The sequence below is a fragment of the uncultured Maribacter sp. genome (genome assembly GCF_947500405.1).
Lineage (GTDB): Bacteria > Bacteroidota > Bacteroidia > Flavobacteriales > Flavobacteriaceae > Maribacter_B.
The window spans coordinates 115,344-173,014 of record NZ_CANMRY010000008.1 but is presented as its reverse complement, the minus strand read 5'-3'; the positions used below and the strand labels follow the sequence as shown (position 1 = coordinate 173,014).

General features: G+C 31.7%; 53 protein-coding genes, 2 tRNA genes, 1 other RNA gene and 1 pseudogene (2 of these 57 cut by a window edge). 36 read left to right on the top strand and 21 right to left on the bottom strand.

All coding sequences use genetic code 11. The features are described 5' to 3' along the window. Both lon and cmk read left to right on the top strand, forming a co-directional pair. A protein-coding gene (gene lon / locus Q0945_RS12405) for an endopeptidase La (protein WP_299434990.1) crosses the window boundary here: on the top strand, positions 1-642 show its end. The gene continues 1,809 nt to the left of window position 1, outside the view; the window shows 642 of its 2,451 coding nt (coding positions 1,810-2,451); the start codon falls outside the window, past its left edge; the stop codon is at positions 640-642. 16 nt (positions 643-658) lie between these two features. Then, positions 659-1,363, top strand: a complete 705-nt coding sequence (cmk, locus tag Q0945_RS12400; RefSeq protein ID WP_299434988.1) for a (d)CMP kinase — start codon at positions 659-661, stop codon at positions 1,361-1,363. A 35-nt stretch (positions 1,364-1,398) separates the two neighbouring features. On the opposite strand, the gene Q0945_RS12395 is transcribed toward cmk, so the two are convergent. Then, positions 1,399-1,779: a LysM peptidoglycan-binding domain-containing protein gene (locus Q0945_RS12395; protein WP_299434986.1), complete on the bottom strand. Its 381-nt coding sequence runs from the start codon at positions 1,777-1,779 to the stop codon at positions 1,399-1,401. Positions 1,780-2,039: 260 nt separating this feature from the next. Here Q0945_RS12395 and rpsA point away from each other — a divergent pair, with 260 nt between their 5' ends. From rpsA to Q0945_RS12325, 14 genes are all read left to right on the top strand, one after another. Continuing rightward, entirely contained in the window at positions 2,040-3,866 is a 1,827-nt protein-coding gene (rpsA, locus tag Q0945_RS12390; protein ID WP_298487123.1) for a 30S ribosomal protein S1, read from the top strand. 231 nt (positions 3,867-4,097) lie between these two features. Beyond that, positions 4,098-4,496, top strand: a complete 399-nt coding sequence (gene tssD, locus Q0945_RS12385) for a type VI secretion system tube protein TssD (RefSeq protein WP_299434984.1) — start codon at positions 4,098-4,100, stop codon at positions 4,494-4,496. A 12-nt stretch (positions 4,497-4,508) separates the two neighbouring features. Beyond that, a complete protein-coding gene (locus Q0945_RS12380) occupies positions 4,509-4,691 on the top strand; it encodes a hypothetical protein (RefSeq protein WP_299434982.1) in 183 nt (60 codons plus the stop codon). Positions 4,692-4,715: 24 nt separating this feature from the next. After that, the gene (locus Q0945_RS12375) at positions 4,716-5,477 is read left to right on the top strand and encodes a hypothetical protein (RefSeq protein ID WP_299434980.1); all 762 of its coding nucleotides are present in this window, start codon (positions 4,716-4,718) and stop codon (positions 5,475-5,477) included. 171 nt (positions 5,478-5,648) lie between these two features. Continuing rightward, positions 5,649-6,296 carry a hypothetical protein gene (locus tag Q0945_RS12370; protein WP_299434979.1) on the top strand — a complete coding sequence of 216 codons (648 nt, stop codon included), beginning with the start codon at positions 5,649-5,651 and terminating at the stop codon, positions 6,294-6,296. Positions 6,297-6,683: 387 nt separating this feature from the next. Continuing rightward, complete coding sequence (locus Q0945_RS12365; protein WP_299434977.1) at positions 6,684-7,070, top strand: hypothetical protein; 387 nt, start codon at positions 6,684-6,686, stop codon at positions 7,068-7,070. A 234-nt stretch (positions 7,071-7,304) separates the two neighbouring features. Beyond that, positions 7,305-7,844 carry a bifunctional pyr operon transcriptional regulator/uracil phosphoribosyltransferase PyrR gene (pyrR, locus tag Q0945_RS12360; protein WP_299434975.1) on the top strand — a complete coding sequence of 180 codons (540 nt, stop codon included), beginning with the start codon at positions 7,305-7,307 and terminating at the stop codon, positions 7,842-7,844. Positions 7,845-7,847: 3 nt separating this feature from the next. Further along, positions 7,848-8,774: an aspartate carbamoyltransferase catalytic subunit gene (locus tag Q0945_RS12355; RefSeq protein ID WP_299434973.1), complete on the top strand. Its 927-nt coding sequence runs from the start codon at positions 7,848-7,850 to the stop codon at positions 8,772-8,774. A gap of 2 nt (positions 8,775-8,776) precedes the next feature. Continuing rightward, the gene (locus tag Q0945_RS12350; RefSeq protein ID WP_299434971.1) at positions 8,777-9,109 is read left to right on the top strand and encodes a ribonuclease Z; all 333 of its coding nucleotides are present in this window, start codon (positions 8,777-8,779) and stop codon (positions 9,107-9,109) included. Positions 9,110-9,115: 6 nt separating this feature from the next. After that, positions 9,116-10,021: a ribonuclease Z gene (locus tag Q0945_RS12345; protein ID WP_299435007.1), complete on the top strand. Its 906-nt coding sequence runs from the start codon at positions 9,116-9,118 to the stop codon at positions 10,019-10,021. Positions 10,022-10,096: 75 nt separating this feature from the next. Beyond that, the gene (gene pdxH, locus Q0945_RS12340; RefSeq protein ID WP_299434969.1) at positions 10,097-10,744 is read left to right on the top strand and encodes a pyridoxamine 5'-phosphate oxidase; all 648 of its coding nucleotides are present in this window, start codon (positions 10,097-10,099) and stop codon (positions 10,742-10,744) included. Positions 10,745-10,751: 7 nt separating this feature from the next. Beyond that, a complete protein-coding gene (locus tag Q0945_RS12335) occupies positions 10,752-11,240 on the top strand; it encodes a histidine phosphatase family protein (protein WP_299434967.1) in 489 nt (162 codons plus the stop codon). Continuing rightward, positions 11,237-13,306: a polyphosphate kinase 1 gene (gene ppk1 / locus Q0945_RS12330; protein ID WP_299434965.1), complete on the top strand. Its 2,070-nt coding sequence runs from the start codon at positions 11,237-11,239 to the stop codon at positions 13,304-13,306. The genes Q0945_RS12335 and ppk1 overlap by 4 nt, the downstream gene beginning before the upstream one ends. 12 nt (positions 13,307-13,318) lie before the next feature. After that, positions 13,319-14,212: a rod shape-determining protein gene (locus Q0945_RS12325; RefSeq protein ID WP_299434963.1), complete on the top strand. Its 894-nt coding sequence runs from the start codon at positions 13,319-13,321 to the stop codon at positions 14,210-14,212. A gap of 2 nt (positions 14,213-14,214) precedes the next feature. Here Q0945_RS12325 and Q0945_RS12320 read toward each other — a convergent pair whose 3' ends face one another. Beyond that, the gene (locus tag Q0945_RS12320; protein ID WP_299434961.1) at positions 14,215-14,796 is read right to left on the bottom strand and encodes a tRNA-(ms[2]io[6]A)-hydroxylase; all 582 of its coding nucleotides are present in this window, start codon (positions 14,794-14,796) and stop codon (positions 14,215-14,217) included. A gap of 221 nt (positions 14,797-15,017) precedes the next feature. Then, positions 15,018-16,808 (bottom strand): DNA polymerase III subunit gamma/tau, encoded by a 1,791-nt coding sequence (locus Q0945_RS12315; protein ID WP_299434959.1) that lies wholly within the window; start codon positions 16,806-16,808, stop codon positions 15,018-15,020. A 135-nt stretch (positions 16,809-16,943) separates the two neighbouring features. Here Q0945_RS12315 and rnpB point away from each other — a divergent pair. Continuing rightward, positions 16,944-17,254: RNase P RNA component class A (gene rnpB / locus Q0945_RS12310), an RNA gene on the top strand. Between the two features lie 485 nt (positions 17,255-17,739). On the opposite strand, the gene Q0945_RS12305 is transcribed toward rnpB, so the two are convergent. Genes Q0945_RS12305 through Q0945_RS12295 form a run of 3 tightly spaced genes read right to left on the bottom strand, consistent with a single transcriptional unit; the run spans position 17,740 to position 19,743 of the window. Next, a complete protein-coding gene (locus tag Q0945_RS12305) occupies positions 17,740-18,285 on the bottom strand; it encodes an RsmD family RNA methyltransferase (protein WP_299434957.1) in 546 nt (181 codons plus the stop codon). Then, the gene (locus tag Q0945_RS12300; protein WP_299434955.1) at positions 18,285-19,115 is read right to left on the bottom strand and encodes a DUF3822 family protein; all 831 of its coding nucleotides are present in this window, start codon (positions 19,113-19,115) and stop codon (positions 18,285-18,287) included. Before Q0945_RS12300 ends, Q0945_RS12305 begins: the two co-directional genes overlap by 1 nt. Beyond that, positions 19,096-19,743: a hypothetical protein gene (locus tag Q0945_RS12295; protein WP_299434953.1), complete on the bottom strand. Its 648-nt coding sequence runs from the start codon at positions 19,741-19,743 to the stop codon at positions 19,096-19,098. Before Q0945_RS12295 ends, Q0945_RS12300 begins: the two co-directional genes overlap by 20 nt. Before the next feature lie 101 nt (positions 19,744-19,844). Between Q0945_RS12295 and Q0945_RS12290 the strand changes: the two genes are divergently transcribed. From Q0945_RS12290 to Q0945_RS12260, 7 genes are read left to right on the top strand one after another with little or no spacing between them, the layout of a single operon-like run. Next, positions 19,845-21,278: an AAA family ATPase gene (locus tag Q0945_RS12290; RefSeq protein ID WP_299434951.1), complete on the top strand. Its 1,434-nt coding sequence runs from the start codon at positions 19,845-19,847 to the stop codon at positions 21,276-21,278. A gap of 11 nt (positions 21,279-21,289) precedes the next feature. Beyond that, entirely contained in the window at positions 21,290-21,856 is a 567-nt protein-coding gene (locus Q0945_RS12285) for a DUF4126 domain-containing protein (RefSeq protein ID WP_299434949.1), read from the top strand. A 31-nt stretch (positions 21,857-21,887) separates the two neighbouring features. After that, the gene (kdsB, locus tag Q0945_RS12280; RefSeq protein WP_299435005.1) at positions 21,888-22,601 is read left to right on the top strand and encodes a 3-deoxy-manno-octulosonate cytidylyltransferase; all 714 of its coding nucleotides are present in this window, start codon (positions 21,888-21,890) and stop codon (positions 22,599-22,601) included. Further along, the gene (locus Q0945_RS12275) at positions 22,592-23,290 is read left to right on the top strand and encodes an HAD family hydrolase (RefSeq protein ID WP_299434947.1); all 699 of its coding nucleotides are present in this window, start codon (positions 22,592-22,594) and stop codon (positions 23,288-23,290) included. The genes kdsB and Q0945_RS12275 overlap by 10 nt, the downstream gene beginning before the upstream one ends. Then, a complete protein-coding gene (locus tag Q0945_RS12270; RefSeq protein ID WP_299434945.1) occupies positions 23,290-23,913 on the top strand; it encodes a CatA-like O-acetyltransferase in 624 nt (207 codons plus the stop codon). The genes Q0945_RS12275 and Q0945_RS12270 overlap by 1 nt, the downstream gene beginning before the upstream one ends. A 6-nt stretch (positions 23,914-23,919) precedes the next feature. Continuing rightward, entirely contained in the window at positions 23,920-24,996 is a 1,077-nt protein-coding gene (locus Q0945_RS12265; protein ID WP_299434943.1) for an iron-containing alcohol dehydrogenase family protein, read from the top strand. A gap of 44 nt (positions 24,997-25,040) precedes the next feature. Further along, entirely contained in the window at positions 25,041-25,580 is a 540-nt protein-coding gene (locus Q0945_RS12260) for a 1-acyl-sn-glycerol-3-phosphate acyltransferase (RefSeq protein WP_299434941.1), read from the top strand. On the opposite strand, the gene Q0945_RS12255 is transcribed toward Q0945_RS12260, so the two are convergent. The 8 genes from Q0945_RS12255 to thrA form a co-directional block, all read right to left on the bottom strand. Then, positions 25,577-26,080 (bottom strand): hypothetical protein, encoded by a 504-nt coding sequence (locus Q0945_RS12255; protein WP_299434939.1) that lies wholly within the window; start codon positions 26,078-26,080, stop codon positions 25,577-25,579. The two genes, Q0945_RS12260 and Q0945_RS12255, sit on opposite strands and share 4 nt — an antisense overlap. 105 nt (positions 26,081-26,185) lie before the next feature. Then, positions 26,186-26,896, bottom strand: a complete 711-nt coding sequence (locus Q0945_RS12250) for a YebC/PmpR family DNA-binding transcriptional regulator (protein ID WP_298477157.1) — start codon at positions 26,894-26,896, stop codon at positions 26,186-26,188. Positions 26,897-26,971: 75 nt separating this feature from the next. Next, the gene (locus tag Q0945_RS12245) at positions 26,972-27,259 is read right to left on the bottom strand and encodes a 4a-hydroxytetrahydrobiopterin dehydratase (RefSeq protein WP_299434937.1); all 288 of its coding nucleotides are present in this window, start codon (positions 27,257-27,259) and stop codon (positions 26,972-26,974) included. A 19-nt stretch (positions 27,260-27,278) separates the two neighbouring features. Next, entirely contained in the window at positions 27,279-28,100 is an 822-nt protein-coding gene (locus Q0945_RS12240) for a sugar nucleotide-binding protein (RefSeq protein WP_299434935.1), read from the bottom strand. 4 nt (positions 28,101-28,104) lie between these two features. Next, positions 28,105-29,190, bottom strand: a complete 1,086-nt coding sequence (gene gcvT / locus Q0945_RS12235) for a glycine cleavage system aminomethyltransferase GcvT (RefSeq protein WP_299434933.1) — start codon at positions 29,188-29,190, stop codon at positions 28,105-28,107. A gap of 93 nt (positions 29,191-29,283) precedes the next feature. Next, positions 29,284-30,576: a threonine synthase gene (gene thrC / locus Q0945_RS12230; protein WP_299434931.1), complete on the bottom strand. Its 1,293-nt coding sequence runs from the start codon at positions 30,574-30,576 to the stop codon at positions 29,284-29,286. Positions 30,577-30,579: 3 nt separating this feature from the next. Next, positions 30,580-31,503 carry a homoserine kinase gene (locus Q0945_RS12225; RefSeq protein WP_299434929.1) on the bottom strand — a complete coding sequence of 308 codons (924 nt, stop codon included), beginning with the start codon at positions 31,501-31,503 and terminating at the stop codon, positions 30,580-30,582. A gap of 2 nt (positions 31,504-31,505) precedes the next feature. After that, positions 31,506-33,956 (bottom strand): bifunctional aspartate kinase/homoserine dehydrogenase I, encoded by a 2,451-nt coding sequence (gene thrA, locus Q0945_RS12220; RefSeq protein WP_299434927.1) that lies wholly within the window; start codon positions 33,954-33,956, stop codon positions 31,506-31,508. A 261-nt stretch (positions 33,957-34,217) separates the two neighbouring features. Between thrA and Q0945_RS12215 the strand changes: the two genes are divergently transcribed. Beyond that, a complete protein-coding gene (locus Q0945_RS12215; protein ID WP_299434925.1) occupies positions 34,218-35,759 on the top strand; it encodes an NAD(P)H-hydrate dehydratase in 1,542 nt (513 codons plus the stop codon). Between the two features lie 17 nt (positions 35,760-35,776). Here Q0945_RS12215 and tssD (Q0945_RS12210) read toward each other — a convergent pair whose 3' ends face one another. Next, positions 35,777-36,175, bottom strand: coding sequence for a type VI secretion system tube protein TssD (tssD, locus tag Q0945_RS12210; protein ID WP_299434923.1), 399 nt, complete (start codon positions 36,173-36,175; stop codon positions 35,777-35,779). A gap of 291 nt (positions 36,176-36,466) precedes the next feature. Between tssD (Q0945_RS12210) and Q0945_RS12205 the strand changes: the two genes are divergently transcribed. Genes Q0945_RS12205 through Q0945_RS12195 form a run of 3 tightly spaced genes read left to right on the top strand, consistent with a single transcriptional unit; the run spans position 36,467 to position 38,148 of the window. Continuing rightward, the gene (locus tag Q0945_RS12205) at positions 36,467-37,516 is read left to right on the top strand and encodes a hypothetical protein (RefSeq protein WP_299434921.1); all 1,050 of its coding nucleotides are present in this window, start codon (positions 36,467-36,469) and stop codon (positions 37,514-37,516) included. Beyond that, entirely contained in the window at positions 37,497-37,919 is a 423-nt protein-coding gene (locus tag Q0945_RS12200) for a hypothetical protein (protein ID WP_299434919.1), read from the top strand. The genes Q0945_RS12205 and Q0945_RS12200 overlap by 20 nt, the downstream gene beginning before the upstream one ends. Before the next feature lie 52 nt (positions 37,920-37,971). Continuing rightward, a complete protein-coding gene (locus tag Q0945_RS12195; protein ID WP_299434917.1) occupies positions 37,972-38,148 on the top strand; it encodes a hypothetical protein in 177 nt (58 codons plus the stop codon). A gap of 1 nt (position 38,149) precedes the next feature. Here the strand turns inward: Q0945_RS12195 and Q0945_RS12190 are convergent, their stop codons facing one another. Both Q0945_RS12190 and Q0945_RS12185 read right to left on the bottom strand, forming a co-directional pair. After that, positions 38,150-38,545, bottom strand: coding sequence for an STAS/SEC14 domain-containing protein (locus Q0945_RS12190; protein WP_299435003.1), 396 nt, complete (start codon positions 38,543-38,545; stop codon positions 38,150-38,152). 192 nt (positions 38,546-38,737) lie between these two features. Then, positions 38,738-41,290, bottom strand: a complete 2,553-nt coding sequence (locus Q0945_RS12185) for an ATP-dependent Clp protease ATP-binding subunit (protein ID WP_299434915.1) — start codon at positions 41,288-41,290, stop codon at positions 38,738-38,740. Positions 41,291-41,553: 263 nt separating this feature from the next. On the opposite strand from Q0945_RS12185, the gene gyrA reads away from it, so the two are divergent. Together gyrA and Q0945_RS12175 are read left to right on the top strand one after the other, a co-directional pair. After that, positions 41,554-44,112, top strand: coding sequence for a DNA gyrase subunit A (gyrA, locus tag Q0945_RS12180; protein WP_299434913.1), 2,559 nt, complete (start codon positions 41,554-41,556; stop codon positions 44,110-44,112). 33 nt (positions 44,113-44,145) lie between these two features. Beyond that, entirely contained in the window at positions 44,146-45,408 is a 1,263-nt protein-coding gene (locus Q0945_RS12175; protein ID WP_299434911.1) for a tetratricopeptide repeat protein, read from the top strand. A gap of 73 nt (positions 45,409-45,481) precedes the next feature. Here the strand turns inward: Q0945_RS12175 and Q0945_RS12170 are convergent, their stop codons facing one another. Next, a complete protein-coding gene (locus tag Q0945_RS12170; RefSeq protein ID WP_299434909.1) occupies positions 45,482-46,657 on the bottom strand; it encodes an acetyl-CoA C-acyltransferase in 1,176 nt (391 codons plus the stop codon). Positions 46,658-46,781: 124 nt separating this feature from the next. On the opposite strand from Q0945_RS12170, the gene Q0945_RS12165 reads away from it, so the two are divergent. The 3 genes from Q0945_RS12165 (at position 46,782) to Q0945_RS12155 (ending at position 49,203) form a co-directional block, all read left to right on the top strand. Beyond that, on the top strand, positions 46,782-48,833 hold the full coding sequence (locus tag Q0945_RS12165) for an HDIG domain-containing metalloprotein (RefSeq protein ID WP_299434907.1): 2,052 nt from the start codon (positions 46,782-46,784) through the stop codon (positions 48,831-48,833). A gap of 110 nt (positions 48,834-48,943) precedes the next feature. Then, positions 48,944-49,032, top strand: a tRNA-Ser gene (locus Q0945_RS12160). A gap of 96 nt (positions 49,033-49,128) precedes the next feature. Next, positions 49,129-49,203 (top strand) — tRNA-Pro (locus tag Q0945_RS12155). Between the two features lie 219 nt (positions 49,204-49,422). Here Q0945_RS12155 and Q0945_RS12150 read toward each other — a convergent pair. Together Q0945_RS12150 and Q0945_RS12145 are read right to left on the bottom strand one after the other, a co-directional pair. Next, a pseudogene (locus tag Q0945_RS12150) lies at positions 49,423-49,600 on the bottom strand (transposase); the annotation flags it as partial. 13 nt (positions 49,601-49,613) lie between these two features. After that, complete coding sequence (locus Q0945_RS12145; RefSeq protein ID WP_299434905.1) at positions 49,614-50,501, bottom strand: AraC family transcriptional regulator; 888 nt, start codon at positions 50,499-50,501, stop codon at positions 49,614-49,616. A gap of 417 nt (positions 50,502-50,918) precedes the next feature. On the opposite strand from Q0945_RS12145, the gene Q0945_RS12140 reads away from it, so the two are divergent. The 3 genes from Q0945_RS12140 (at position 50,919) to Q0945_RS12130 (ending at position 56,463) form a co-directional block, all read left to right on the top strand. Continuing rightward, on the top strand, positions 50,919-52,319 hold the full coding sequence (locus Q0945_RS12140) for a sugar porter family MFS transporter (RefSeq protein WP_299434904.1): 1,401 nt from the start codon (positions 50,919-50,921) through the stop codon (positions 52,317-52,319). A 12-nt stretch (positions 52,320-52,331) separates the two neighbouring features. Beyond that, on the top strand, positions 52,332-53,075 hold the full coding sequence (locus Q0945_RS12135; protein WP_299434902.1) for an SGNH/GDSL hydrolase family protein: 744 nt from the start codon (positions 52,332-52,334) through the stop codon (positions 53,073-53,075). Positions 53,076-53,166: 91 nt separating this feature from the next. Further along, positions 53,167-56,463 carry a DUF5107 domain-containing protein gene (locus Q0945_RS12130; RefSeq protein WP_299434900.1) on the top strand — a complete coding sequence of 1,099 codons (3,297 nt, stop codon included), beginning with the start codon at positions 53,167-53,169 and terminating at the stop codon, positions 56,461-56,463. Between the two features lie 931 nt (positions 56,464-57,394). Here the strand turns inward: Q0945_RS12130 and Q0945_RS12125 are convergent. Continuing rightward, positions 57,395-57,671, bottom strand: the final stretch of a protein-coding gene (locus tag Q0945_RS12125) for an acetate kinase (protein WP_299434898.1). 920 nt of this gene lie beyond the right edge of the window; the window shows 277 of its 1,197 coding nt (coding positions 921-1,197); the start codon falls outside the window, past its right edge; its stop codon occupies positions 57,395-57,397.

The window sequence follows — 57,671 nt, the reverse complement described above, 5'->3', positions numbered from 1 at the left end:
ATTAGTAATGATGATGTAGAGGAGGTATTGGGTGTACCAAGGCTAGAAAGAGATAAGTATGAGAATAATGATGTTGCAGGTGTAGTTACAGGTTTAGCATGGACTAGTGTTGGCGGTGATATTTTGTTTATAGAATCTATCCTCTCTAAAGGAAAAGGGGTATTAAATATTACTGGTAACCTTGGTAAGGTTATGAAAGAGTCTGCCACAATTGCTATGGAATATATTAAATCTAATGCAGATGTCTTTGGAATAGAGACTGATGTATTTGATAAGTATAATGTACATATTCATGTGCCAGAAGGAGCTACACCAAAAGATGGTCCAAGTGCAGGGATTACTATGCTAACGTCATTAGTTTCTTTATTTACCCAACGTAAGGTTAAAAAGAGCCTTGCAATGACAGGTGAAATAACCTTAAGAGGTAAAGTTTTACCAGTTGGAGGTATTAAAGAGAAAATCCTAGCAGCTAAAAGAGCGCGTATTAAAGAGATTATACTTTGTGAATCGAACAAAAAAGATATCTTAGAGATTAAAGAAAGCTATTTAAAAGGATTAACTTTCCATTATGTGACTGACATGCATGAGGTTATAGATATAGCATTAACTAAAACGAAAGTTAAAAACGCTAAGAAATTATAAGGTTTAATTTAGAGTAATGACAAAAATTACCATAGCAATAGATGGGTATTCATCTACCGGGAAGAGCACTATAGCAAAGCAATTAGCTAAAGCTTTGGAGTATGTGTATGTAGATACAGGTGCTATGTATAGAGCGGTTACTTTGTATGCTATGCGGAACGGTTTTGTTGGTGGTTCTAAAGATTCTATTTCTCTACTTTGTAATAGTTTGTCTGAGGTTAAATTACATTTTGAGTATAATGAAGCTTTGGGTTATTCTGAAATGTATTTAAATGATGAAAACGTAGAAAAGGACATCCGAACTCTTGAGGTGTCTAAAAATGTAAGTAGAGTTGCGGAAGTGCAAGAAGTAAGAGAAAAACTTGTTCATATGCAACAAGAAATGGGGAAAAGCAAAGGAATTGTTATGGATGGTAGAGATATTGGTACTGTAGTTTTTCCGGATGCAGAGCTAAAGGTTTTTATGACAGCTTCTGCAGATAAAAGAGCTTATAGACGTTATAAAGAATTGTTAGATAAAGGAGAGAAGGTTACTTATGAAGATGTTTTAAAAAATGTAGAAAGTAGAGATTATATAGATTCTCATAGAGAACATTCTCCGTTACGGAAAGCAGAAGAAGCTATAGAGTTTGATAATAGCGATATGGGGTTAGAAGAGCAATTTGAAAGGATGTATAATTTTGCATTACGTATAATAGAGAAAAATAAAATGGACGCTTAGTAGCGTCCATTTTTTATAAAAGTAAATTTACTTTTTTATAAATTAGGAATAACTAATTCCTGATCTGGATGAATAACATCTGGATTTTTTAAAATACCAGTATTAGCAGCAAATATTTCTTTGTATTTCATTGCATCGCCATAATAATGTTTTGCAATTTTACTTAAAGATTCTCCACCTTTAACAGTATGTCTATGGTATACAGAATTATCAGTAACAGATATGTTTGCTTTAATATCAGCAGCATTTTCACCTCCTAATTCTTTAATTTTATCCCATAATAAATTTTTTTCGTAAGGAGTATTGGCTTCACCTTTTATTTTTAAGATGCCACCTTCTTCAGATACATCTCCATTTTTTATTCCTAATTGCTCACCTAGATTTAAAACTCCTTGGTATTTTGCTTTAACGCTCATAATAATTTTTTAAAACGGTTAATATTTATAGCTCAATATACTAATAAAAAGAGCAAATAATCCTAAAAAAAAGCTTAATTCTATATTAATTATTTCGATGGAAGTAAAAAGGTTGGTAAAATGATAAATAAAGACTATTTTTGCACACCTTTTTTACGAAGAATCAAGAGGAAAAGGTATTAAATAAAAATAAACATAACAACTTCTGTGATAATTGTTTAACTCTTGTAAAATTACAGAATACAAATTTAAATCTTCAAATGGCTGAAGAAAAAGCAAACGTTGCTGCAGAAGAAACTGTAGAAACACAAGAAACAAAGGTGGTAGCACCTGTACAAGATCCTGCAGAATTTTTAGAAAATTTTAATTGGGAAAAGTACGAACAAGGAATAGAAAAAGTAGAAGACTCTAAATTAGAAGAGTTTGAAAAACTTGTTTCTGAAAATTTCGTTGATACCGCAGATGAAGAAGTTGTAGAAGGAACAGTAGTTTACCTTACGGATCGTGAAGCTATTATTGATATTAACGCTAAATCAGAAGGTGTTATCTCTTTAAACGAGTTTAGATACAATCCAGATTTAAAAGTAGGTGACAAGGTAGAGGTATTAATAGATATCCGTGAAGATAAAAGTGGTCAGTTAGTTCTTTCTCATAGAAAGGCAAGAACAATCATGGCTTGGGATAGAGTTAATGCTGCACATGATAAAGAAGAAATCGTTAGTGGTTTTGTTAAGTGTAGAACTAAAGGTGGTATGATTGTAGATGTTTTCGGAATTGAAGCATTCTTACCAGGTTCTCAAATTGACGTTAAGCCAATTCGTGATTACGATCAGTATGTAAATAAAACAATGGAATTCAAGGTTGTAAAAATAAACCATGAATTTAAAAACGTTGTTGTTTCTCATAAAGCTCTTATTGAGGCTGATATTGAAGAACAGAAAAAAGAAATCATTGGTCAATTAGAAAAAGGACAAGTATTAGAAGGTGTTGTTAAAAACATTACTTCTTACGGTGTGTTTATTGATCTTGGTGGTGTAGATGGTTTAGTACACATTACAGATCTTTCTTGGAGTAGAATTAATCATCCAAATGAGGTTGTTGAGTTAGATCAGAAATTAAACGTTGTAATTTTAGACTTTGATGAAAACAAATCTAGAATACAATTAGGTCTTAAGCAATTAGAGAAGCATCCTTGGGAAGCTTTATCTGATGAAATTAAGATTGGAGATAAAGTAAAAGGTAAGGTAGTTGTAATTGCAGATTACGGTGCATTTATCGAGGTTGTAGAAGGTGTTGAAGGATTAATCCACGTTTCTGAAATGTCATGGTCTACGCACTTACGTTCTGCACAAGATTTTGTAAAAGTAGGAGATGAGGTAGAAGCAGTTGTTTTAACTCTAGATAGAGATGATCGTAAGATGTCTCTTGGTATTAAGCAATTAACGCCAGACCCTTGGACAGATATTACTTCTAAATACCCAGTTGGTTCTAAACACAATGGTATTGTAAGAAACTTTACAAACTTTGGTGTTTTTGTTGAGCTAGAAGAAGGTATTGATGGTCTTATTTATATCTCTGATTTATCTTGGACTAAGAAAATTAAGCACCCATCAGAATTTGTATCTGTAGGGGATAAATTAGAAGTTGAAGTATTAGAATTAGATGTTGAAGGTCGTAAATTAAGTTTAGGACACAAACAAACTACTGCTAATCCTTGGGATAAATATGAAGCTGAGTTTGCATTAGATACTGTACATACAGCAACTATTGCAGATGTAGTAGATAAAGGAGCTACAATAGAATTTAACGAAGATATTGTTGCTTTTGTACCACAACGTCATTTAGAAAAAGAAGATGGTAAAAAATTAGGCAAAGGAGACGAAGCAGAATTTAAAATCATTGAATTTAATAAAGACTTTAAGCGTGTGGTAGCAAGTCATACTGCAATCTTTAGAGAAGAAGAAAAACGTAATGTAAAAGCTGCTGTTAAGAGACAAGCTGCTGCTGCAGATGAAGCTAAGCCTACTTTAGGAGATGCTAATGAAGCATTACAAGCGTTAAAAGATAAAATGGAAGGTAAAGCGTAATAAACCCTTATTTTTATTTTAGAATACTAAAACCCAAGCAATTTGCTTGGGTTTTTTTTTGTTTAAATTATAGAAACTTACCTATAGTGTAAAAACCTTCTTTTCGATAAAATGCACTTATTTTCTTAAATATACTTCATTTTTCCTACAATAAATATCCTATATTGCATATATAAAATAAGCAATCTTCCCTCATTATAATATACAAACAACCTTTAGCAAAAATTAAATATGTCTTTTAAAGCCAAGCTAGAACTAGATGGTAAAGTTATTACAGTCTTAAATTATATGATAGATGTGGACCAACAAGCAGATATTACTGGTAGACCAACAGCATCTGTTGTTGCAGGAGAAATAAGCCTTAGTTTAGAGATGAGTGAGTATACCAAAGAACTTTCTAGATGGGCTTTAGGTGATACAGGTACTAAAGAAGGAAAAATTATTTTTTACCATAATAGCCTCAGTGGTATTCTTAGAACCATAACATTCTCTAAAGCGTTTTGTGCTTTTTATAAAGAAAGTTACGATCATGATGATACCCAACCATATGTTTTAGATGTAGTAATAAATGCAAAAGAAATTAAGATAGGAGATGATGAGCATATAAACAACTGGTCAATGGCTCAATAAATAATAGATAGTATGAGGAGTGATGTAAAAATAAGAGAGCTAAACCGTTTGTTAAAAAGAAGATTAAACTCCGCTATAAAACGTACTGTAGATCATAGTGTTATAAATGACCAAAAAAGTATTTCTTCAAGAGTTTTAAAGGCTTGCTTAAAAAAAGCAAAAAACAATGCTATGTTCCATTCTAAAAACATATAAAAAGAGCTAAGGTGGTCTACTCCAATGTTAGAGCATTATATTAGTTGTTATTTTAATAAGAATTTGAAAAGTGCTACTGTTAATTTCCTTAATTCTTCTACAGAAAATGTTTATGAGCCTTTTAAACCTTACGATTGGGTTTTAGGAAAAGATGGTAAATATGTTTGGGATGAAGAAGTTACCTCTAAATATGATACGGATTTAAATGGAAGGGAATACATAGGAAAAACCTTAAAAAAAGTAGAAAATCATTTTATTAAAAATAATAGTTGGTTTAGTAGATATACAGGAAGTAAAAAAGGAGGATTTTTATCTTATACAGATTTAAATAGTTATTATACTCCACGAGTAAATATGGTAGTTCAAGATGTGTTTAATAGGCATAAATGGAAGCACAACCTTGTTAAGAATAAAAGTAACAGATTAAATAATGGAAGATTTGATAAAACTAATGTTAATAATGATTTTAATATTTTAGTTAAAGGTAGTAATCAATCTATAGAAGGGGCGGTTTGCTTAGATGGGCATGAATACTCCTATAATGCGGTTATTAATACAAGTGCTATTAGTTCAAAACAACTTTATATTACAGATTATTTTTATACCCATAATCGCAAAGGGAGTATGCTTGCTATTGGAAATACAGGTAATGATTTATTAGGGAATTATTTTTCTGTTTCTAATAAATTTGTTCATTCAGATATACCTGTAATATCGGTTCATTTTGATAATATAGATGAAATGAAAAAAGTAGAATCATGGTATCTGAAGTACCTTGGTGAATAAAAATAAGGCTATGTATAATAATTTAAATATTATTAATAGATGAATATAAAGCAAGTAATTTATATTATAATAACTATTGTTTTCCTATTTTTTGGCATAAATATTTATAATAAATATACCAATTATCTAAAGTTTTGTGAATACAGTTATCTTGAGAATAGCTCTAAAAAAATGTCTAATTTTTCGATGTCTTATATTAATATATTTGGAGAAGAAGATTTAACAAACTCGAATTCTCTTGCAGGTATGGAAAAATGGATTAAAAAAACATTTCACCTTAGCAATGAAACAAAAAATCTCCTTAAGAATGGGTACGAAGTTAAATATAATAAAAAACTAAATTTATATACGTTTTGCTTATACGGAGAAGATAAGACTAGAAGTAATAAGAACATTAATTTTATTCCTAGTATAGAAAATAATGGCATTGAAATAGTAAAAAAACCTTCTTTTTTAGAGTACTATTTAAATTTTTCTGATTACGATATAATATTATTTGGGTACTTTAAGCAGGGAAATTGTTTTCAAAGAAAACCCAAGTACAATTTTTTTAAAAATTTTAACCCAATTGAAAATGCTGAACATACCAGAATAGTATATTCTTTAAAAGATTTTGAAAAAAATAATAATCTTGAAAAAAAAGATGTATTTGAACAAATAGTCTATTTTAAATTAAAGAATGGAAGAGTAAAATTACTTTGCGAAAAGGATTTTAATGAAGAGAAATTAATTTTTTTAACTAAAAAACTTCAAAACCATATTGATAAAATGAATTTTATTGAAGCAGATTCAGGTGTTTTTCCAATTCATCTATATTAATAAATTTAACTAGTAAAGAGTTACTATTTTTATATTGTTAAATATGAAAACCTCTTCAAATATATCAAGCAAACAAAAACACTAGGCGCTATTGATAATATAATAGTTGCAAATATTTTAGGTTTTTAAAATATGGAGTATATAAAAATGACTAGGAGAAATTTACCATTATTATAAGAGAAAAGGAAAAAAAATACTACTTCAAGAAAAAAAATATTCTATTAGGAGACATGGTCTTTGGGTTGATGTTTATTCACTACTTTCTATTTTCTTAGCAGGTTACACCTTTTATATTTATAGAGAATATTTTTGGAAGCCTTTTTTAGATTAATTGGTTATTAATGATTTTATGGTCATGTAGGGTCATAAGATTCAAAATTCAATTACATGTATTTTTTTAACTCTATATATTACTACCTATACAATAAAAGTAAAAGAGGTAATGCTGTGCCAGAAATTCCTGTATTAGGTTTTATATCTTTTTGCCAAACTAATAACATAATTCTAATTATTAATCTTTTCTTAATTATTGGAAATTTTGATATCGTATTTGAAGTACATTATGCATATTTAATATTTAACATATTACTCTATATACTAAATTATTATTATTACCAAACTAAAAAAAAAGGAAAAAAAATTCTACAGCAAAAAAAACATATTTTAAAAAAACATGGTTTTTGGGTGGATGTATATTTAATCCTTTCTATTTTCTTAGCAGGTTACACCTTCTATATATATAGAGAATATTTTTGGAAACCTTTTTTAGATTAATTGGTTATATTATGTCCTCTTGCAGATGCCATAGGTTAGGAATGGATAGTTATAAAGAGTTATATGTTAGATAAAAATATCATTTATACCATCAAGAAAATAATGTCTAAGAAGAAGAAAGATCAAATTATTTTTTTAAAGTTTTAAAAGCCTATACGGTAACATAACAAAATTCTCTTTCTTTAACGATAATTCCCTATTTTTGTATTTTAAAAAGTGTATAGAACCTAATGCATGAGTAAAAAAGTTCTACTTTCCTCAAAAGAAATAAATATAATTCTTCATCGATTAGCATGCCAGCTTCTCGAAAGTCATTTAGATTTTAAAAATACTGTTCTAATAGGAATTCAGCCTAGAGGGAAATTCTTGGCAGATAGATTAACTAAAATACTTAGGGAAGAGTATGGGGTTAAGGAGATAGAGTTAGGTTATCTAGATATTACTTTTTATAGAGATGATTTTAGAAGAGGGGATAAAACATTAGAAGCTACAAAAACCAAAATAGACTTTTTAGTAGAAGATAAGAAAGTAGTTTTAATAGATGATGTTTTGTATACCGGAAGAAGTATAAGAGCAGCATTAACCGCTATTCAGAGTTTTGGTAGACCTTCAGAAATAGAATTACTAACCTTGATAGACCGTAGATTTAGTAGACATTTACCAATACAACCTAATTATAGGGGAAGGCAGGTAGATGCTATTAATGATGAAAAGGTACAGGTAATGTGGGAAGAGAATGACGGTAAAGATGTTATATATTTAATAAATAAATAAGAAATGAGCGAATTAAGTGTAAACCACTTACTGGGAATAAAATATCTAAAAGAACAAGATATACAACTCATTTTTGAAACCGCGGATCATTTTAAAGAAGTAATTAATAGGTCTATTAAAAAAGTTCCTTCTTTAAGAGATATAAATATTGCGAATATCTTTTTTGAGAACAGTACAAGGACAAAACTTTCTTTTGAGTTGGCAGAGAAAAGACTCTCTGCAGATGTTATCAATTTTTCTGCAGGACAATCTTCCGTTAAAAAAGGGGAAACTTTAATAGATACGGTGAATAATATTTTATCTATGAAAGTAGATATGGTTGTTATGCGTCATCCTAATCCTGGAGCAGGAATATTCTTATCAAGACATGTAAATGCTGCAATAATTAACGCAGGCGATGGAGCACACGAGCACCCAACACAAGCCTTATTAGATAGCTTTTCTATTCGAGAAAAATTTGGAGATATTGCTGGGAAAAATGTAGTTATTGTTGGCGATATTTTACACTCAAGAGTTGCATTGTCTAATATTTTTGCACTGAAATTACTTGGAGCTAATGTTAAAGTTTGTGGTCCTAAAACATTAATACCAAAACATATAGAGTCTTTAGGTGTAGAGGTTGAGACTAATTTAAGAAAAGCTTTAAATTGGTGTGATGTAGCAAATATGCTACGCATACAAAATGAGAGACTAGATATTAGTTACTTTCCTACAACAAGAGAGTATACCCAACAATTTGGAGTGAATAAAGCACTTTTAAATAGCTTAGATAAGGAGATTGTAATTATGCATCCAGGACCAATAAACCGTGGTGTGGAAATTACAAGTGATGTTGCAGACTCTAAACAATCTATTATTCTTAATCAGGTAGAAAATGGAGTGGCAATACGTATGGCAGTAATTTATTTATTGGCAGCAAAAATTAAATAACCATGATTTTTACTAAAGAAGAAAATACTACTATAGTTTTTCAAGAAAATATAGAACTTAAAGTTTTTTTGGAAAATCTTACTAAAGAATATTCTAAAATTAATAAAGATAATATTATAGTAAATCTTTTTTCGTTCGATGCAATTACGGCAAATGATGTATTAGAGTTTTTACAATTATCTAATAATCATAGAGCTTCCAAAAAATCGTTTGTATTAGTTACTAATAAAGTCTCTTATGACGACGTTCCAGAAGAGCTTTGCGTAGTTCCTACTATTCAGGAAGCAAAAGATATTATAGAAATGGAAGAGATAGAAAGAGACCTTGATTTTTAATTAATGATAAAACTAACCATACTAGGTTGTTATGCAGCTACACCAAGAACACTAACAAACCCTACAGCGCAATTATTAGAGATTAAAAACCATATGTTTTTAATAGATTGTGGTGAGGGAACACAAGTACAGTTGCGTAAGCATAAGATTAAATTTTCTAGAATAAATCATATTTTTATATCGCATTTACACGGAGATCATTTTTTTGGATTGCCAGGTTTGGTTTCTACATTTAGATTATTAGGTCGCGATAAAGAATTACATATTCATGGCCCTAAGGGAATAAAAGAAGCAATTACTTTGCTTCTTAAACTAGGAGATTCTTGGACTAATTATAACTTGTATTTTCATGAGATTACTGCGAAAGAATCTGTTTTGGTGTATGAGGATGATAAAGTTACAGTAGAAACAATCCCTTTAAGCCATAGAGTGTATACCAATGGTTTTTTGTTTAAGGAAAAAGAAGGGCAAAGAAAGCTAAATATAGAAGCCGCAGAAAAGTATAAGATTGATAAAGTTTATTATCAAAAAATAAAAAATGGTAAGGATATTACTTTAGATACAGGAGAGACTATTTCAAATTCAGAGCTAACATTAGATCCAGATGCTCCTAAAAGTTATGCCTTTTGTAGTGATACGGCCTATAAGCCAGATATAGTTCCTGTTATTAAAAATACTACAGCTCTTTACCATGAGTCTACCTTTTTACATACGCAAGAAGATTTAGCGGTTAAAACAAAGCATTCTACAGCAAAAGAAGCGGCTATTATTGCAAAAGATGCAGAAGTTGGTACTCTGGTTTTAGGACATTATTCTACCAGATATAAATCAATAGAGTTATTTAAAACAGAGGCGCAAGAAGTTTTTGCTAATGTGCAGTTAGCGGAAGACGGAAAAGTCTTTGAATTTTAATAAATATCCTTTCAATTTTTTCTTTGTCCCATCTTTTGCAGATCTTTGTGTATCTTGTAAATAGACTAGAAAATAATGCAAAAAGACTTAAGTAATTATAGAAAATCCTACGAGAAAAGTGAGCTTGTAGAGAAAGCTATTTCAGATAACCCAATGGAGGTTTTTCAGAAGTGGTTTTATGAAGTAGAGGCATCTAAAGGAGTAGATGAGGCTAATGCAATGACTATATCTACAATAGGTTTAGATGGTTATCCAAAAAACCGAGTGGTGCTTTTAAAAAAATATACTTTCGAAGGTTTTATATTTTACACTAATTACACTAGTGAAAAGGGCAAAGCAATTAGTGCTAATCCTAATGTGTGTTTATCTTTCTTTTGGCCAAACCTAGAGCGTCAAGTAATTGTAAAAGGAAGAGCAGAAAAAATTGCAGAAAACCTATCTGATGGGTATTTTGAATCTAGGCCAGATAGTAGTAAACTAGGAGCAATAGTGTCTAACCAAAGTAGTGTTATTTCTTCTAGAGAAGTTATAGAAAATAAATTAAAAGAATTAGAGAAAGAATATCAAAATAAAGATATAAAGCGCCCAGAGTATTGGGGAGGTTATATTGTAAAGCCAGTATCTATAGAGTTTTGGCAAGGAAGACCTAATAGACTGCATGATAGGATACGTTTTGAAATGCAAGAAGATTTTAATTGGAAAGTGGAACGTTTAGCACCTTAAGTCGTGTATGAAAAATTTAATTTTAGTTCGGCATGGTAAATCTTCCTGGGAGTATAATGTAAAGGATAAGGATCGGCCGCTTAAAGAAAGAGGAATTAACGATGCTTTTTTGGTAGCGGAGGTGTTAAGAAAACAACAAATTAATATTGACTATATGTTTTCTAGTCCCGCCAACAGAGCACTGCATACCAGTATTATTTTTTGTAGAGAACTAGACTTTAACTTTTCTAGTTTTCAGATATCCAATGAGTTGTATGATTTTTCTGGAGAAAGTGTACTTTCTTTTGTAAAAACGGTAGATAATAGTTTAAATACAATAGTAATATTTGGACATAATTATGCGTTTACACATATTGCTAATTCTTTAGGAAATAACTATATTGAAAACGTTCCGACCAGTGGTTTGGTGCAATTACAATTTAATGAAGACAAGTGGTCTTCTATTACTAAAGGAATAACAAAACAAGTAATTTTTCCAAAACAATTAAGAGTATGATAAAAAATAAGAATCAATATATAAATAGAGAAATAAGTTGGTTGTTATTTAATGAAAGGGTACTACAAGAAAGTGCAGATACTAATGTCCCTTTAATAGAGCGTATGCGTTTTTTAGGAATTTTTTCTAACAACTTAGATGAATTTTTTAAAGTTAGGTATGCTACCGTAAAGCGCATTGTAGAGGCTGGTAAAAACGGGAAAAGTGTTTTAGGAGGGGAGAAAGCTAAAGACCTTTTAGAAGAGATTACTAAAATTGTAATTTATCAGCAAACAAAAAGTTTAGGAATTTTAAAAAAGGTAGAAGAAGAACTAGAGGTACAAAACATTTTTATAATAAAAGAAACGGAACTTAACGACAGTCAAAAAGAGTTTGCTAAAAAATATTTTTCGCAAAAGGTAGGTCCGCAACTTATGACTATTATTTTAAGTGATGTAAACAAGTTTCCTACCCTAAAAGATACAGCAGCATATTTGGCTGTAAGAATACTTTTAAAAGAAGAAAAAGGGAAAAAACTTAAAAGATTTGCGCTAATAGAAATACCTAAAGGAATAGATCGTTTTGTAGTATTACCTAAAGAAGGAGATAAAGACTATATTATAATTCTAGATGATTTAATAAGATACTGTTTAGGTAGTATATTTACTATGTTCGATTATGATTCTATTTCTGCACATATGATTAAAATTACCAGAGATGCAGAATTGGATATTGATAACGATTTAAGTAAAAGTTTTATAGAAAAAATATCCTCTAGTGTAGAGCATAGAAAAGTTAGTGATCCAGTACGTTTTGTGTATGATAAAAGTATAAGAGCAGATACCTTATCCTATTTAAAAGAAAAAATGGAAGTGGAAGATACCGATAGTGTTATTCCAGGAGGCCGTTACCATAACCGTAGAGATTATATGGGTTTTCCAAGTTTAGGAAGACAAGATTTATTATATGATAAAATAAAACCTTTGCCAGTTAAAGGGTTAAATACAGAAGGTAGTATTATAGAGTCTATTGCAAAAAAAGATTATTTGTTATACACACCATACCATACCTTTTCTTATGTAATTAAGTTTTTGAGAGAAGCAGCTTTAGATCCAAGCGTAAAGTCTATAAAAATTACAGTTTATAGACTCGCGAACGATTCTCAAGTAGCAGCTTGCCTTGTAAATGCAGTAAAAAATGGTAAGCAAGTTACTGTACAAATAGAACTACAAGCGCGTTTTGATGAGCAAGCAAATATTGAATATGCAGAGCAACTACAGGCGGAAGGTGTTAAGTTAATTTTTGGAGTTCCAGGATTAAAAGTACATAGTAAAATATGTTTAGTAGAGCGCGAGGAAGAAAATGGGTTAAAAAGATATGGCTTTGTTAGTACTGGTAATTTTAACGAGTCTACCGCTAAAATTTATACAGATTTTACGTTGTTTACTGCACATGATGCAATTTTGAAGGAGTTAAATAAAGTTTTTGACTTTTTTGAGACTACCTATAAAATTAATAAATACAAACATTTAATTGTTTCTCCACATTATACAAAAAGTACATTTATTAAATTCATTGAAAAAGAAATTCAAAATGCTAACGAAGGTAAAGAGGCTTTTATTAAAATTAAGATGAATAGCTTTACATCGTATAAGATGATTGATAAGTTATACGAAGCTAGTAATGCAGGAGTAAAAGTACAGTTAATCATTAGAGGAATATGTTGTTTAATTCCTGGGGTAAAAGGAATGAGTGAAAATATAGAGGCAATTAGTGTAGTAGATAAATTCTTAGAACATTCTAGAGTTTTTATTTTTGGTAATGATGGAGATTCTAAAGTGTATATATCTTCTGCAGATTGGATGACAAGAAACTTAGATAATAGAGTAGAAGTAGGTTGCCCAATTTATGATGAGGATATTAAACAGGAAATTTTAGATACGTTTGATATTTGTTGGAATGATAATGTTAAAGCTCGTATTTTTTCAGACAAACAAGATAATGCATATAGAAAAGAAGAGGAAGAGGCAAGTAGGTCTCAGTTTCTAAGCTATGACTATTATTTAAATAAATTAAATTTGCAATAAAAAAACAGGAATTTGAAAGTAAGAAAATTTGCAGCAATAGATATTGGTTCTAATGCAATACGTTTGTTAACACATAACGTAATAGAACAGGAAGGAAAAAAAACACAGTTTAGAAAAAGTGCTTTAGTGCGTGTGCCTGTGCGTTTGGGAGAAGATTCTTTTACAAAAGGGAAAATATCTGAAAAGAATAAAACTAGAATGCTAAAATCTATGAAAGCTTTTAAGCTTTTAATGGAGGTTGCAGGAGTAGAAGATTATAGGGCTTGTGCTACATCTGCAATGAGAGAGGCAAGTAATGGTGCAGAGATTATTGAAAAAATAGCAAATGAAGCTGGTGTTACTATAGATTTAATTAACGGAAAACAAGAAGCCGCTATTATTGCCTCTACAGATTTAAAAAACTTAATTAAGGAGGATCAGTCTTATCTATATATAGATGTTGGTGGTGGTAGTACAGAATTTACCATATTTACTAATGGTAAAATAAAAATATCTAAATCATTTAAATTGGGTACTGTACGTTTGTTAAAAGATATAGTAAAGCAAGAAGTTTGGGATAATCTTAAAAAATGGATAGAAACTAATACAAATGGCTTAGAAAAACTTTCTATTATTGGGTCAGGAGGAAATATTAATAAGTTGCATAAAATGTCTGGTAGAAAAGAAGGTCAAGCACTTTCTTATATATGGCTTAATGCGCAATATAAGTTTTTAGATAGTTTAAGTTATGATGATCGTGTTTCCGAGCTTGGTTTAAATCCAGACCGTGCAGATGTTATTATACCAGCAACACGTATTTTTCTTTCCGCTGCAAAATGGAGTGCTTCTAAAAAAATATATGTTCCTAAAATTGGACTTTCAGACGGAATAATAAAAACACTTTATTATTCTAAAAATAAAGATTAAACCTAACCGTGAATCGTTTCTTTTTTACTTAGATTTTTCATGATTTGTGCCTCATAAGTTAATAAATCTTGCCATTTTTTATTAACTTCTTCGGTGTCTCCATATTGCCTTGCAAATTGTAAGAACATAGTATAGTGACTAGCTTCGCTTACCATTAGTTTACGGTAAAATTCAGCAAGGTCTTTATCCTCTAATTGTTCTGATAATAGTCTAAAACGTTCACAGCTACGCGCTTCAATAAGGGCGGCATATAATAACCTGTGTATTAATTGTGTAGTTCTACTTCCTCCTTTTGGAAAAAACTTAAGTAACGCAATAACATAATAATCTTTACGATCTCTGCCCAATGTTTTTCCACGAGCAATTATGCGGTCATGAACCATTTTAAAATGTCCCATTTCTTCTCTAGAAAGGGCAATCATTTCTTGAGTAAGTTCCGTAAATTCAGGAAAAGAAACTATCAAGGAAATGGCTGTACTTGCCGCTTTTTGCTCACAATAAGCATGATCAGTAAGTATTTCGTCAATATTTTTTTCTACAATATTTACCCATCTTGGGTCTGTTGGTAGTTTAAGTCCTAGCATAATATAAAATCAAATCAAATCAAATGTACAAGGAAACATAATCACATCAAAATAGTATCTATGAAAGGTATAGTACATTTTACTTTTTTATTAGTATCCAGAGAAATTTGAAGGTTTTAAATGCTGGAGATATTAAAATTGTTGAAAAGGCTAAAGAAACTTTTGCATTGTTTTTTATGGGTATAATGTTTGCTATATTTACTGTTAGAGCTAAGAAGAAATTAGGTTAAATCCATGTCAAACTCTTTTCTAAGTAAATCTATCACAGGGTTTTTTTGTCTTAGTTTCTCGTATTTTTCTTCTGGTGTAAATGCAAACTTAGTTTCTGTAGTTTCATTTACTTTAATTTTTAACTCTAAAAAGTAATTATTTAGTTGCTTTTTTAGAAATTCCATAAGTTCATATTGTTCCCGCTCTACTTCTTTTCTCATAGTATCATTAGGGAGTTCTATATGTATGGTGGTCTCATTTTTAAGTTTTGGAATATCTGCATTAAGGTTAGATGCTAGTATTTTTTGCCCTTTAGCATCAATCACATTAACAAATTCTACCCATAGTTTCTGTAATTTTTCTTCGGATACAATATCTTTAGGAAGTTTAGATTCATCAACTACGAGTTCTTTTTTATTTAACTCATGTTCTTTTTTGGCTTTAAGGCTAGATATAGATAAGCCAGAAACTCTTTTTATAGGATTTTTTAAATCTATTTTTTTTGGAGCAGGAGCTTCTTTAGTAATTGTGTTGGTTATAGGTGCTTTGGTTTCAGGAATAGAAACTGTATTTTGGGGCGTGGCAGCTGCTTTTGGTTCTTCTGCAATTGGAATTGGTTTGCTGTTTTCTGTTTTTATAGTATTGGTAGAAGTCTTCTCTTTTTTAGAATGATAAAAAGAAGCAGGGGCAATAAACGCAATAGTTTTATTTTGTAATGCTACGGATTCAGGATTTTTTTTTTCTCCATCAAAATTGATAGAGGATAACTTCATTAAAGTAAGTTCTACAAGTAATCGCTGGTTTTTACTAGTTTTATACTTTAAATCACAATCATTAGCAATGTCTAATGCTTGAAGTAAAAAAGAATCCGATGTTTTTTTCGCTTGTTCTTGGTATTTCTTTTTTGTAACCTCTCCAACTTCTAATAAAGATATAGTCTCTTGGTGTTGGCATACCATTAAATCTCTAAAATGCGAAGCTAAACCACTTATAAAATGGTGCCCATCAAAACCTAAAGAAAGTGTTTTATTAAATAGAATTAAGGCTTGTGGGATATTATGGTCTAATATATAATCTGTAGCAGAAAAATACGTGTCATAATCTAATACATTTAAATTTTCTGTAACGGCTTTTCTTGTAAGGGTTTTTCCAGAAAAACTTACTACACGGTCAAAAATAGAAAGTGCATCTCGCATGGCGCCGTCTGCTTTTTGCGCAATAATATGTAATGCTTCTTCTTCTGCTTCAATACCCTGATTTTCCGCTATGTATTTTAAATATTCCGTTGCATCTTTTACCGTTATACGTTTAAAATCAAATATTTGGCAACGAGATAAAATAGTTGGTATTATTTTATGTTTCTCTGTAGTTGCTAAAATAAAGATAGCATGTTTAGGAGGCTCTTCTAAAGTTTTAAGAAAAGCATTAAAGGCAGATTGCGTTAGCATGTGTACCTCATCAATAATATATACTTTATACTTTCCAACTTGTGGCGGTATACGCACTTGGTCTATAAGACTACGAATATCATCTACAGAGTTGTTAGATGCAGCATCTAACTCAAAAATATTAAAAGCAAAATCTTCATCAGAATTTTGAGAATCATCTTGGTTTATTTGCTTTGCTAATATTCTGGCGCAAGTTGTTTTACCAACACCACGGGGCCCACAAAAAAGTAACGCTTGTGCTAAATGATTACTCTTAATAGCATTTAGCAAAGTATTGGTTATAGCTTGTTGGCCAACAACATCTTTAAATGTTTTGGGTCTATACTTACGTGCCGATACTATAAATGGTTCCAAATACGATTACTTTTTAATATAAATCACTACTCTAAAAATGAAGTGATATACAAATATAAAAATAGCTAAAGATTTTGCACTTTATTTAAGTAATAATAGCTACATATTTATCAACAATTAAGTTACATTTGTGCCCGAGCAGGTCTCCTTATCGCTGTTCGCTATAAGCGAAGAGAGGAAAGTCCGGACACCATAGTGCAGTATAGCGGGTAACACCCGTCTCCCTTTTTGGGACGGACAAGTGCAACAGAAAGTATGTACAGGTAATGCTGTAGTGAAACCAGGTAAACTCTATACGGTGAAACGTCACGTAAATCAGTGCTTGAGGGTAGCACGTCCAAGCTGAAGGGTAGGCGGTTAGAGCTATTGGGTAACTAATAGTCTAGATAAATGATAAGGATTTGTTTTTAACAAAGACAGAATCCGGCTTATGACCTGCTTTTTTTATTCTGTTAGTATTGTAGTTTTATGCTTTATTTTAAAATTACAAGAATTAGTTAACGCATTTCATTAGCTTTTTCATGTAAATTAATAGCTTTGTCTTTGTCAGAGCTATTTGTTATGGTAATTACAGGGTTTAATGTTGCTCTAGTGAATTTTCTTTACGCCGCCATTGGGGCTTTCTTCCATGTAACCAGTTACATTATCTTTATAAGAGATTATAATAATGTTATTGGTAGCGCATAAGTGTAAATGCCAAAGGGTATGACAAGATGAAATTGAAGATAACAAAAAGTATTCAGGGTTGAGTTTTGTTTTATCTCCTAAAAAAGAAGGGTCAGAAGAGCCAATTATTTCTGTGTATTTTCCTTCCCAGCTTATAGAATGATTCCTGTTGTGCGTCTTGTAGTTTTTTGTTCCTGTGCCTTCATTTCCAGTCCAAACAGTTTTTATTTTATAATGATGTTTTTCATAGCAAAGGGTGTATTATTTAATCCGGATTTTGTTCAAAAAAACTAAATACGCTTCCCCCGTATTTTCTTTGGTTTGTAAAATGCTCTAAATTAGATAAATCAGTATGTTTAGAATGTTCTACAATTAATACTCCATTATCTAATAATAAATTGTTTTTAAAAACCAATTCTGGAATTTTAGAAAAATCTTCAATAGATAAATCATAGGGAGGATCTGCAAAAATAACAGTGCTTTTTTTGGCAGCTTTTTCTAAATATTGAAAAACATCAGTCTTTATTGTATCTATAGTAAACTCTAATTCTTTTGAAATTTTATCAATGTATTGTACACAACTGTAATTAGTATCTACTGCTGTTAATTGTGTGGTTCCTCTAGATGCAAATTCAAAACTAATGTTGCCAGTTCCAGAAAATAAATCTAATACCACTAAGTCTTCTAAATAATATAAGTTATTTAGTATATTAAATAGTGCTTCTTTAGCCATGTCTGTAGTTGGCCTTACGGGTAATTTTTTAGGAGCTTGTAAATATCTTCCTTTGTGTTTTCCAGAAATTATTCGCATTATAAAGCATTTAAAACTGTAAAATCGATAGTATCAGAATTAGATTCAGCTATTGGATGATACGTATTTTTTGGGATAAAAATGGTTATATTCTTTATGTATTTATAGCTTATATCATATAAATTATCCCCTTCTTCTATAGCGCCAAAAAGTTTTAATGGTATTGTTTCAGGGGCTAAATTTAATTGTTCTAAAGTAAAAAGAATATAGTATATAAAATCTTCTTTAGAGTTAAAGTTAAAAGAGTTATGTAGTATTATTTTTTTGTTTTTAAGGATAGTTATATCCATATGTTTTTCAGAAACATGAATATAGCAAATAGTTCCTTTAGAGATGTTAGAGAGTCCTAAAAGCGTTTGTATCATTACAGAACTATTATGCTTATAAGTAAATTCTCCAAAAAGGTCATATATGTAATTGTTAATGTTAACAAAAGGAACATAAACAGTTATCATATCATGATTTTCTATTTCATCATAAGCTAAAAGATCTGTGGCAAGAATTTTAGAATTAAAGTTTATGTAGCTTTCTAGTTCGTTAGGATTAAATAATGCCTTAGGAACCAAACTATATAATAGGTTTTTATGTATAACTATAACCTCAGAAAATTTTTGGATGGTTATGTTATTTTCTTCTAAAACAGGTTTTAGTTCTTTTACTAAATCGTAAGGGTTTACTTCTTCTTTAAAAAATAAACTTTTAGAGGCAATGATTTTATTGCTAATTGTATCTACAATACAAAAAGAAAGTCCATTCAAACTAATTTGAATGGACAATTTTTTATAATCGTTATCTACGATGTTAGTAATATTATTCGTTCTTTTTGTCATAAATAGGAGGCCAGTTACCACTTGTGCTAACTTCGTCTAGAGAACCAACTTTAATTGTACTACCATTAACTTCTTCAACACTTGCGTGAGCATTTTCACGTTCTAAAAGCGTTTTAGGTTGGTCATATAATACGACGCTTTTTTCAACTTTTGCTTCAAAAACAGGAGCTTTGTAGCCACTCTTTTCTATAACAGAAGATTTCATAGTAAATTTTTCACCATTTGGAGCACCAGGAACATTCATCATAGTTTTGTAACGGTCATCCTTCTTGAATAAAGAATCTTTTACAGATACAAATCCTAGAGTATCAATAATTTTCACTTCTTTTAGTACATCAATTTGATAAGTTTCATCAAACTGCATGAAAGAAGAATCTCTTTGTTGTGTTATTGTATATTTTCCTCTTTCTACAAAATCAATAAGACCTTTAAAGTCATTTGCGTACTTTCCAGTTACAGTTTTATAGGCTTCTTGTGAATTTTTAATGTCTTTTAATTTAGCAACAACTTTTGCAAAACGTTCTTGTTTTACTTTTTTAAATTCGATTGGTCCGTTAACTGATTGGTAAATAGCATATCCTAAACCGATGCACGCAATCCAAAGTACAATTTGTATTATGGTCTTCATTTTATATGTGTTAATTATATTTAGTGGTTCTCACAAATCTACAATTTTTTTTTAATCGTAAAAGGTTTTCTAGAAAAAATCCTGATTATATTTGATGTTATATGAAATCTATTACTGATGCATCCTTTTTTAACTTACTAAAATCTAAGTTTCCACATGAACCTACATTAAAACAAATTGTAGCTCTACAAAAACTAGCTACTTATATATTATCTAAGGAAAAAGAACAAGTCTTTTTGTTAAAAGGTTTTGCAGGAACTGGTAAAACAACTTTAATAGGAACTATGGTAAGTTGTTTGTGGCAAGTAGGTAGTAAAGCTGTTCTGATGGCTCCTACTGGTAGAGCTGCTAAGGTCATGTCTAACTATTCTAATACAAAAGCTTTTACCATACACAGGAAAATCTATTTTCCTAAAAAGCAAAGTGGAGGAGGCGTGCAGTTTGTTATGGCACCTAATAAACATAGGAATACAATATTTATTGTAGATGAAGCCTCTATGATACCAGATAGGCCAGCAGATTCTAAATTATTTGAAAACGGTTCTTTGTTAGATGATTTAATACAATTTGTGTATTCTGGTAATAATTGTAAACTTATATTAATAGGAGACACAGCGCAGTTACCACCAGTACATTTAAGTTTAAGTCCTGCTTTAGATGAAGATAAACTTGCTTTAAACTATAATAAAGATGTTGTTAAGTTAGAGCTAGATGAGGTAGTAAGGCAGGCAGAAGATTCCGGTATATTAGTTAATGCTACATTACTTAGGGAAGAGTTGCAAGGTTCTTTTTACGATACATTTAAATTTAATGTTGAGCCATTTAAAGATATAGTAAGGTTACAAGATGGTTATGAAATTCAGGAAGCTATAGATACCTCTTACTCTGAAAATGGAAAAGAAGAAACTGCATTTATAGTAAGGTCTAATAAAAGAGCAAATCTTTATAATGAAAATATAAGAAGTAGAATTTTATTCTTAGAAAATGAACTTGCGGTTGGCGATTATATGATGGTGGTTAAGAATAACTACTTTTGGTTAAAGCCAGAATCTGAAGCTGGTTTTATTGCTAATGGTGATATTATTGAGGTTCTAGAGATTTTTAGGTTTAAAGAAATTTATGGCTTCAAATTTGCAGAGGTAAAAGTAACTATGGTAGATTATCCTAACCAAAAACCTTTTGAGACAGTATTGTTACTAGACACTATTAGTGCAGAGTCTCCTTCACTGTCTTATGAAGATGGGAACAAACTGTACCAAGAAGTAATGAAAGATTATGAGCAAGAATCTTCAAAGTATAAGAAATTTTTAGCCGTTAAGAATAATAAGTTTTTTAATGCTTTACAGGTAAAGTTTTCTTATGCTATAACTTGTCATAAATCTCAAGGAGGGCAATGGAATACTGTTTTTGTAGAACAGCCATATATGCCAAACGGAATAGATAGAGAGTATTTAAGGTGGTTATATACCGCAGTAACTAGAGCAAAAAAACAATTATATTTAATTGGTTTTAAGAACGATTTTTTTGAAAATTAAGAAAATAAAAAATGACAACAGAAACAATTTTAAGTGTATTTCTTGGAGTAGGTTTAGCAGCATCTGTAGGATTTAGAGTATTCTTACCTTTGTTTGCTTTAAGTTTAGCTTCGTACTTTAATATTTGGGAACTAAATAATAGCTGGGAATGGATTGGTAGTTTAGCTGCTGTTGTTACACTAGGAGTAGCAACCTTAGTAGAACTGTTTGCTTATTTTATTCCTTGGATAGATAATCTTTTAGATAGTTTTGCAGTACCTTTGGCAGCTATTGCTGGTACAGCAGTTATGGTGTCTACCGTAGCTAATTTAGACCCTGTAGTAACATGGTCTTTAGCAATAATTGCAGGAGGTGGTACGGCAACAGCAATAAAAGGTGCAGGGGCAACAACTCGTTTGGCTTCTACTGCAACTACAGGAGGGTTGGCTAATCCTGTTGTAGCAACAATAGAAACAGGAACAGCTGTAGCAGTTACTGCGGCTTCCATTTTTGCTCCAATACTAGCAGCAGTTTTAGTAATAATAATTTTGGTAATAATATTTTCAATTTATAGAAAATTAAGACCAAAAAGTAATTAATATAATAAGCAATAGCGTGAAAGTAATAGCAATGATTCCGGCTCGTTATGCCGCTTCTAGATTCCCTGCAAAATTAATGCAAGACCTTGCTGGAAAACCAGTAATACTTAGAACTTATGAAGCTGCAGTACACACAAACTTATTTGATGAGGTTTATGTGGTAACAGATAGTGACGTTATCTATGAAACCATAGAAAAAGCTGGCGGTAATGTTATAAAAAGCATTAAAGAACATGATTGTGGAAGTGATCGTATAGCAGAAGCTGTAGAAAATTTAGAGGTAGATATTATTGTTAATGTACAAGGCGACGAGCCTTTTACAGATAGAGAAAGTTTAGCTGCTGTTTTAGAAGTTTTTAAAAACGACCCTGATAAAGAGATAGATTTAGCATCTTTAATGGTTAAAATTACTGATTTAGAAGAAATAAGTAATCCAAATACAGTAAAGGTAATAGTAAATAAAGAAAATTTTGCATTGTATTTTTCTCGCTCTCCTATTCCTTACCCTAGAGATACAAATGTAGATAGCGTTTACTATAAGCATAAAGGAATTTATGCTTTTAGAAAAAGTGCTTTAATGGATTTTCAACGCTTACCTATGTTAATGTTAGAGGCTGTTGAGAAAATAGAAGCTATTCGTTATTTAGAATATGGGAAAACAATAAAAATGGTTGAAACATCTGTAAGCGGAATAGAAATAGATACTCCTGAAGATTTAAAAAGAGCAAGAGCAGAATGGAAGTAGATTACAGTAATATAAAAGTTATTGGTTTTGATGCAGATGATACACTTTGGGTAAATGAAACCTATTTTAGGCAAGCTGAAGAAGAATTTGCAAGTCTGTTAGATGGCTATGAAACCAAAAATAAAATAGACCAAGAATTGTTTAAAATGGAAATTAAAAACCTTCATTTATACGGTTATGGTATAAAAGGTTTTACATTGTCTATGGTAGAATCTGCTATGGATTTATCCAACAATAATATACCTCAAAAAGTTATTAATCAAATTCTAGATATAGGAAAAAGAATGATAACGCAACCAGTAGAGTTGTTAGATGGTATAGAAGAGGTACTAGAAACTTTACAAAGTAAGTATAGGCTAATTGTTTTAACAAAAGGTGATTTGTTAGACCAAGAGAGAAAAGTAGAACGTTCTGGTTTAGAAAAGTACTTTCATCATGTAGAGGTGTTAAGTGATAAAAAAGAAAAGAATTATCAAAATTTATTAGAGCATTTAGAAATAGATGTGTCTGAGTTTTTAATGATTGGAAACTCTTTAAAATCGGATGTTTTGCCGTTAGTAAATATTGGAGCAAAAGCGGTTCACGTTCCTTTTCATACCACTTGGGAACATGAAACTGTTAAAGAAGGAGAGGATAATGGAGATTATCTTAAATTAAATTCAATAAAAGATATTTTAAACTATTTGTAATGCATTATCTAGATATTGATGCTTGGGAAAGGAAGCAGCATTTCGAGTTTTTTAACACCTTTGCAGACCCATATTTTGCTGTGACTGCAGCTGTAGATGTAACTAGTTCTTATGCCTATGCTAAAAAAAATAGACTTAACTTTTTTTCAGTGTATTTACATGCATGCATGACGGCAATAAATCAGGTTGAAAATTTTAAGTATAGAATTGAAGAAGATAAGGTGGTAGTGTATAATACAATACATGCGTCTGCAACCATGATGAGGCCCAATAAAACATTCGGATTTTCATTTATAAATTATGATGAAGATGTAAAAGTTTTTGAAAAAAATCTAAAAAAGGAAAAAGAAAGAATATATAATTCAAATTCACTTTTTCCTCCTCAAAATTCTCAAGATTGTATTTACTGTTCCGCTTTGCCATGGGTAAATTTTACAGGGCATAAAGAGCCTGTTAACGGAGGTAAAGAATCTGTTCCTAAATTAGCTTTCGCTAAAATAGAAGCGAACAAAGAAAAATTAAGTATGCAAGTATCTGTAAGTGTAAATCATGCTTTGATAGATGGCTATCACGTAGGTCTTTTTTATGAAAAATTTCAGGAAGCTTTAAATCAAAATAAATAGCAGTATATGAAGTTTAAAAATTTTCCAATGGTTCCAAGAGTAATCTTTGGTGCAGGTAGTTTTAAACAACTAGGAGAAATACTATTATCAAAACGTAAAAGTTCAGAAACTCCAGTTATTTATTTGATAGATGCAATTTTTGAAAATCAAGAATTGTCTAAACAAATTCCAGTTTTATTTAGTGACCAAATAATCTATGTTTCTACCGAAGAAGAACCTAAGACAGAGCAGGTAGATGCATTAGTTTCTTTGCTAAAGACTAATTATTCAGAATTGCCAGCGGCAATTGTTGGTATTGGTGGAGGCTCTATTTTAGATTTAGCAAAAGCGGTGTCTATTATGCTTACTAATAATGGAAAATCGGAAGAATATCAAGGTTGGGATTTAGTTAAAAACCCCGCAATATACCACGTAGGTGTACCAACACTTAGTGGAACAGGGGCAGAAGTTTCTAGAACAGCAGTACTTTCTGGTCCCAAAAAAAAATTAGGAATTAATTCCGACTATACACCTTTTGACCAAGTTGTCTTAGATCCAGATTTAACCATAAACGTAGAAAAAAACCAATGGTTTTATACAGGTATGGATTGTTTTATTCATTGTATAGAGTCTTTAAATGGTACATATTTAAATGCTTTTAGCCAATCTTATGGCGAAAAAGCATTAGATTTATGTAAAGAGGTTTTTCTGGAGGAATTAGACGAAGCTAGTTCAAGAGATAAATTAATGATGGCTTCTTGGCATGGAGGTATGAGTATTGCCTACTCGCAAGTAGGGGTTGCACATGCAATTAGTTATGGTTTGTCTCATGTGTTGGGTGTTAAACACGGTATTGGTAATTGTCTTGTTTTTCAATACTTAGAAGAATTTTACCCAGAAGGTGTTGCTTTATTTTCTAAAATGATGAATAAGCATAATATTGTTTTACCAAAAGGAATTTGTAAAGATTTGTCGGATGACCAATTTAATACCATGATAGAGGTAGCTATGGCAATGACACCTTTATGGGAAAATGCTTTGGGTGCAAACTGGCAAGACACAATTACGGAAAGCAAACTTAGGTCTATTTATAAAAAGGTATAGCAGTCTTTAGGTTTATTAAGACAAAATAATTCTAATTTTTTTTGATGCACAAAATTGCAAAATTCATTTACTTTAAACTTTTAGGGTGGAAAACTGTTGGAGATTTTCCTCAGGTGAAAAAGTGTGTTATTGCTGTGGTGCCACATACCAGTTGGGTAGATTTCTTTCTTGGACTCCTTATTCGAAAAGTATGGAATGAAGAGATTAATTATGTAGGTAAGAAAGCCTTATTTAAGCCACCTTTTGGATGGTTTTTTAGATGGACAGGTGGTGCTCCGGTAGATAGGAGTAAGAATAATAATATGGTTAGTGCCACTGCTGCGGTATTTAAAACTAGAAAAAAGTTTAGATTAACCTTAGCTCCGGAAGGTACACGAAAAAAAGTAACAGAATGGAAAACAGGATTTTACTATATAGCAATAGAAGCAAAAGTTCCAATAGTATTAGTTGCTTTTGATTTTGGAAAAAAACAAGTAAAAATATCTAAACCATATACACCAACAGGAAATAAAGAAGAAGATTTTAAATCTTATGAATTGTTTTTTAAAGGAGTTAAGGGGGTGGTAGAGAAATATAGCTATTAAAACTGTTCAATTAATTTTTTTTCTGGTGTTTTCTCTTCTTTTTTAGTGTTGCCAGGAAAAACTAGATTAGTGCTAGAATAGGTAGAGCCAAAAGTAATATTGGCATTGTATACTTGTTTTATTGCATCTTCTACTTGATGCGCTGTGAGTTCTTTTAATGGGTGAATAAAAACGGACCAAATTATTTCATCACTAAGGGCGTATTTTACGTCTAAAGCAGAATGAAAATTGGCTACTAAGGAGTTTAGTATTTGTTCTTCTTCTAATTTTTTATATTCTATAATAGGAGAAATAATTCGCATTCGGTTGGCGTTTTCATCGTAAACACATACGAGCATAGTACGGTTGTATATAAACTGTATAGAGTTACCTTTTAAGTTGGTGGTATCTGCAATTTTAGTAATTATTTCTTCTAACTTTTCTGGACTCATATCCTGAGAATAGGCCTTAAAAGTAATAGCAAAAAATAGAATTGCAGATAAAAAAAACGACTTAACCATAATATTAATTTAGGATTAAGTCGTATAATTTATGAAGAGTTAACAGTAAACTCGTTTTTACTCTAATATCGCGAGTTAATGTTTCGTTGTTTTTTAATTGGTAGTTTATTCTTCCATGGTATGATATACATTCTGTACATCATCATCTTCTTCTATTTTTTCTAATAGCTTTTCAACATCTGCGGCTTGTTCCTCCGTAAGTTTTTTAGTTACTTGTGGTATACGTTCAAAACCAGAGGACAAAATTTCAATTTCTCTAGATTCTAATTCTTTTTGGATAGAACCAAAACTTTCAAAAGGAGCATAAATTAGAATTCCGTCATCATCTACAAAAACTTCTTCTGCGCCAAAATCTATTAATTCTAGTTCTAATTCTTCAGGGTCTATACCTTCTGCAGGGATTCTAAAATTACAAGTATGGTCAAACATAAATTCTACAGAACCAGAAGTTCCCATGTTGCCATTACACTTGTTAAAATAACTACGAACATTGGCTACTGTTCTGGTATTGTTATCCGTTGCAGTTTCTACTAAAATTGCAATTCCATGTGGAGCATATCCTTCAAACAAAACCACCTTAAAATCACCAAGACTTTTATCACTTGCTCTTTTTATAGCGCGTTCTACATTATCCTTAGGCATATTTACAGATTTCGCATTCTGTATAACTGCTCTTAGTTTTGCGTTTGAGTCTGGGTCTGGCCCTCCTTCTTTTACAGCCATTACAATGTCTTTACCAATACGTGTAAAAGCTTTGGACATAGCAGACCATCTTTTCATTTTACGTGCTTTTCTAAACTCAAAAGCTCTTCCCATGGTTATATTTTTTTTAAGGTATAATTACAAATTTAATAAATTTTATTGCTGTAGCAAGTACAAGAGGCTACAGGTTTATTCACTAGTAATTATTTCTTCTATGGTATGCGCAAGTTTAATATCGTTATCTGTAATACCATCAGCATCGTGCGTATTTAAGCGAATATTAAGTTTGTTGTACACATTTGTCCAATCTGGATGATGATTTTGCTTTTCGCACTCAAAAGCTATTCTAGTCATTACAGAAAAGGCGTCTTTAAAATCTTTAAATTCAAAAGTAGTTTCTATAGCTCCGTTTATATATTCCCAGCCATCTAATTTTTTTAAATTCTCTTCTATTTGAGCGTCGGTTAGTTTTTGCATTTTTTTATTTTTTATAAAGTTAGGTAATAATATGGTGGTCTATTATTTCTTGATAAGTATACTGTAAGTTCTTTGGTAGTTTGTTAGATTTTGGTAAAACGGCTAAATAACGTTCGTTATTAGTTGTAAAATTTCGTTTATAAATGGGGTTAAAAGTACCAATACGTTCTATGATTTCTTTTATGAAATCTTCATGGTGTACTAAATCTTTAGAGCCTAAATGATAAATGCCACTTTTATTTCTATTAATTAAATAATGAATTTGTTGTGTTAGCTTATCATCATTAGTAACATTAATTATAAGGTTAGGAAAAACATCAATGGGTACATTATTTAGAATGTCTGTTTTAAAATCTTTTATTCTTGTAGATGTGTTTCCAAAAACCATAGGAACTCTTAATATTGCCATTTTTTCTTTTGGCAGTCTTAAGAGCATGTTTTCAATCCTGATTTTTAAACGGCCATAAATACTTTCTGATAACGTTTTATCATTTTCATAGGATGGATATTTGCTATACGCATCAAAAACGTTGGCAGAGGATATAAATAGGAGTCTACAGTTATGCTCTTCAACATATTCTACTATATGATGATGCGCTTGTATTTGCGATGCAAAATTACCTCTAATGGCAGAAATAATTATTTGCGGTTTTATATTTTCAAGGATGGTGTATATATCATCCTCTTCCATATTATATTTAAAAAATTGTTGATTTTTTTCAAAAGACCTTCTGGCTGAATTGTAAGTGCCGTAGGTATTAAAATAGGGGTATAGCTCTTTATAAATAGCATTACCTATAAAGCCACTCCCGCCTATTATTAAAATTTTTTTTACTTCCAATAATTTATCCTTTGTAAAATGGAAGTTTAATTACCGTTGCCGGAATTGCTTTTTTACGTACTTGTATGTTTATTTTGGAGCCAACTTCAGAGAATATTTTTGGTACATAGCCTAAGCCTATCCCTTTTCCTAAAGAAGGCGACATAGTCCCTGAAGTTACAATGCCAATACTATTCCCTTGTCCGTCTACGATATCATAATCATGTCTAGGAATACCTCTTTCATCTAACTCAAAAGCAACTAATTTTCTTTTTAATCCATGTTTTTTTTCTTCCGAAAGAGCTTTGCTATTTACAAAATCTTTATTGAATTTGGTAATCCAGCCTAAGCCTGCTTCGAAAGGAGAAGTAGTGTCGTTAATATCATTACCATAAAGACAATAGCCCATTTCTAAACGTAAAGTATCTCTTGCGGCTAATCCTATTGGTTTAATGCCAAATGTAGCACCAGCTTCAAAAACGTTATCCCAAACTTGTTTTACCTCTTCATTTTTACAATAAATTTCAAATCCTCCAGACCCAGTATATCCTGTGGCAGATATAATTACATGCTCTATACCTGCAAAATCTGCAACTTTAAAATTATAAAATTTAATTTCAGATAAATCTATGCTGGTTAAGCTTTGCATAGCTTCCACCGCTTTTGGGCCTTGTATAGCTAGTAAAGAATACCCTTCCGAGATATTGCGCATATCTGCATTAAATTCTTTGTTGTATTTAGTAATATGGTCCCAATCTTTATCAATATTAGAAGCATTAACAACAAGTAAGTATTGCTCCTCTTTTATTTGATAAACAATTAAGTCGTCTACAATACCACCAGTTTCATTAGGCAAGCAGCTATATTGTGCTTTTCCAACAGAAAGTTTGGAAGCATCATTAGAAGTTACTTTCTGTATTAAGGCTAATGCATTTGGGCCAGAAATTAAAAACTCGCCCATATGTGAAACATCAAAAACGCCAACAGCCTTGCGAACGGTTTCATGTTCTATGTTTACCCCTTCATAAGAAACGGGCATATTATATCCAGCAAAAGGAACCATTTTAGCTCCTAGAGATTCGTGAATAGCAGTTAATGCAGTATTTTTCATTATTTCATAAATTTAGTCGCGCAAATTTATCGAAAATATACGGATACGCTTATTTCAACTGAATTTTTTAATAAAAATGTAATAACAAAAATACTATTGTAATAAGTAGCTTTTTAGTTCTTTGTAAGTTGCTATTTTATGAGAAACTTTTTCTTTATCCATGACTTTCAAAATTTGCGAAGGGATAGGGATTTTAACATCCATGGTTTCTTCCACAATATCTAAAAACTTAACAGGATGAGCAGTCTCTAAGAAAATACCATAAGTATTAGGATTTTCTTTTTGATATTTCTTTAAACCTAAATAACCTACAGCACCATGTGGATCCGCAGTATATTCAGAATCTTTGTAAATGGCTACCATAGCTTTTCTTGTCTCTTTATCTGTAAAAGAATAAGAAGAAAGGTTTTTAGCTAAATCTTGAAAATTGTCTTTAAATAAATGACGAATTCTAATAAAATTACTAGGATCACCAACATCCATGGCATTAGAGATTGTTGCTGTAGAAGGTTTAGGAGAATATTCTTGTGTTCTCATAAACTCAGGAACGGTATCATTAACATTAGTAGCTGCAACAAATTGTTTTACCGGCATGCCTAAACGTTGCGCCATTAAACCGGCACAAATATTACCAAAGTTCCCACTAGGAACAGAAAATACAATTTCTTTTCCTTTGGATTTAGCTTCTTTGTAAGCAAATAAGAAATAAAATAATTGAGGCAACCAACGTGCAACGTTTATAGAGTTTGCGGAGGTTAACTGCATTTTGTCTAATAACTCGCTATCTAAGAAAGCATTTTTAACCATTGCTTGGCAATCATCAAAAGTGCCATCTACTTCTAAGGCAGAAATGTTTTGCCCTAAAGTGGTTAATTGTCTTTCTTGAATATCGCTTACTTTTCCGCTAGGATATAATATTACAACTTTTACACCTTTAACACCTAAGAATCCATTAGCTACAGCACCTCCAGTATCTCCAGAAGTAGCAACTAAAACAGTAACTTCATTATCTTCTCCTTCAGAAAAGTAACCTAAACAGTTGGCCATAAATCTTGCTCCTACATCTTTAAAAGCCATGGTAGGGCCATGAAACAATTCTAAAGTTGCAGTATCTTCATTTAATTCTACTACAGGGAAATCAAAATCTAAAACGGTATCTAATATTCCTTTTAATCTGTCTTCAGGAATTTCTGAAGAAACAAATTGTTTTATAGCTTCAAAAGCAATTTCTGTGTTAGATAAGGATTCTATATTTTCAAAGAATGAAGCAGGTAATGGTGTTATACTCTCAGGAAAGTATAATCCTTTATCTGGCGCAATACCTTTAATAACTGCGTCTTTGAAAGATACATTTGGAGCTTGTTTATTTAGGCTATAAAAGTTCATTTTTTAATTTATTATTTTTATCCCTTGGGTATTAATTTTGGATACATGTATGTCAAAATCAATACCAATATTTTTGTATACTTTTTTCATTGCTTCGGCAACTTTTTGCGCGGTTTCTTCTCCTTTACTAAAAGTAAATATAGAAGGTCCAGAACCAGATATACCGCACCCTAAAGCACCAGCTTTAATTGTTTCTTCTTTAATAGAATCGAAACCAGGTATTAAGATAGAGCGAATAGGTTCTATGATATGGTCCTCTAGAGAACGGCCTATTAAATCATAATCCTCCATAAATAAACCAGCAATTAATCCACCAACATTACCCCATTGTTTTATGCCATTTTCTAGAGAAATAGTAGTTTTTAAAATTTTTCTAGAGTCTGATGTTTTTACTTCAATCTGGGGGTGTATAACAGTTGCATAAAGCTCTGACGGATTCTTTATAGGAACAATATCTAAAGGCGTATAACTCCGAACTAATGTAAAAGCGCCAAATAGGGCAGGGGCAACATTATCTGCATGTGCAACACCACTAGCCAAACGTTCTCCTTCCATTGCAAATTTTACCAATTCGGTTTGGGAAAAAGGATTTCCAAGTAAGTGGTTCATAGCCCATACTGCACCAGTAGAACTTGCAGCGCTACTTCCTATACCGCTACCAGCTTTAATTTTTTTGTAGATTTCTATTTCAAAACCACCAGTGTATTCTGCTTTTTCTAAAAGAGCTAAGCCAGCAACACCTGCAACATTTTTATTGGTTTCTAATGGTAAATCTTGCCCTTCCAGTTTTGTAATTCGTACTCCGGCTTCTTTGGTTTTACGAACAATCATTTCATCTCCAACAGAATCTAAAGCAACTCCTAGAACATCAAATCCGCAAGAAATATTTGCAATTGTAGCAGGACAAAAAACTTTTATTTCTTCCATATTTAAAAGTTTCCTATTCTAATAATATCTGCAAAAATACCAGACGCAGTAACATCTGCACCAGCGCCAGCTCCTTTTATAATCATAGGTTGGTTAGGATATCTTTCTGTATAGAAAAGAACAATATTGTCGCTTCCTTCTAGATTGTAAAAATCATGACCTTTTGGTATTTCTTGTAAACCTACACTAGCTTTTCCATCTTCATATTGCGCAACATACTTAAGTTTACTATCCGCGTCTTTCGCTTTCTTATAAATAGCTTGGAAAGAATCTTCATGCTTAATAAGTGAAGCAAAAAAGTCTTCGTTATTTGTTGTGTCTAAACTTTCTTTAGGTAAAAATGGATTGTTAACAATATCCTCAATCTCAATTTGGTTTCCGCTTTCTCTTGCTAAGATTAATATCTTACGCATTACATCAACCCCACTTAAATCTATTTTTGGATCCGGCTCTGTATACCCCTCTTCCTGAGCTTGTTTCACAATATCATGGAAGGTTGTTTCATCATTAAAATAATTAAATACAAAGTTTAAACTTCCAGAAAGTACCGCTTGTATTTTTAAGATTTTATCTCCTGAAGCAATTAAATGCTTAAGTGTATCTATAATTGGTAAACCTGCACCTACATTAGTTTCAAACAAGAAAGGAGCATTATATTCTCTTGCTAATCTTTTTAATTCTTGGTAATTATCAAATTTAGAAGAACATGCAATTTTATTACAAGTAACTACGGAAATACTGTTTCCTAAATATTTGTTATACGTTTCGGAAACTTCTGCACTAGCAGTATTATCTACAAAAATGCTGTTTCTGTAATTTAGAGAATTAACTTTCTCAAAGAACTTTTGCTTATTAGCTTTTTCTCCTTTCGCAAGAGATTCTTCCCATTTACTAAGGTCAATTCCACTCTCATTAAATAGCATAGTTCTGGAATTAGAAATTCCAATTACTCTAATATTTAATTTTAAATTTTCTTTTAGGTATTTCTTCTGTTGTGAAACTTGAGTTAAGAATTTTGCACCAACGTTACCAACACCCATTACAAATAGGTTAAGTTGTTTTACGTTTTCTTCAAAAAATTCCTCGTGTAAAGTGTTTAGCGCTTTCTTTACGTCTTCTTTTTTAATAACTGTTGATATGTTTCTTTCCGAAGCACCTTGCGCAATGGCTCTAATATTTACATTGTTTTTTCCTAAAGTGCTAAACATTTTACCGCTTAACCCTTGATGGCTTTTCATATTATCCCCTACAAGCGCAACAATTGCTAAATCTTTTTCAGGAACTACAGGGTTAATTTTTCCGCGTTCTATTTCATATTCAAAAGCTGTGTTTACAATTTCTACAGCTTTATCTATGTCTTCTGCAGAGATGCCTACACAAATAGAATGTTCTGAAGAAGCTTGTGTAATTAAAACTACACTAATTTCTGCTTGCGATAATACTTCAAAGAAACGCTTAGAAATACCTGGTATTCCTACCATTCCAGAGCCTTCTAAAGATAGTAAAGCAATATTTTCTACACTACTAATACCGCGAACCGTTTTTCCTTTTTCGTTCTTAGATTTTGTAATTAATGTACCGTCATTTTCTGGTTCAAAAGTATTCTTAATGCAAATAGAAATACCTTCCGAAAGTACCGGTTGTATTGTTGGAGGATATAATACTTTGGCTCCAAAATGAGAAAGTTCCATAGCTTCTTCATAAGATATATGAGGAATAGCCTTTGCTTGTTTTACTAATTTTGGGTTTGCAGTATACATACCGCTAACATCTGTCCAAATTTCTAGAATATTTGCTTTTACAGCAGCTGCATAAATAGCGGCAGTATAATCTGACCCTCCACGACCTAAGGTTGTAGAATTTCCATTTTCAGAAGATGCTATAAAGCCAGGGGTTACTACAACAGCATGTTTTGTGTTAGAGAAAAAGGTGCTTGCATTTTTATAAGTAAGGCTAAAGTTTACAACAGCATTACCGTTTAAATCGTTTGTTTTTATAAGTTCTCTACTGTCTTTGTAAATAGCGTCTAAACCTTCTTGTTTAAAATATTCACTAATAATAAAGGAAGAAAGTAGCTCTCCAAAGCTTACTATTTTATCCGATAATTTTGCAGTAATTTCTCCGATTAAAAAAGCGCCTTCTAATAAAGTTTCTAATGTGTTAAGTTCACTTTTTACTTTGCTTAGAACGGAACTTTGGTTTTTTACCGAAATAAGTTCTTTAGCAGTAGATAAGTGTCTTTCTTCTATTTCTGTAATTACTTGCTTGTATGTTGCGTCTTGTTTTGCAGCTAAATTGGCAGCTTTAATAAGTAAATCTGTAACTCCTCCAAGGGCAGATACAACAACTATATTTTTTTTGTTATTGCTATTGCTATTGCTAACAATGTTTTTTACTAAACCTATATTTTTTGCGTTGGCAACAGAAGTGCCTCCGAATTTTAAAACTTTCATTATGTATGGAAATTAACTTGTACTATATGAGTGAATTGCGTAAAATAACGCGAAAAATGGACGTATATGTAGTTGCTTACCCCAATGGGGTAGTGGTTCCAATTGTAGTTGTACCATTGGTTAAAGTAGAAAATAATATGTCCGTAATTTTGTCGTACATGGTTCTTTGTGAGATTCAAAAGTAGTACATTTGGGTTGTTAATCAAATGTTTCTAGTGATTTTTATGAAATTATCACTAATTGACTGAATAATTGTATAGTATGAAACTTTTTGCTGCGGAGCAGATTTATGCTGCGGATAAATTTACAATAGAAAAACAACAAATAACTAGTGATGCTCTTATGGAGCAGGCTGCAATCCAGATTTTTAATTGGATGCATTTGCGAATGCAGGGAGCACCAGTTAAGATTCACTTGTTTTGCGGGATAGGAAATAATGGTGGGGATGGAATGGCTTTAGCTAGACATTTACAAGAGCATGGTTATAATATAGAGGTTTATGTTGTTAATTATAGTGAGAAAAGGTCTAAGGATTTTTTAATAAATCTAGATAGATTAAAAGATCGTAAAATATGGCCAAACTTTATGGATTCTGATTGTGAGTTTCCTGAAATTCATAGGGATGACATTATTGTAGATGCTATTTTTGGAATTGGTTTAAATAGAGAGCCTAGTGATTGGGTTGTTAATTTAATAGAACACTTACATAAAAGTGAGGCATTTGTTCTCTCTGTTGATATTCCTTCTGGTTTGTATACAGATAAGATTCCTACTAACGAAAAAGCTGTTGTTAAAGCAAATTATGTTCTAAGTTTTCAAGCGCCAAAGCTTATTTTCTTTTTACCAGATACGGGAATTTATATAGGGCAATGGGAGGTTTTAGATATTGGTTTAGATTCAGAATATTTATCAACAACAGAGGTCGAGTATGAAATTATTGGTAAGAATGAAGTACTTCCGATATACAAACCAAGAGAAAAGTTTACGCACAAAGGAACGTATGGTCATTCTTTACTTGTAGGTGGTAGTTATGGTAAAATAGGAGCCTCTATTTTAGCTACAAAAGCAGCTTTAAAAATAGGAAGCGGATTAGTAACAGCGTATATACCAAAGTGTGGATATGTTCCAATGCAAACTGCGGTTCCTGAAGCTATGGTTTTAACAAATTCGGAAGAAAATATTGCGGATATAGATTTTAAAACTTCACCAGATGCTATTGGTGTAGGAGTTGGTTTAGGTACAGAAAAAGAAACTGTAAATGCATTTTCTAAATTCTTAGATAAAAATAAGTTGCCTTTGGTAGTAGATGCCGATGGTTTAAATATGCTGTCTGAGAATAAGGAATTATTAAAAAAACTCCCAGAGAATTCTATTCTTACGCCGCATCCTAAAGAATTGGAAAGGCTAATTGGTAAGTGGAAAGGAGATTTTGATAAGCTTAAAAAGGCTAAAGCATTTTCTAAAAAATATGCCTGCGTGCTTGTTATAAAAGGAGCAAATACAATTATTTTATTTAACGGAAAAGGCTATATAAATACTACGGGTAATCCAGGAATGGCAACAGCAGGAACGGGAGATGTATTAACAGGTGTAATTACAGGTTTACTAGCGCAAGGCTATGATTCTCTAGGAGCTGCAATATTTGGTGTTTATTTACATGGTAGGGCAGGAGATATGGTTGTAGAGCAAGTTGGGTATCAATCCTTAATGGCGAGTGATATTATAGAGGCTCTTGGTGATGCTTATATAGATTTGTTTAAAGTTCCAGAGCAGCAACCACAGCAAGAAGAGGGGGAACAGTAATCAGTAATAGTACTTAGTTAATTAGCCATTGGCCAGCTATTAGAATGTACATTATCATCTATATGAATATCTTTAGCACTGATAAGAATGTCTAATGTGTATGGATTTTCCCCTGCATGGTGATATTGCTCTTCATATCGTATACAAAAAGCTTTTTTAAATATAATGTTACGTAAAATACCACTATAATCTACGGCATAAAATACAATTTTACCGTCTTTAGTGTTGGTGTTAGATAATGCCCATCTAGAAAGTTCTTGTGTTTTTAAACTCATTTCTAAGTTTAAAGATATTTGCCCAGCAACGACATTGGCAGAAGGTTTTCCAGTTACATCAGTGTCTTGATCTACTATTAGTGAGTAGTCTAGTATGGTAATTTCTTTGTTGTCTATAATTAATTTAGCTTTAAAAGACATTTGTAATAGTATTAATGGTTAATATTCTTTTTGTAGGATAAATATAGTAATAGGAGAATCTACAGAAAATAATACATCATAAATATATTGTAATTCTTACTTATTTTAGATAAAATGCGTCATTTACAGGTTTAATAACTCATTTTTAAAATAAGAAAAATCTGTATCATACTATTTTTTTCTTACTTTGTAATCTATAAAAATTGTACCTATTTAGAAAACACCTCGGAGTAAATCTATGAAGTGTTATGGGGGTAATAAATATGCTATTAAAAAGGAATCGTATATATTATGGAGAAATTTGCAAAGCAAAGAAGATTACATACGCTAAAGAGGCAATTAAATGCTACAATAAAACAAGTAGAGCAAAGAGTTAACAGAAATTCTCATTTGCAAATAGAGCAAACTGTAAAAACAGAGCTAGAAAGAACTGTAAAACGGTTTGTAAAACAAGAAATAACAAAAATTAAAACCAAAACCAACGATTGGTATTTTGACGATACCTTAAATAAAATCTACAGACAAAGAAACAGTTTAGCTAAAAACAGGTATTTTATAGTAGATACTGTAAATGTTCCTATAGGCGGTAGTACACCTTCTTTTTATGGGGAACAACGCATACGAGAATTGCCAATTACCCATGCGGAAATAAGCAGACGTATTTCTAGTTCTGCGGCTATATTTGCAAAAATGTTACAAGTTACAGTTAGTAAAGAAGAGAATGCAAAAATTTGGAATGCCTATGATACGGTAGACGAGAAAACTATTTTTACCGTAACCTTAGGTTTGCCAGTGGCTATTATAGCAGGGGTAGAGCTTTTACCTGCTATGTATGTATATGCAAAGCCAGCGGTTATTGCAGAGGCAGAATTAATTGGAAGTTCTGGTACTTATATTAAAAGTATATTATCTACTCGTAGTTTGGGGCTTACGTTAAACTCTAGTTTAGGAAGTGGTTTGGGGCATTTTTTTGGTGATGCTACTGCGCAGTATGTAGGGAACGGTTTTGATTATAAAAAAGTAGATCCGTATAGGGCAGCAGTATCTGGTGTGTTTAAATTTAGTGCTAGTTCTGTTTTTATGCGATCGGTGGCTAATTCAAGAGAAAAGAATAATTATATGATGAGGTTTTCTGAATCGAAAAATATTGCTGTAGATTTTTCTTTTGGAATGTTAGGCGGGGGTATTAATAAAGAGATAGGTAGCTTTGGTCTTATGGAATTTAATAAAAGTATGGGGGGATATTTGGAGCATACTATGCGTATTGGGATTAATTCGACCAAAACAACAGTAGCTAATAAGACAAAAAAAGAAATAAAAAGTGAAAAAAATAATAAGTAAGATAGAAAGCTTTTTTAATTCTCAAACTCCATTAAGGTATATCTTGGCGTTTATTATATCTTATATTGTATATACTAGCACTCGAAGTTTTTACCATTTTAAATTTTATACGGTTTATGCAATAGCAGAATGTGTAGCCATAGAGCATCAAAATACAGATACCTTTGCTGTTTATGAATTTTATGTAGATAAAAAAAAAATAGATGGAGATATACAATTAGGATTAGATGATGATTGGGAAATAGTAAACAAGTTTTTTAGAGTAAAATATTCTAGTAAGGATCCAGAGATTAATGAGCTAGTTTTGGCTAGACCTGTTTATGATACAGTGCTTATAAAAAATGCAGGTTTTACTATTAAGAAAAAAAAGAAGAAAAAGCGTAACCAGTTTCAGGAGTTTTAAAACTAAAGTTTAGTAAAGTAGATGGTTATTTAAGAGTGTAAATTAAAGAGATATGAAAAATTTTGTTGTTAACTTAATTATGTATGGACCAGTTGTAGCATATATAATTTATTCGCAATATACAAGAGTACCAAATAGTGGTTTTAATTGGGTAGAGTTAATAACGGTAATTTTTTTAGGATTACTTAGCAGTGCTATTGCAAGAAAGTGTAAAGAAAAATGGGATTAAATTATTTTACTTTAACTCTTCTTTTTATCCAAGCAATAGCGTTATCATATTCTATATAGAATTTCATAGCTTTTTTGTAGAAGAGTTTTTCTATATTAAAGTTATGCATATCTATTTCGTTTACAGATACGATGGCAAACCCTTTTAAATTGTTTAATTCTCGTAAATGACTATATATTGTAGGGTCTATTACATAAGAATTTTTACGATAGCTAACATAGCCAAAAGGTTTGTTTTTAAAGTGAATTTCTGCAATACCAATTATTTGGAAAACACGCTCTAAAGTAAGTGTAACTCCTTCATTAAAAATGGAAACCATATGAGTGTCAAACACTTGTATTTTTCCAATTTCTAATTGATACTCTTTTACTATAATTTTTTTCTTCGCCAAACTCACTTTCAAGTATTATTTGTTATAGTGTCTTGGGCGAATTTAGGCGTTAGTAAAGGTTTGGTATAATATTTTAGATTAAAGGCTGAAAATTCGTTTATACTGCTTTTGGGTATTTTTTGTGCAATATAGGTATGGCTTCTTTTGAGCATAAAAAAGGGCTCAACTGAGCCCTTCTTCTTATAATATGGTAAAAAATTATTCTGTTTTAGAAGATTCTTCCGCTTTTTCAATTTTAATAGTAAGCTCGTCTTTCTTCTTATCTAAATCCATGAAAATACTGTCTCCCTCTTTTAATTTAGAATTTACAATCTCTTCAGCAAGCGCATCTTCAATATATTTTTGAATAGCTCTTTTTAGGGGTCTGGCGCCATATTGCTTATCAAAACCTTTCTCAGCAATATAGTCTTTAGCTTTATCTGTAAGATTAAGGTTGTATCCTATGTCTCTAATTCTGGCATATAATTTAAGAAGTTCTATATCTATAATTTTATGAATATCTTCTCTTTCTAAAGCGTTAAATACTATTACATCATCTATTCTATTTAAGAATTCTGGAGCAAAAGCCTTTTTAAGAGCATTTTCTATAACTCCTTTTTGATATGCATCTGCTTGCGATTTTTTTGCTGCAGTACCAAAACCAACACCTTGTCCAAAGTCCTTTAATTGGCGGGCACCAATATTGGAAGTCATTATAATAATGGTATTTCTAAAATCAATTTTTCTACCTAAACTATCTGTTAAAAAGCCATCATCTAACACTTGAAGCATCATATTAAATACATCTGGATGCGCTTTTTCAACTTCATCTAATAGTACAACAGAATAAGGTTTGCGTCTAACTTTTTCGGTTAATTGTCCTCCTTCTTCATAACCAACATAACCTGGAGGTGCACCAACTAATCTAGAAATGGCAAATTTTTCCATATATTCACTCATGTCTATACGAATTAGAGCTTCTTCAGAATCAAATAATTCTTTAGCAAGAACTTTTGCTAACTGGGTTTTACCAACACCAGTTTGTCCTAAGAAAATAAAAGAACCAATTGGCTTGTTAGGGTCTTTAAGTCCTGCTCTATTTCTTTGAATAGCTTTTGCAACTTTAGCAACAGCATCATCTTGCCCAATTACGTTAGATTTAATTAATTCTGGTAATTCGGCTAATTTGTTGCTTTCTGTTTGCGCAATTCTGTTAACAGGAATACCACTCATCATAGAAACAACATCAGCAACATTGTCTTCAGATACAGTTTCTTTGTGAAGTTTGCTGTCATCTTCCCATTTTTCTTGAGCAGTAGCAAGGTCTTTTTCTATCCTTTTTTCGTCGTCTCTAAGTTTTGCTGCCTCTTCATATTTTTGCTTTTTAACAACACTATTTTTTAATTCTCTAACATCTTCTAGTTGTTTTTCTAATTCTAGAATTTGTTTAGGAACATCCATATTTACAATATGTACTCTAGAACCAGCTTCATCTAAAGCATCAATAGCTTTATCTGGAAGAAAACGGTCTGTCATATACCTATTTGTTAGTTTAACACAGGCAATAATTGCTTCATCTGTGTACGTAACATTATGGTGGTCTTCGTATTTAGTCTTAATGTTTTGTAGAATCTCTATAGTTTCTTCTACAGAAGTAGGTTCTACAATAACTTTCTGAAAACGTCTTTCTAAGGCACCATCTTTTTCAATATACTGTCTGTATTCATCTAAAGTGGTAGCACCAATACATTGAATTTCACCTCTTGCTAAAGCTGGTTTAAACATGTTAGAAGCGTCTAAACTTCCAGTAGCACCACCTGCGCCAACAATGGTATGTATTTCATCAATAAAAAGAATAACATCATCATTCTTTTCTAACTCATTCATAACGGCTTTCATACGTTCTTCAAACTGGCCACGGTATTTCGTGCCAGCAACTAAAGAAGCTAAATCTAAGGTTACAACTCTTTTGTTGTATAAGATTCTAGAAACCTTTTTATTAATAATTCGTAATGCTAAACCTTCTGCAATAGCACTTTTACCAACTCCCGGTTCACCTATTAATAATGGATTATTCTTTTTTCTACGACTTAGTATCTGAGAAACACGTTCTATTTCTTTTTCTCTACCAACAACAGGGTCCAAATTATTTTCCTCTGCCATACGTGTTAGGTCTCTTCCAAAATTATCTAAAACTGGTGTCTTAGATTTTTTGTTCCCTTTAGGGGTAGAAGAGTTTCCAAATGTACTTTCTTTATTGTCTCCGCTCTCATCAGAATCGCTTGGAAAAGATTCGGACGTTGGCGGGTTTACAATATCATCATCGCTTGTAATCATAAATTTAAACTGTTCTTTTACGCCATCATAGTCTACTTTTAACTTGTGAAGTAGTTTTGTGGTGGGGTCATTCTCATTTCTTAATATGCAAAGTAATAAATGAGCAGTATTAATTGAGGAACTCTGAAATAACTTAGCTTCTAGAAACGTGGTTTTTAGAGCACGTTCTGCTTGTCTTGTTAAATGTAAGTTCTTTTTGTCTTTTTGTATGCCACTTGGGTTAGGGTTAGAAGGGCTAAGGATTTCAACCTTTCTTCTTAAATGGTCTAAATCTACATCTAGAGCATCAAGAATGTTGATAGCTTTGCCGTTTCCATCTCGTAATAATCCAAGCATAAGATGCTCTGTGCCAATAAAATCATGGCCAAGTCTTAGCGCCTCTTCTTTACTAAAAGCTATTACATCTTTTACCCGTGGTGAGAAATTATCATCCATATAATTATTTGTATCAACTATAAAATTACTAAATATTGCTTAATTAGTGGCAATTACCATACCTATATTCGTTAAACTATTCCTAAATGACGAAAAAAGAGCCGGATTACAAAATTTTACTCTATATAATTGTTAACGATTGTTTTTCATGAAAAGTGTTAATAAATTATTTAATAAAAAACTTTAAGTGTGCTGTGTTAGCTTCGATTTTGAGTATATTGGCATGCTTTTTTAACCTTAATTAAAACAACTAGATTTTTAAGATGGCAGACGGAGAAAAATTGATTCCTATTAATATTGAAGATGAAATGAAATCGGCTTACATTGATTACTCAATGTCGGTCATTGTGTCACGTGCACTTCCAGACGTAAGAGATGGATTAAAACCTGTACACCGAAGAGTTTTATTTGGAATGTATGAATTAGGGGTAAGATCTAGTAGTGCTCATAAAAAATCTGCCCGTATTGTTGGGGAGGTTTTAGGTAAGTATCACCCACATGGAGATACTTCGGTTTATGACTCTATGGTACGTATGGCTCAGGAATGGAGTTTGCGTTATATGTTGGTAGACGGCCAAGGTAACTTTGGTTCTATTGATGGAGATAGCCCTGCAGCAATGCGTTATACGGAGGCTCGTATGCGTAAGATTGCAGATGACATGTTAGCAGATATTGATAAGGATACGGTAGATCATCAATTAAATTTTGATGATTCTCTTAAAGAACCTACTGTGTTACCAACAAGAATCCCAAATTTATTAGTAAATGGTGCCTCTGGTATAGCTGTTGGTATGGCAACAAACATGCCTCCTCATAACTTATCTGAAGTTGTAGACGGTACTGTTGCTTATATTGATAATAATGATATTGAGATTGATGAGCTAATTACACATATTAAAGCGCCAGATTTTCCAACTGGTGGAATTATATACGGGTATGAAGGTGTAAAAGAAGCTTTTCATACAGGTAGAGGTAGAGTTGTAATGCGCGCCAAAGCTGTTATTGAAGAAGTGCAAGGAAGAGAATGTATTATTGTTACAGAAATTCCTTATCAAGTGAATAAAGCGGATATGATTAAGAAAACCGCTGACTTGGTGAATGATAAAAAGATAGATGGTATATCTACAATCCGTGATGAATCGGATAGGAAAGGTATGCGTATTGTTTATATACTTAAAAGAGATGCTGTTCCTAATATAGTATTAAATATGCTATTTAAATACACGGCATTACAATCTTCTTTTAGTGTAAATAATATTGCTTTAGTTAATGGTAGACCGCAATTATTGAATGTTAAACAGATGATTCATTATTTTGTGGAGCATAGACATGAGGTAGTTGTAAGGCGTACAGAATATGAATTAAAGAAAGCTGAAGATAGAGCACACATCTTAGAAGGTTTAATTATTGCCTCTGATAATATTGACGAGGTAATTGCTATTATTAGAGCATCCTCTAACGCAGATGAAGCTAGAGAGAATTTAATGGAGCGTTTTAAGCTTACAGAAATTCAATCTAAAGCAATTGTAGAAATGAGGTTGCGCCAGTTAACTGGTTTAGAGCAAGATAAACTACGTGCAGAATATGATGAAATATTAAAGACTATTGCTGATTTAAAAGATATTCTTGCTAATAAAGACCGTAGAATGTCTATTATTAAAGACGAGCTTTTAGAAGTAAAAGATAAGTATGGGGATGAGCGTAGGTCCGAAATTAATTTTGCGGGTGGTGATTTAAGTATGGAAGATATGATTCCTAATGAGCAAGTAGTAATTACTATTTCTCATGCGGGTTATATTAAAAGAACACCACTTTCAGAATACAAAACGCAAAATAGAGGAGGAGTTGGTCAAAAAGCATCTTCTACAAGAAATGAAGACTTTTTAGAACATTTATTTGTAGGTACTAACCACCAATACATGTTGTTCTTTACGCAAAAAGGAAAATGTTTCTGGATGCGAGTTTATGAAATTCCAGAAGGAAGTAGAACATCTAAAGGACGTGCAATCCAAAACCTTATAAATATTGAGCAAGATGATAAGGTAAAAGCTTTCATTTGTACACAAGATTTAAAGGATGAGGATTACGTAAATAGTCATTATGTAATTATGGCTACTAAAAAAGGTACAGTTAAGAAAACTTCATTAGAGCAATATTCTAGACCACGTCAAAACGGAATTAATGCTATTGGTATTAGAGAAGGGGATGAGCTGTTAGAAGCTAAGTTAACAACAGGAACTAGCCAAGTATTCTTAGGATTAAAATCTGGTAAAGCTATTCGTTTTGAAGAAAGTAAAACTAGACCTATGGGAAGAAATGCTTCTGGTGTGCGTGGTATTACTTTAGCTCATGATGATGATGAGGTAATAGGAATGGTAACCGTACATAACTTTGAAGATGAACTTTTAGTAGTTTCTGAAAATGGATATGGTAAGCGCTCTAGTATAGATGATTATAGAGTAACTAACCGTGGAGGTAAAGGTGTTAAGACTATATCTATTACAGAGAAAACAGGAGGTTTAGTGGCTATTAAAAATGTAACAGATTCTGACGATTTAATGATTATTAATAAGTCTGGTATTGCAATTCGTATGGCAGTAGAGGATTTAAGAGTTATGGGTAGAGCTACGCAAGGAGTTAAACTAATTAATATAAAAGGCGAAGATTCTATTGCTGCAGTTGCTAAGGTGATGAAGGATGAAGATGAGATTGATGAATCTGAAATAGCTGATTTAGAGGTGAATGCAGAAGATGGCACGGCAATTGATAAGGGTAGTTCGGGTAGTAATACAGACGATACTACAGAAGAAACAAAAGAGTAATTTACAAACACTAATATTTAATTAAATTTAAAAATGAAAACTAAGATTATATTATTGGCAGCACTGTCTTTTACAATGGTAGGTTTTGCTCAGAAGAATGAATTAAAAGCGGCAGATAAAGCTTTAAAAGGAGGAGACTCGGCAAGTGCAAAGGCTTCTTTAGAAGCAGCTTCTAGTTTAGTAGCTGGTGCAGATGCTAAAGTACAAGCACAATATGAGTTTTTAAGAGGAAAAACATATGCAGATTTAGCAAAAAAAGGAGATGGTTCTGCTTTTCAAGAAGCTGTTAACTCTTTTCAGAAAGTTTTAAAAATAGAAAAAGAAAGCGGTAAGTCTAAATATTCTGCAGAAACACAGCAGCAAATGTCTGCTATTACTGCAGACTTAGTTAATTCTGCAGTAGCAGATAATGGAGCTAAAAAGTTTAAAGAAGCTGCAGAAAAATTATATTTAAGCTACAAATTAAGTCCAAAAGATACTTCTTACCTTTATTATGCAGCAAGTAGTGCGGTAAATGGTGGTCATTATGAAGAAGCATTAACTTATTATAGTGAACTGCAAGAAGTTGGTTATGATGGTAGCGCTATTGTGTATAAAGCTACCAATGTTGCTTCTGGAGAAACAGAAGAAATGGATAAAGTACAAAGAGATTTAATGGTGAAATCTGGTACGTATAAAGATCCAAAAGATGAGAAGACACCTTCTAAAAAAGCAGAGATTGTTAAGAATACGGCATTAATATATACACAGTTAGGACAGGATGACAAAGCGTTAAAGGCTTATGAAGCAGCAAGAGCAAATGACCCTAAAGACGTTAACTTAATTCTTAACCAAGCTAATTTATATTTTAAATTAGGAGATAAGGATAAATTTAAATCTTTAATGGCAGAAGCTGTAGCAGTTGCTCCTGATAATCCAGATTTACACTATAATATTGGTGTAATTAATATGGAGCAAGGGAATATAGAAGAAGCAAGAGCGGCTTATATAAAAACTTTAGAAGTTAATCCAGGGTACACTAATGCGCAATTAAACTTATCTACAACATATGTAAATGAAGGTAATGGATTAATTGATGAAATGAATTCTTTAGGTAACTCTAGAGCTGATATTGCTCGTTATGATGAGTTAAAACAGCAAAAGGATGATTTATTTAAAGAAGGTGCAGGGGTTTTAGAAGAAGCATTAAAAACTAATCCAGATAACCAAGGGATATTAACACAGTTAAAAAATATCTATGGAGCAATGGGAGATAATGAAAACTTCATGAGATTAAAGAAGTTGTTAGGAGAGTAATTCTCTAGTAATATATACTATAAAAAGGGTCTTTCACTTAGTGAAAGACCCTTTTTTATTTTGATATGTTTTGTTAATCTCTCTCAATAATTATGGCAGAAGCACCACCACCACCATTGCATATTGCAGCGGCTCCAGTCCTAGCATTTTTTTGTTCTAAGACATTTATTAGGGTAACTAATATTCTTGCGCCAGAACACCCTAAAGGGTGTCCTAAAGAAACAGCACCACCATTAACATTAACATTGGAGTCGTTAAGGCCTAAAATTTTCATATTAGCAAGTCCAACTACAGAAAAAGCTTCGTTAAATTCAAAATAATCTACATCAGAAATAGAAATATTAGCTTTTTCTAAAGCTTTTGGTAAAGCTTTAGCAGGAGCAGTTGTAAACCATTCTGGTTCATGAGCAGCATCAGCATAACTTTTTATAGTAGCTATAGGCTTTAAATTTAGTTCTTTTGCTTTTTCTTCACTCATTAGAACTATGGCAGCAGCTCCGTCATTAATTGTGGAAGCATTCGCGGCAGTTACAGTACCTTCTTTGGTAAAAGCAGGTCTTAAAGTAGGTATTTTTTCTAATTTTACGTTTTTATACTCTTCATCTTCCTTTACAATAATAGGTTCTCCACGTCTTTGTGGAACTTCAACAGGGATAACTTCATTTTTAAAAAGATTGTTTTCCCAAGCATCTGTAGATCTTTTGTAAGATTGGATTGCAAAATTATCTTGGTCTTCTCTGGAGAATTCATATTCTGTTGCACAAGCATCTGCGCAAACACCCATTGCATTTTCATCATAAGCATCTACTAGTCCGTCTTTCTGCATGCCATCAACCATAGAAGTAGGCCCAAATTTCACTCCGTTTCTTACGTGTAAATAATGAGGTATTTGACTCATGTTCTCCATTCCACCAGCAACAACAATGGAAGTATCTCCTAAGGCAATTGCTTGTGCAGCTTGCATAATAGCTTTCATACCAGAAGCACAAACTTTGTTAACAGCAGAACAAGGAACAGTGTTTGGTATTCCTGCATATATGGCAGCTTGCCTAGCAGGAGCTTGTCCAGTGCCAGCTTGCACTACGTTGCCCATTATTACTTCTTCTATTTTATCTGGACTTAAATTTATTTTTTGCAAAGCCCCTTTAATGGCAGTTGCGCCTAGTTTTGGAGCAGGTATTGTGGATAGTGCCCCCATAAAGCTTCCAATTGGGGTTCTAACAGCAGAAACTATTACTACTTTTTTCATTTATCTAGTTTACTTAAACGTTTTCGTAAAATTAAGAAATTTAAATACAAACTAAATGGTTAATAGTGTAATAGGCTATTTAACGTTATATTTTTCTATTTTTGGAATTCAGATACATCTATATATGCAAAAATCTTTGGACAATATTTACAAGAATCAGTCCCATATTTATAAATACGGTTTATATATAGTATCTATTTGTTTTATAGTTTTCTTTTTTCCTAAAGGAGGAAAATTTAAATACGAATACCAAAAAGGAAAGCCTTGGCAGTTTGAAAACCTTTATGCACCTTTTGATTTTTCCGTTAATAAATCAGAAGAAGAAATTTCTATAGAAAAGAATACGATACAAAAAAATCAAATTTCTTATTACAGGGTTGATAGGAATATAGAAAAAGAAGTGTCTAAAGCTTTTGTTTCTAACTTTTTTGTCTTTTTTGATAGAGACGCGTACACAAAAGAGCAACTGAAAACCTTAGATGAAGTTGGTAGAGAAATTTTAAAAAATATTTATAAAAAGGGGTTAAGCTCTGGAAAAGATATAAAAGAAAATGAAGAGTTAATTTATTTGATAAAAAATAATTCGGCGCAACAATTAGATAAGGAAGACTTACCAAGTTTATTAAATAAAGAAAATTATATAAGTGAGAATCTTTCTCAAAAAGGACTTTTGAATTTTGAAAAAGCGTATCAAGCACTTTTTAATAAAATATTAAAACCCAATATTTCTTTTGATGAAAAATTGTCTAAAAAGGCATTAGAAGATGCGTTGTCAAAAATATCTTATACAAGAGGAGCAATTGAAGAAGGAGATATTATTATAGCTAAAGGAGAAGTAGTTAGGGCAGATAATATTAAAATTTTGGATTCATTAAAAGGAGAGTACGAATCTGAATTATGGTCTGATGCAAATTACTATTTTATTATTGGAGGATACATTGTTTTAGTAGCTCTTGTTTTAATGATGTTATTACTTTTTATTAGAAAGTATAGGAAAGTAATTTTTGAAAACAATACCAAAGTAACTTTTATATTTTTTAATATACTCTTATTTGTATTGATAACCACGTTAATGCTTAAATATAAAGAAGCATACGTGTTTGTAGTTCCTCTATGCATTTTACCATTAATATTAAAAACCTTTTTTGATTCTAGGTTAGCATTAATTGTACATGTATTAACCGTTTTACTTTTGGGGTTTATTGTTCCAAATAGTTTTGAGTATCTTTTTTTACAAATTATTGCAGGAGTAGTAACTGTGCTTACAATTTCGGAACTTTATAAGAGAGCAAATTTATTTATATCTATTGGGCAAATTACACTTATATACATATTAGGGTATTTAGCTTTTCATGTAATACATGAAGGTAGTTTAAATAATTTAGATTGGATAACACTCAGCCTGTTTTTGTTAAACGGGATGATTACAACAGTTTTTGTACAACCTTTAATATATATCTACGAAAAAGTATTTGGGTTAGTGTCTGATGTTTCTTTGTTAGAGTTGTCCGATACAAATTCTAAGCTACTAAAGGAACTTTCTAATAAAGCGCCAGGAACTTTTCATCATTCCCTACAGGTTTCTAATTTAGCAGAAGCAGCAGCCAACGAAATAGGGGCTAATGCAATGTTAGTTAGGGTAGGGGCTTTGTATCATGATATAGGAAAAATGGCAAACCCTACATTTTTTACCGAAAACCAGGTTACAAATGCTAACCCTCATGATGAGTTAGAACCTAAGGAAAGTGCAAAAATAATTATAGATCACGTAATAAAAGGTATTGAAATTGCTAGGAAGAATAAACTTCCAGATAGAGTTATAGATTTTATACGTACACATCATGGTTTTACCTTGGTCTATTACTTTTATAAAAAAAATATAGATATTCATGGAGAAGCAGATGAAAAAGATTTTAGGTATCCAGGACCATTACCTTTTTCTAAGGAGACAGCAATTTTAATGATGGCAGATTCTGTAGAAGCAGCATCAAAGAGTTTAAAAAATCCAACGTATATTATAATAGATGAGTTTGTAGATAAAATTATAGCAGGACAAGTTAGCGCAAACCAATTTTTAAACGCAAATATTACGTTTAAAGAGATAGAAATTATAAAAAAAGTAATGAAACAGAAGCTTAGAAACATTTATCATTTAAGGGTAGAGTATCCAGAATGAGATAGTTATGATTTTGGGTTAAAAAAAAGTAAAAAAAATGTTGCATTATAGTATATGAAAATATACATTTGCATCCGCGTTTTGATACGCACGTTCTTAAGAAAAGATTTGGAGAGGTGCCTGAGTGGCCGAAAGGAGCGGTTTGCTAAATCGTCGTACCTAGAAATAGGTACCCAGGGTTCGAATCCCTGTCTCTCCGCAAGAGTCTGCGTGAGATGGCAGATAAATATAAGCAAGGAGACTATAATACCGGTTGTTTCTTTGTTCTCTACGAAAGTAGAAATACACTCATTATCGGGGTGTAGCGTAGCCCGGTTATCGCGCCGCGTTTGGGACGCGGAGGTCGCAGGTTCGAATCCTGCCACCCCGACGAACCTAGAAATAGGTAAAACCGAAACACTGTTAATCAAATGATTATCAGTGTTTTTTGTTTTATATGATATTTATATCATTTAATATTATATAAATGGTGTGGAATAGAGTGTGCATTTTCTTTATAGAATTGTCGTGATTTTAAATATCTATTTAAACCTTGTAAGTATAACTTATAGTTTGTTGAGGTATTAGTATAGCTGTTTTTTATTCATTTCTATGTACTCATTGGGGGCGAGCCCCACAATAAGCTATACGGTCTAAGATTATTGTAGTCTCTTCTCCAAATATTGAACTTCTCCTGAGCATCTACAAAGAAAAAACAAATTTGCATTTAGGCATTCATCTCTGAACAATCCATTGAAGTTTTCTATAAATGGATTGTCGATAGGTTTACTCTTAGATTATTTACTTTCGTAAATTTTGCTTGTAAATTCTTGGTGACATCCCCATGTAATTTTTAAATATTCTAGAAAAATATAAGGGGTCTTCATAACCAATCATAAAACTAATTTCTTTAATACTCAAATCAGTATAGTTTAAATATTCGCAAGCTTTCTGTATTTTTTTTAATTTAAAGAAAACCATTACAGGATATCCTGTCTTATTCTTGAATTTAGTATGTAGATAAGATTTAGAGTAATTAAATTTTGACGCAATTTCATCTAAGGTATAGTTGTTATCTAAATTATTAATCAAGAAATTCTTTATAAGATGTATTAATGTATCGTGATTTGGAGAGGTCTTTCCGGATTCAATATCATTATAAATGAAAGAGTTTATAAAATTTAGACTCAAAAGGTTAGCGTATTCAATTTGATTTTCTAAATAATTCATGTTAAGTAAATTAAATATTTTGTCAAAAAGCTCAATTTTTTTAATCGAAAAAGGAATGTTTCTGTAATTTTTAGTATTTGTAGAAGCGTATCTCTTATATAACTCTAGAGCCATAACTCCATTAAAGTGAATCCAGTAAATGCTCCAAGGGTTGGATTCATCTGCGCTATATTCATGTTTTACATCCTTTGGGATTATAAAAAATTGGTTTGGAGATATTAGAGTTCTTGATCCATTTAATATAATTTCACCCTTTCCTTTCGTACAATATATAAATATAAACTGTTTTGCACCTTTTTTTCGTAAACGGTGATGATTATTTGCCATTGGGTAATAGCCTAAATCACTAATGTAAAAATTTTTCGTTATTTGGTTAGTTTTCGCAATATTGACAACGGATTTAGGTAGAGCATTCATTCTTTGACCAAGAAACCCTTCTTTTATATAAGTGTCATTCATTTTATAGATTTTAATTTGGCTTATCAAAAAAACTTAATAAGCTGCTATACTTTAAAAAAAAATAGTTGTCCCATATTTTTACTAAGCAATAATTATTTGTCCTTTTTTAATTTAACTGTGTTTAATTTAATTAGATAAAAAATAACTTTAATAATTTTAAATTAAGCATTTTTGTCCATGTTTAAAATTTTTTCGTCTATTATTTAAACATTTAACTCTTATATATTTGTAAAATATATGTGTAATTTTTTGAGAAATTGGTAATAATATAGGTTATATTTTATTTTTATGTAAGCATTCTCATTGAAATCAGAATGTTTTAAAGTGTAAATGAAGTATTAATTTTTGATTCTTTAAAAATAAATAACTATTGTAAATGTCTATGTTTATTAGATAAAAATAACAAACTAAACTATAATGGAAAACACTAAATTTAATTTCACATATCTACTTTTCTTAGCACTAGTATCCGCAATGGGTGGTTTTCTCTTTGGCTACGATTGGGTAGTTATTGGAGGTGCAAAACCATTTTACGAGCTGTTTTTTGATATTAGTTCAGAACCAACACTACAAGGTTGGGCCATGAGTAGTGCATTAATAGGTTGTATTTTTGGAGCAGTAATTTCTGGGTTTGTAGCCGATAAATTTGGCAGAAAGCAACCGTTAATTTTAGCAGCTACTTTATTTACAATTTCTGCTTTTGGAACAGGGTATGTAAATGAATTTACGCCATTTATAATTTATAGGCTTATCGGTGGTTTAGGTATTGGTTTAGCGTCTACTTTGTCTCCTATGTATATTGCTGAAATTGCTCCTGCAAAATATAGAGGACAATTTGTTGCCATTAATCAGCTTACTTTGGTAGTAGGAATTTTAGCAGCTCAAGTAGCTAACTTTTTTATAGCTGAAGCCATACCAGAAAACTTTTCACCTAGTGAGATATTAGGCTCATGGAATGGGCAAACAGGATGGCGTTGGATGTTTTGGGCAGAATTAATTCCTGCAATTTTATTTTTTGTATTGATGTTCGTTGTGCCTAAAAGCCCAAGATTTTTGGTGAAAATAAATAACAACGATGCTGCTAAAAATGTATTAGCAAAAATTGGAGGAGAGTCTTATGCAGAGCAAGAATTAGCTAGTATTCAACAAACACTTCAAGAAAGTGGAACGTCTAAAATTCAGTTTTCAGATTTCAAAAGCTCAAAGATTAAACCAATCCTAATCATAGGTATTGTATTAGCCATATTTCAACAGTGGTGTGGTATCAATATCATTTTTAATTATGCAGAAGAAATATTTACTGCTGCAGGTTATAGTGTAGGTGATATGCTATTCAATATTGTTATTACTGGTAGTGTTAATTTAATATTTACTCTTGTTGCGATGCGAACTGTAGATAGTTGGGGGCGTAGAAAGTTAATGCTTCTTGGGTCTATAGGTCTAGGTGCAGTGTATCTTATTTTAGGGGGTGCATATTATATGGAGTTTACAGGATGGCCAGTACTTGTTTTAGTTATCACAGCAATTGCCATTTATTCCATGTCTCTAGCACCAATTACTTGGGTAGTATTATCAGAAATTTTTCCAAATAAAATACGCGGAGTTGCTATGTCTATAGCAACGTTTGCGTTATGGGTTGCTTCGTTTATACTCACATTTACATTCCCAATTTTAAATGATGCTTTGGGGGCTTCAGGAACATTTTGGGTGTATAGTTTTATTTGTATTCTAGGATTTTTATTTATAAAAAGTAAATTACCAGAAACAAAAGGTAAGAGTTTGGAAGAAATTGAAATGGAATTAACCAAGGAAAAGTAAGTTATACAGCATATGAAAGTTATATTAAAAGGGCATATCATATTAGTACTCATACTATTTTTGAGTTTAAACTTTGCATGCGCACAACAAAAAAGCGTAGTAGAATCAAATAAAGCAATAGCATCTCATTATTTAGATTCACTTAAAACCAAGTTAAGAGTAAAGTGGCCTAAAAACCATACTATAAATTTAGTATTTCACGGGCACTCGGTGCCAACGGGATATACCACAGGAGGTGTTTTAGATAGACTGAATGCATATCCCTATAGAACCTTAAAAAAGGTAAACGATTTCTACCCGTATTCGGTAGTAAATACCATTACAACTTCAATTGGTGGAGAACAAGCAGAACAAGGAGCAAAGCGTTTTAAAGATGAAGTTTTAAATCATAAACCAGATGTACTTTTTATCGATTACGGATTAAACGATAGGAGAATAGGATTAGAACGTGCAAAAATAGCGTGGGAACAAATGATACAAAATGCATTAGTTTACGGTACAAAAGTGATTTTATTAACACCTACACCAGATTTAAAAGAAGATATTTCCTCTAACGAAACACCATTAGCAAAACATAGCCAACAAATTAGAGCGTTAGCTAAAAAATACAATGTTGGTTTAGTAGATAGTTATGCGCTGTTTAAAGCATTGGCTGAAATTCAGCCATTAAGAGGTTATATGTCACAAAATAACCATATCAACCAAAAGGGACATCAGTTTGTTGCCGACGCCATTTTTGAATATTTCAAACTATAATAGAAAAACAAGCATTACAATTCAACAATTAGAAAAAATATTAGAAAATTAATATCTGCATTTGCAAAAGTGTAGCGTAAAATATTAAAGTATGAAAACTGTAAAGGCCTGGGAAGAAAAAGTAATAATTCCTACTTATGAAGTTGGTAGACCTGAGAAGTATCCTGTTTTTCTTGAAAAACGCGTATATCAAGCCAGTAGTGGATCGGTATATCCACATCCAGTAATAGAAAAAATTAGTGACACTAAAGTAGATAAAGAATGGAGTGCCATTTTTATTGAAAATGATTATATTAAATTGATGATTTTACCAGCTTTGGGTGGTAGAATTCAAAGAGCGTATGATAAGATTCGTAAACGCGATTTTGTATATTACAATCACGTTATAAAGCCAGCTCTTGTTGGTTTAACCGGACCTTGGATTTCTGGAGGTATAGAGTTCAACTGGCCACAACACCACAGACCAAGCACTTACGACCCTACAGATTTTTATATAGAAGAAAATGATGATGGCAGTAAAACGATTTGGGTAAGCGAATTAGAGCGTATGTTCCGTACTAAAGGTATGGCAGGTTTTACATTGCATCCAGATAAGGCGTATATTGAAATTAAGGCGCATTTGTATAACAGAACGCCTCATCCACAAACGTTTTTATGGTGGGCAAACCCTGCTGTAGCCGTAAATGATCATTATCAGTCAGTATTTCCACCAGATGTAAATGCAGTTTTTGATCATGGAAAACGAGACGTTTCAGAATTTCCAATAGCAAAAGGAGAATATTACAAAGTAGACTATTCGCCAGGAACCGATATTTCTAGATATAAAAATATTCCAGTGCCAACCAGTTATATGGCAATTACATCAAAATACGATTTTGTAGGAGGTTATGAAAACGATTCAAAAGGAGGGTTACTTCACGTTGCAGATCATAATGTATCGCCAGGAAAAAAACAATGGACTTGGGGTAACGGAGAATTTGGTAAAGCTTGGGATAGAAATTTAACAGATGAAGACGGGCCATATATTGAACTAATGTGTGGTGTTTATACAGATAATCAGCCAGATTTTTCTTGGATGCATCCGTATGAAGAAAAAAGCTTTAAGCAGTATTTTATGCCATACTACAATGTAGGTGTTGTAAAAAATGCAACTAAAGAAGCTCTGGTAAATCTAGAAATGGTAGATGGTAAAGCTTTGGTAAAAGTTTACGTAACATCAACTTACGATGATTGTGTAATTACGCTAAAAGCAGGAAATAAAGTGTTATATGACGAAGTTTTAAATCTTTCTCCAGCAATAGGCTTTGAAAAAGCCATAGATATAGATGATTTTACGTTTGATGATTTACAAATATCAGTTAATGATAGTGCGGGAAAAGTATTAGTAGCATGGGAACCAGATAAAGATTTATCTGAAGAAATTCCAGAACCAGCTAAAGCTGCAAAAGACCCAAAAGATATTGATACCGTTGAAGGTTTATATTTAAGAGGGTTGCATTTAGAACAATACAGACACGCTACTTTTAATGCAACCGATTATTACGAAGAAGCATTAAGACGTTCGCCAAAAGATGTGCGTTGTAATAATGCCATGGGACTTTGGCACATGCGCAAAGGGCAATTAGAAAAATCTATTTCTTATTTCGATACGGCTATTGAAACATTAACTAGTCATAATCCAAATCCATATGATGGAGAACCATATTTCAATAAAGGATTAGCTTTAAATTTCTTAGGAAAAAAAGAAGAGGCTTATGCAAGTTTCTTTAAAGCGTGTTGGAATGCACAATGGCAGGATGCTGGTTATTTCAATTTAGCACAAATAGATTGTTTTCGAGGAGATTTAGATAAAGCTTTAGATTTAGTAGATAGAGCTTTAATTAAAAACTGGCACAACCATAAAGCAAGACACTTAAAAGTTATCATTTTAAGAAAATTGGGTAAAGTTGAAGCAGCCAGTAAACTAGTAGAAGAGTCTTTGGCTATTGATAAGTTCAATTTTGGCGCTTTATACGAGCGTTATATTTTATCTAACAAGCAAGAAGATTTAGAGGCTTTCAAAAACATCTTAAGAGATTATGCTCATAATTATATAGAATTTTCTTTAGATTATGCTATGGCCGGTCAGTTTGATGAAGCTATTTCATTATTAAAAGTACTTACGAATAATAATGATAGTGTTTACCCAATGGTACATTATTTTATGGGTTGGTATTACGACCAAAAAGACGAAAGTAGCAATGCATTGGAGGCTTACAAAGAAGCATCACAAATGCCAGACACCTATTGTTTTCCTAATAAAATAGAAGAAGTTTTAGCATTACGGGCAGCTTGTAATGCAAACCCAACAGATGCCAAAGCATTCTATTATTTAGGAAATTTTTGGTACGCTAACAGACAATATGCAGAAGCCAAATACTGTTGGGAATCTTCTGTAAAATTAGATGATGGTTTCGCAATCACACATCGTAATTTGGCATTGTTGTATTATAACAAAACCAATCAAAAAGAATTGGCTGTACAACATTTAGAAAGTGCTTTTGAGTTAGATAATACAGATGCTAGATTGTTAATGGAACTTGATCAGTTGTATAAAAAAATCAATATTTCTATAGATAAACGTTTAGCCTTACTAGAGCAATATATGGAGTTAACAAACTCAAGAGACGATTTATATTTAGAGCGTATTTCTCTTTATAATTTGAAAGGCGAATTCAAAAAAGCAAAAGAATTGATTGAAAACCGTCAGTTCCATCCTTGGGAAGGAGGTGAAGGTAAAGTACCATTTCAATATTTAACAGCTTATACAGAACTTGCGAAGAAAAATATCAACTTAAAAAACTTTGATTACGCAATTGAGTTGTTAGAAGCAGCGAAAACTTACCCTTATAATTTAGGAGAGGGAAAGTTACATGGCACCGTTGAGAATGATATTGACTACTGGTTAGGTTGCGCTCATGAAGGTTTAGGAAATTCAGATAAAGCAAAAAAATATTTTGAATTAGCATCTGATGGGTTGAGTGACCCCAGTCCTGCTATTTTTTATAATGACCAACAGCCAGATAAAATATTTTATCAAGGATTGGCCTTACAAAAATTAGGTAGAACTGATGAAGCAAATATGCGTTTTAAAAACCTTCTTAATTATGGTGAAAAGCATATGAATGATGATGTGAAACTAGACTATTTTGCTATTTCATTGCCAGATTTATTAATTTGGGAAGAAAATTTAAATGTAATTAATAAAATTCATTGTAATTATTTAATCGGATTAGGCCAATTAGGGCTAGGTAATAATACTGAGGCTACAGAAGCATTTGGAAAAGTAACCAACACAAATTTATCTCATATTCCAGCAAAAGTTCATGCAGAATTTGTAAATGCTTAATAGTTTTAGAGAAATGAATTATAAATTCCATTTTAAAAGTGCATTATTGATGCTGTTTTTTATGGCTAGTTATATTTTGTTATTCACAAAAAGACGAACCTAGTATCGTTATTATTTATGTTTACGGTTTAGGATTTGACGATATTGGAGTAAATGGAGCTATTGGGGTTAATACCAATATATTGATAAACTTGCTGGTAATGGGGTAAATTTTACAGATGCCCACTGTTCCACTTCAATCTGAACACTATCGAGATATTCGCTTTTAACAAGAAATTAATACACTATTGATTATCTATCCCAGTATGGGAGCATTGCCTAAAATCCTTCAAAAGGCAGGATATAATAAGGGTATTGCGGGCAAATGGTATTTAGGGTTAGGAAACGGTAAAATTGTTTGGAACAAAAAAAATCGTTGGGATCAGAGGAAGTTGGTTTTGATTATAGTTTTTTAATTTCAGCTACTGGCGATAGGCTACCTTGCATGTTTGTTGAAAACTAAGAGGTATTAATCTAAACCCAGACAATCCCATAACAGTTAGTTACGGTACCAGAATTGAAGGATACCCTTAGGGTTTTCAGCATCCGGAATTATTAAAACAACATACAGTCCCATACCATCAAGTTTTGGGGCGGGAGGAAAGTCTACATCGAATTAAAATCTCCCATTCTATTAGATAGTACTCTTTGCAAATCTATTTGTTCTATATGTTACATGTCTGGGGTCTCCATCAAAGTACTCTTCTACTTCAGTAAAATGATTCATACTTCGTATATAACGTTTAGGCCCTAATTGCATAGCGTTAAAATTACGTCTTATTTGAGGTATCTACACGAAGACACACTAAGTTAGGTCTACTATCAAATCCTAATTCAATTACTCCATTTGTATTGCCATTAACATGGCAAGAAAAATTAGTAATAACAACCTTTATTTGGTTATAATATTAGATAACGAATAACTTTGTTTAGCAATTTCAAGTTCTTCATTCGTTGGGATTACTAAAATACGAGTAGTACTAGACGAGGAGCCTATATCCCTAATACCATCTATTTTAAGATTATTCCTTTCATTATCTAATTGAATATTAAAACATTCTAAACCTTCACATATTAATTTTCTTAACGTACTAGAATTTTCACCAATACCAGCAGTAAAAACAATAGCGTCTATGCCAGAAAGTACAGTAATATAGGAACCAATATAT

Coding starts and splice junctions, on each gene's coding strand:
- cmk (WP_299434988.1), top strand. CDS start 659: ATGACAAAAATTACCATAGCAATAGATGGGTATTCATCTACCGGGAAG.
- Q0945_RS12395 (WP_299434986.1), bottom strand. CDS start 1,779: ATGAGCGTTAAAGCAAAATACCAAGGAGTTTTAAATCTAGGTGAGCAA.
- rpsA (WP_298487123.1), top strand. CDS start 2,040: ATGGCTGAAGAAAAAGCAAACGTTGCTGCAGAAGAAACTGTAGAAACA.
- tssD (WP_299434984.1), top strand. CDS start 4,098: ATGTCTTTTAAAGCCAAGCTAGAACTAGATGGTAAAGTTATTACAGTC.
- Q0945_RS12380 (WP_299434982.1), top strand. CDS start 4,509: ATGAGGAGTGATGTAAAAATAAGAGAGCTAAACCGTTTGTTAAAAAGA.
- Q0945_RS12375 (WP_299434980.1), top strand. CDS start 4,716: ATGTTAGAGCATTATATTAGTTGTTATTTTAATAAGAATTTGAAAAGT.
- Q0945_RS12370 (WP_299434979.1), top strand. CDS start 5,649: ATGTCTAATTTTTCGATGTCTTATATTAATATATTTGGAGAAGAAGAT.
- Q0945_RS12365 (WP_299434977.1), top strand. CDS start 6,684: ATGTATTTTTTTAACTCTATATATTACTACCTATACAATAAAAGTAAA.
- pyrR (WP_299434975.1), top strand. CDS start 7,305: ATGAGTAAAAAAGTTCTACTTTCCTCAAAAGAAATAAATATAATTCTT.
- Q0945_RS12355 (WP_299434973.1), top strand. CDS start 7,848: ATGAGCGAATTAAGTGTAAACCACTTACTGGGAATAAAATATCTAAAA.
- Q0945_RS12350 (WP_299434971.1), top strand. CDS start 8,777: ATGATTTTTACTAAAGAAGAAAATACTACTATAGTTTTTCAAGAAAAT.
- pdxH (WP_299434969.1), top strand. CDS start 10,097: ATGCAAAAAGACTTAAGTAATTATAGAAAATCCTACGAGAAAAGTGAG.
- Q0945_RS12335 (WP_299434967.1), top strand. CDS start 10,752: ATGAAAAATTTAATTTTAGTTCGGCATGGTAAATCTTCCTGGGAGTAT.
- ppk1 (WP_299434965.1), top strand. CDS start 11,237: ATGATAAAAAATAAGAATCAATATATAAATAGAGAAATAAGTTGGTTG.
- Q0945_RS12320 (WP_299434961.1), bottom strand. CDS start 14,796: ATGCTAGGACTTAAACTACCAACAGACCCAAGATGGGTAAATATTGTA.
- Q0945_RS12305 (WP_299434957.1), bottom strand. CDS start 18,285: ATGCGAATAATTTCTGGAAAACACAAAGGAAGATATTTACAAGCTCCT.
- Q0945_RS12300 (WP_299434955.1), bottom strand. CDS start 19,115: ATGACAAAAAGAACGAATAATATTACTAACATCGTAGATAACGATTAT.
- Q0945_RS12295 (WP_299434953.1), bottom strand. CDS start 19,743: ATGAAGACCATAATACAAATTGTACTTTGGATTGCGTGCATCGGTTTA.
- Q0945_RS12290 (WP_299434951.1), top strand. CDS start 19,845: ATGAAATCTATTACTGATGCATCCTTTTTTAACTTACTAAAATCTAAG.
- Q0945_RS12285 (WP_299434949.1), top strand. CDS start 21,290: ATGACAACAGAAACAATTTTAAGTGTATTTCTTGGAGTAGGTTTAGCA.
- kdsB (WP_299435005.1), top strand. CDS start 21,888: ATGATTCCGGCTCGTTATGCCGCTTCTAGATTCCCTGCAAAATTAATG.
- Q0945_RS12275 (WP_299434947.1), top strand. CDS start 22,592: ATGGAAGTAGATTACAGTAATATAAAAGTTATTGGTTTTGATGCAGAT.
- Q0945_RS12270 (WP_299434945.1), top strand. CDS start 23,290: ATGCATTATCTAGATATTGATGCTTGGGAAAGGAAGCAGCATTTCGAG.
- Q0945_RS12265 (WP_299434943.1), top strand. CDS start 23,920: ATGAAGTTTAAAAATTTTCCAATGGTTCCAAGAGTAATCTTTGGTGCA.
- Q0945_RS12260 (WP_299434941.1), top strand. CDS start 25,041: ATGCACAAAATTGCAAAATTCATTTACTTTAAACTTTTAGGGTGGAAA.
- Q0945_RS12255 (WP_299434939.1), bottom strand. CDS start 26,080: ATGGTTAAGTCGTTTTTTTTATCTGCAATTCTATTTTTTGCTATTACT.
- Q0945_RS12250 (WP_298477157.1), bottom strand. CDS start 26,896: ATGGGAAGAGCTTTTGAGTTTAGAAAAGCACGTAAAATGAAAAGATGG.
- Q0945_RS12245 (WP_299434937.1), bottom strand. CDS start 27,259: ATGCAAAAACTAACCGACGCTCAAATAGAAGAGAATTTAAAAAAATTA.
- gcvT (WP_299434933.1), bottom strand. CDS start 29,190: ATGAAAAATACTGCATTAACTGCTATTCACGAATCTCTAGGAGCTAAA.
- thrC (WP_299434931.1), bottom strand. CDS start 30,576: ATGAACTTTTATAGCCTAAATAAACAAGCTCCAAATGTATCTTTCAAA.
- Q0945_RS12225 (WP_299434929.1), bottom strand. CDS start 31,503: ATGGAAGAAATAAAAGTTTTTTGTCCTGCTACAATTGCAAATATTTCT.
- thrA (WP_299434927.1), bottom strand. CDS start 33,956: ATGAAAGTTTTAAAATTCGGAGGCACTTCTGTTGCCAACGCAAAAAAT.
- Q0945_RS12215 (WP_299434925.1), top strand. CDS start 34,218: ATGAAACTTTTTGCTGCGGAGCAGATTTATGCTGCGGATAAATTTACA.
- tssD (WP_299434923.1), bottom strand. CDS start 36,175: ATGTCTTTTAAAGCTAAATTAATTATAGACAACAAAGAAATTACCATA.
- Q0945_RS12205 (WP_299434921.1), top strand. CDS start 36,467: ATGGAGAAATTTGCAAAGCAAAGAAGATTACATACGCTAAAGAGGCAA.
- Q0945_RS12195 (WP_299434917.1), top strand. CDS start 37,972: ATGAAAAATTTTGTTGTTAACTTAATTATGTATGGACCAGTTGTAGCA.
- Q0945_RS12185 (WP_299434915.1), bottom strand. CDS start 41,290: ATGGATGATAATTTCTCACCACGGGTAAAAGATGTAATAGCTTTTAGT.
- gyrA (WP_299434913.1), top strand. CDS start 41,554: ATGGCAGACGGAGAAAAATTGATTCCTATTAATATTGAAGATGAAATG.
- Q0945_RS12175 (WP_299434911.1), top strand. CDS start 44,146: ATGAAAACTAAGATTATATTATTGGCAGCACTGTCTTTTACAATGGTA.
- Q0945_RS12170 (WP_299434909.1), bottom strand. CDS start 46,657: ATGAAAAAAGTAGTAATAGTTTCTGCTGTTAGAACCCCAATTGGAAGC.
- Q0945_RS12165 (WP_299434907.1), top strand. CDS start 46,782: ATGCAAAAATCTTTGGACAATATTTACAAGAATCAGTCCCATATTTAT.
- Q0945_RS12145 (WP_299434905.1), bottom strand. CDS start 50,501: ATGAATGACACTTATATAAAAGAAGGGTTTCTTGGTCAAAGAATGAAT.
- Q0945_RS12140 (WP_299434904.1), top strand. CDS start 50,919: ATGGAAAACACTAAATTTAATTTCACATATCTACTTTTCTTAGCACTA.
- Q0945_RS12135 (WP_299434902.1), top strand. CDS start 52,332: ATGAAAGTTATATTAAAAGGGCATATCATATTAGTACTCATACTATTT.
- Q0945_RS12130 (WP_299434900.1), top strand. CDS start 53,167: ATGAAAACTGTAAAGGCCTGGGAAGAAAAAGTAATAATTCCTACTTAT.